Raw genomic sequence first — 56,457 nt, 5'->3', positions numbered from 1 at the left:
ATGAAGGTGAGCGCGAGGAACAGCGCGGCAATCAGCGCGCCGATCGGGTTCAGCCGGCCGAGAAAGGCGACGATGATCGCCGTGAAGCCGTAGCCCGGCGAGATCGACGGCTGGAGCTGTCCGATGGGCCCCGCCACCTCGATGATGCCGGCAAGGCCCGCCAGCGCGCCGGACACCGCGAAGACGAGGAGCGTCGTGCGGCGGTCGTCGAAGCCGGCGAAGCGGGCCGCGCGCGGCGCCTCGCCCACCAGCCTGATCTCGAAGCCCTTGATCATTCGCGCCATGACGAAGGCGGCGGTGAGCGCTACGGCGATGGCGATGAGAAAGCCGACATGCAGCCGTCCCGATTCCGCCAGCAGCGGCATGGTCGCTTCGGGTTCGAAATTCACCGATTGCGGGAAGTTGAAGCCCTTGGGGTCGCGCCAGCGCCCGCGCACGAGATAGTCGAGCGTCAGTTCCGCGACATAGACCAGCATCAGGCTGGTCAGGATCTCGTTGACGCCGAAGCGGATCTTGAGAAGCGCGGGGATCAGTGCCCAGCACATCCCGCCGAGCGCGCCGAGGGCGAGCATGGCGGCGATCACCCAGGGGCCGTTCGGCGTGCCGTGGGTCGCCAGCGCCAGCCATGAACCGAAGATCGCGCCCATGACGAGCTGTCCCTCGGCGCCGATGTTCCAGGTGTTGGAGCGGTAGCAGAGCGCCAGTCCCACCGAGATGAGGATCAGCGGCGTCGCCTTCACCGCCAGTTCCTGCAGCGCCCAGCCGTCGCTCAAGGGATCGATGAAGAAGACCTTCAGCGCCGCGGCCGGGTTGCGGCCCATCAGCGCGAAGAGGATGGCGCCGGCGATCATGGTCAGCGTCACGGCCGCCAGCGGCGAGGCGAGGCTCAACCAGCGCGGCCGGTCGTCGCGGCGTTCGAGCATGATCCTCATGCCGCGGCCTCGCCGTGGATACCGCCCATCATGAGGCCGATTTGCTCGCGCGTGAGCGAACGCGCTGGGGCTGCTTCCGACAGCCGGCCCTCCGAAATGACCGCGATGCGGTCGCTGATCTCGAACAGTTCGTCGAGGTCCTGGCTGATGACCAGCACCGCCGTCCCGCGCGCGGCGAGATCGATCAGCGCCTGCCGGATGGTCGCGGCGGCCGCCGCATCGACGCCCCAGGTCGGCTGGGCGACGACCAGCAAGGAAGGCTCGCGCAGGATTTCCCGGCCGACGACGAACTTCTGGAGATTGCCGCCTGAGAGTGCCCGCGCCTCCGGATCAGGCCCGCTCATGCGCACGTCGAACGCCTTGATGACCCGCTGCAACCATTCGGACACGGCATTGCGGTCGATGAGGCCGCCGCGCACGAAGCCGTTGGTGGCATGGCCCGACAGCAGCGTGTTCTCGCTGAGCGTGAAGCGCGGCGCGGCGGCATGGCCGAGCCGCTCCTCCGGCACGAAGGCCGCGCCGCGCCTGCGCCGTGCCGTGACGCTCTCCGCGCCCACGGCGTTGCCGTCGATGACGACCGATCCGGCCGCGCTGCCGCGCTCGCCGGAAAGCGCGGCGAACAGCTCGTCCTGGCCGTTGCCGGCAATGCCGGCAATGCCGGCGATTTCGCCGGCGCGCACGGCGAGCGTGATGTCGCGAAGCGCCGTGCCGTGGGTATCGGCGGCGGCCAGCGACAAGCCGCTCACGGACAGCCGCACCGCCCCCGGTTCATGAGCCGCCGCGCGCACTTGGCCGACTTCGGCGCCGACCATCATGCGGGCGAGGCTCGCGGCCGTCTCGGCGCGCGGATCGCAGGCGGCGACCACCTTGCCGGCACGCAGGATGGTCGCGCGGTCGCAGAGGCGGCGCACCTCGTCCAGCTTGTGGGAAATGTAGAGAACGCTGCGGCCCTCGGCCTTCAGCCTCTCCAGCGTCTCGAACAGCCGGTCGGCCTCCTGTGGGGTCAACACCGAGGTCGGCTCGTCGAGGATCAGCAGCTTCGGGTTCTGCAATAGCGCACGGACGATCTCGATGCGCTGACGCTCGCCGACAGAGAGGCGCCAGACCTCGCGGCGGGGCTCAAGCGGCAGGCCATAGGCAGCCGAGAGGCGTGCGACCTCCGCCTCGATGGTCACCATCGGCGTTTCCGCCGGCAGCGACAGCGCGACATTCTCGGCCACCGTCAGCGCCTCGAACAGCGAGAAGTGCTGGAACACCATGCCGATGCCGAGCCGGCGCGCCTGAGCGGGGCTTGTCAGCGCCACCGGCCGGCCCTCGAAGGCGATGCTACCCTCGCCCGGCTGGACGAGGCCGTAGAGGATCTTGATCAGCGTCGACTTGCCCGCGCCGTTCTCGCCGAGCAGGGCGTGGATCTCGGCTGGCGCGACGGTCAGATCGACATGGTCGTTGGCGGTCAGCGCGCCGTAGCGCTTGACGATGCCGCGCGCTTCCAGAAGCGGCGGCATCAGTACTCGACCTTGTCGGGCTTGGCCGCCCATTCGAGGAAGACGCCGCGCGCCTCGGCGGAGGGCTGATGGTCCATCCGCGCCATGGTCGTGGCCGGCGCGCGCTTCATCTCCTCGTAGAACGGCGCGTCGTCGAAGCCGATGGCGGCGGCATCGTCGCGGGTATTCGCATAGACGATGCGGCCGACGCGCGCCCAGAGCGCCGAGGCGAGGCACATGGGGCAGGGCTCGCAGCTCGTATAGAGCGTCGCGCCGCTGAGGTCGAAGCGGCCGAGCGCCGTGCAGGCGCGGCGGATGGCGACGACCTCTGCATGGGCGGTCGGGTCGTTGGTCGAGGTGACCTGGTTCCAGCCCTCGGCGACGACCTTGCGGTCGAGGACGACCACCGCGCCGAAGGGGCCGCCGTGGCCGGCCTCCATATGGATGCGGGACAGCCTGACGGCTTGGGACAGGAACTGGCTGTCGAGATCGGATGACATGGGCCGATCTCACGTGGCGGGAGGCATGAAGTCAATTCGGTCGGGCTAGAGAACGCCGTCTTTCCGCATCTCGTCGATTTCTTCGTCCGCGAAGCCCGCCGCTCTCAGCACTGCCTCCGTATGCTCGCCGAGCCCGGCGCCCGGCCAGCGGACCGCACCGGGGGTGCGCGTGAGCTTCGGCACGATGCCCTGCATCAGCATCCGGCCGAACGCCTTCGTCTCGACCTCGACCACCATGTCGCGCGCCCGGAAATGCGGATCGGCCGTCACCGCCGCCGCGTCGTTGACGCCGCCGGCGGGCACCGCCGCGCCGTCGAGCAGCGCGAGGAGTTCGTCTCTCGCCTTGGTGCTGGTCCAGTCGCCGATGATCCGGTCGATCTCCGCCTGATTGTCCGGCTGGCCGCGTGCGCCGTGGGTGGCAAAGCGCGGGTCCTGGCCAAGGAAATCCATGCCCATGACAGCGAACAGCCGCTTGCAGATCGTGTCGGCATTGGCGCCGATGACGATGTGGTGGCCGTCGAGGGTCGGATAGATGTTGGAGGGAGCGAAACCCGGCGAGGTCAGCCCGGTGCGGCCGCGCACATGGCCGGTCACCGAATATTCCGCGATTACCCCTTCGATGGAGGCGAGGATGGCATCGGTCAGGCCGACATCGATGACCTGTCCCTTGCCGTCTCTCCCGCGCTGGTGGAGCGCGGCGAGGATGCCGAAGGCCGTGTAGATGCCGGCCAGCGTGTCGCCGATGGACAGGCCCGTGCGGGTTGGCAGCCGGTCGGGGTAGCCGTTGATCGTGCGCATGCCGCCCATGGCCTCGGCGACGGCGGCAAAGCCCGCCTTCTCGGAGTAGGGGCCGTACTGGCCGTAGCCGGAGACACGGGCGATGATCAGCTTCGGATTGAGGGCATGCAGGGCCTCGACGGTGAGGCCCCATTTCTCCAGCGTGCCGGGCCGGAAGTTCTCCAGCAGCACGTCGGCCCCGGCGACAAGGCGGCGCAGGATGTCCTGCCCCTTGGGCTTGCGGAGATCGACTGTCACGCTCTTCTTGTTGCGGCCGATGACCGGCCACCAGACCGAAGCGCCGTCCTTCTTGGCGAAGCCCCACTGGCGCATCGGGTCGCCCTTGCCGGGATCCTCGAACTTGACGAGGTCGGCGCCCATGTCGGCGAGCAGCTGGCCGCAATAGGGTCCGGCGATGAACGAGCCGAGCTCGACGACCTTGATGTCGGAGAGGGGGCCGGCGGCAGCGGTCATGGCGGCATCCATTGCGCGAGAGACCGCTGACCTAGCGCCGGAGGCGGCGTCCGGCAATGCAGCCGGGCGCGCGTCAGTGCCGCGCGATCAGTGCGTCGGGATCAGTGCGTCGTCTTGCGGCTGGCTTCCAGATGCCGCGACCAGCGCGACAGGCCGAAGCAGATGACCCAGTAGACCGTGCCGGCGAAGGCATAGGCCTCCTTGTTCATGCCGACCCAGGCGGGATCGGCGAGCGAGGCCTGGGCGATGCCGAGCAGGTCGAAGATCGAGACGATGGAGACCAGCGAGGTGTTCTTCACCAGCGCGATGAACTCGTTGGTCATGGCCGGCATGGAAATGCGCAGCGCCTGCGGCAGCACGATCAGGCCGGTGGTCTGCCAGTAGCCGAGCCCGCCGGCGGCGGCGGCCTCCCACTGGCCCTTCGGGATCGCCTGCAGGCCGCCGCGCACCGCTTCCGCCATATAGGCGGCGATGACGAAGGCGAGGCCCACCAGCGCGCGCACGAGCCGGTCGATGTCCCAGCCGGCCGGCATGACCAGCGGCAGGAGGAGCGAGGCGAGGAAGATCACCGTGATGATCGGCACGCCGCGCCAGAATTCGATGAAGATGGTGGCGACCAGCCGGATCACCGGCAGTTCCGACTGCCGGCCAAGGGCCAGCAGGATGCCGAGCGGCACGGCGAGCACGCCCGCATAGACCGACAGGAACACGGTCAGCATCAGGCCGCCCCACTGGCGCGTCTCGATGCGCGGCAGGCCGAAGCCGCCGGCCAGCAGCCAGGCGTCGACGAGCAGCACCAGCGCCCAGAGCGCGGGGACCGTGATGGCGCGGCGCGGCAGGGCCTTCCAGAAGGACACAGCGACCGTGGCGACCAGCAGCAGCCCGGCAAGGTTCACCCGCCAGCGCTGCTCCACGGGATAGAAGCCATACATGAACTGGCCGAAGCGGGCCTTGATGAAAACCCAGCAGGCGCCCTCGCCGGTGCAGTCGGCGCGGGTCGTCCCGGCGAATTGGGCGTCGATGATCGCCCAGCGCACGATGGGAACGACGATGGCGACGATCGCCGCGATGCACAGCAGCGAGACGACCGCGTCCACGGGCGTCGCGAAATAGCCCTGCCGCAGGCGGCGCAGGAGCGGCGGCATGGAGGGCGCGGCGACGTCGCTCATCGGGTCACCAGCGCGGTCTTGGCGTTGTACCAGTTCATGAAGCCCGAGACGGCGAGGCCGATGGCGAGATAGATCGCTAGCGTGATGGCGATGATCTCGATGGCCTGACCGGTATTGGTCAGCGCGGAGCCGACGAAGACGCTGACGAGTTCGGGGAAGGCGATGGCCGCGCCGAAGGAGGAATTCTTCAAGACGTTGAGATACTGGCTGGTCAGCGGCGGGATCATCACCCGCATGGCCTGCGGGATGACGACGAGGCTGAGCGCGCGGTTGGGCCTCAGCCCCAGCGCATAGGCAGCCTCCCACTGGCCCTTGACCACGGACTGGATGCCGCCGCGAACGATCTCGGCGATGAAGCCGGCCGTGTAGGTGGTCAGCGCCGCGAACAGCGCGACGAATTCCGGCACCAGCACGAAGCCGCCGCGGAAGTTGAAGCCGCGCAGCGCCGGCACGTCCCACGGGCTGATCGCCGAGGCGATGCCGAAGGCGAGCGCCGGCAGGGCCGCGAGCAGGACAAGGCCGCTGGCCCAGACGGGGAAGATCTGCCCCGTCGCGTCACGGCGGCGCTTGGCCCAGAAGGCGATGGCGGCCTGCACGACCAGCCCGACCAGCACGACACCCGCGGCAATGCGGAACGCGCTGCCGTCCGTCGGCACCGGGATCGTGAGACCGCGATTGTTCAGATAGGCGACCGAGAAGATGCCGATCGACTGGCGCGGTCCCGGCAGCGCGGCGATGACACCGAAATACCAGAACAGCACGAAGAACAGCAGCGGGATGTTGCGGACGAACTCGATGAAGGCGCCGGCAAGTCCCGACAGCAGTTTGTTCGCCGAGAGCCGCGCCACGCCGATCACGAAACCGAGCAGCGTCGCAGCCACCACCGAGACGAAGGAGATGACCAGCGTGTTGACGACGCCGACCCAGAGCAGGGCGAGAATGTTGGAATCCGGTGTGTAGTTGGTCAGCACGAAGGGCACATCGATGCCCGAGGTGCGCCACAGGAAGTCGAAGCCGGAAGCCATGCCGGCATTGACCATGTTCTGCGAGGCGTTGCGGACGATGACGACCACCGTCGCGGCAAGGCCGAGCAGCAACGCGGCCTGCCAGAAGATTTCGCGCACACGCTTGTCGTAGAAATAGCGGGTCAAGAACGGCCTGTCTTAAAGCGCTGCGGCGGAGGGGATGCCCGCCCGGCGGTGCCGGACGGGCGGAAGCGGATCAGTTGCGGCGGACCTGCGCGATCCTCGGCCGCAAAGCCATCACTGGAACGGCGGCGTGAACAGGAGGCCGCCGCGCGTCCAGAGCTGGTTGGCGCCGCGCTCGAGGCCGAGCGGCGAGCCCTTGCCGACCGTGCGCTCATAGCTCTCGCTGTAGTTCCCGACCTGCTTGATGGCGTTGAACATCCAGGCATTGTCGAGGCCGAGCATGGCGCCGAAATTGCCGTCCGCGCCGAGCAGGCGGCGGATTTCGGCATTGCGCGAGTTCGAGCGCATCTCGTCGACGTTCTTCGAGGTCACGCCGAGATGCTCGGCGGCGATCATGCCGTTCAGCACCCAGCGGACGATGGCCTGCCAGCGCTCGTCGCCGTAGCGGGTGACCGGCCCCTGCGGGTCGTTGGAGATCAGCTCGGTCATGATCGTGTGCTCGCCGGGATTGCGCAGCTTGATGCGCTGGCCGGCGAGCGCGCCGACACCAGCGGTGTAGCTGTCGCAGCGGCCTGCATCATAGGCGGCGATGGCGTCGTCGTTCTTCTGGAAGTTGATGATCGAGACCTTGAGGTTGCGCTCGCGGAAATAGTCCGCGGCCATGCGCTCCTCGGTCGAGCCGGCGGCGACGCAGATCGAGGCGTTCTCGAGGTCGGTCGGCTTCTTGGCGCCCGAGGCGGTGCGCACGATGAAGGTCTGGCCCTCGTAGAAGTTGATGCCCTGGAAGTTCACGCCGAGCGTGGCGTTGCGCGAATAGGTGATCGTGGTGTTGCGGGACAGCACGTCCACCTGGCCCGACTGGAGCACCGGCCAGCGCTGCTGCACGGAGGTCGGCGTGTAGCGGACCTTGTTGGCATCGCCGAGGACGGCGGCTGCCAGCGCGCGGCAATAATCGACGTCGAGGCCGGTCCACTCGCCCTTGTCGTTGGCGAAGGAGAAGCCCGGCAGGCCGAGATGGACGCCGCATTCCAGATGGCCGCGCGCGCGGATCGCGTCCAGCGTCGGCGAGGGAATGAGCTGCTGGGCGCCGGCGGAGCCGGCGACGAGCGCGAAGGCGGCGACAAGCGCGCCACGGCGGAGGGTGGTCATGAGGCAGGCTCCCGTAAGGCTCCGCCCGGACGCCCGGAGCGGAGAAAATTGATGCTCACAGTCGGAAGGCGCGCAAAAAGAGTCAACTGTCACAAAGCTGCCGCATGGCGACAGCCGCGAGTTGTCCCGCGTCTGTTCAGGAACGGACGAAGCCGACGATGTCCTTGACCGAATCCATCACCGGCCGGGCGACGGCCCGCGCGCGCTCGGCGCCGGTGCCAAGGATGCGGTCGATCTCGGCCGGGTCGTTCAAAAGCCGCTTCATCTCCGACGTGATCGGCGAGAGCTTGGCGACCGACAGGTCCGCCAGCGCAACCTTGAACGTCGAGAACTGGCCGCCGCCGAACTCCTTCAGCACGTCGGCCTTGGTGCGCCCCGACAGCGCCGCGAAGATGCCGACGAGGTTGTCGGCCTCGGCGCGCCCCTTGAGGCCGGCTTCCTCGGTCGGCAGCGGTTCGGGGTCGGTGCGGGCCTTGCGGACCTTCTGGGCGATGGTGTCGGCATCGTCGGTCAGCGCGATGCGCGAATAGTCGGACGGGTCCGACTTGGACATCTTCTTGGTGCCATCGCGCAGCGACATGACGCGCGTCGCCGGCCCCATGATCACCGGCTCGGTGACGGGGAAGAAGGCGTCGCCATGGCCGAGTTCGGCAATGCGCTCGGCATAGTCGTTGTTGAACTTGATCGCGATGTCGCGGGTCAGTTCCAGGTGCTGCTTCTGGTCGTCGCCCACGGGCACGTGCGTCGCGCGATAGGCGAGGATGTCGGCCGCCATCAGGCTCGGATAGGCGAGGAGGCCGAGCGAGGCGTTCTCCCTGTCCTTGCCGGCCTTGTCCTTGAACTGCGTCATGCGGTTCATCCAGCCGATCCGCGCGATGCAGTTGAACACCCAGGCAAGCTCCGCATGCTCGTGGACCTGGCTCTGGTTGAACAGGATCGAGCGCTTCGGATCGATGCCGGCGGCGATATAGGCGGCCGTGACCTCGCGGATCGCCTTCTGCAGCGCCTTCGGGTCCTGCCAGACGGTGATCGCGTGCATGTCCACGACGCAATAGATGCAATCGTGGGTTTCCTGCATGGCGACCCAGTTCACCAGCGCGCCGAGATAATTGCCGAGGTGCAGGTCGCCCGAAGGCTGCATGCCCGAAAAGACGAGCGGCTTGAAGGTCGCCATGGCCGAGAAAGTCCCGAAACTATGTAGCGAAAGGCGCTACATGAGGCGCGCTTCCTCGCATGGCGGCGGCGGCTGTTCAAGCCGGCCGGCCGTCAGCTTTCCTTGGAGCCGAGTTCCTTGCGGGCGAGCTGCCGGTAGCGCTCCTTCTCCTCCGCGCTCGCCAGCGGTCCGGGCGGCCAGGGCTTGCCGGGGTTCTGCAGCTCGAAAATCCTGCGCGCGGCGCGTTCGAGAGCCGCATCGTCGTCATTGTCTGCCATGGCGTCCTCCACTCGGGTGCTGCCGTGCGCTCAGTCGAAACGCACCTTGCTCCGGTCGGCGGCCAATGATCAACTCCGCGCCCGCTCTCCGGCTCCCGGCAGCGGCCATCTACCGAGTTGTCCCATGCGCTTCATCCGTCGCCTGTTCAAATGGACCGCGCTTCTCGTCGTCCTGGCCGTCGTGGCGGTCGTCGCCACCGTCGTCTGGTACGTGCGCGCGGTGGAGCCGCAGGTCGCCGGCACGATCACGCTGCCGGGCTTCGAACGGCCGGTGGAGGTGATCCGCGACAAGGAGGGCGTCGCCCACATCTTCGCGGCGACCGATGGCGACGCCACCGCCGCCCTCGGCTTCGTTCACGCGCAGGATCGCCTGTGGCAGATGGAGATGAACCGCCGCATCGCCAATGGCCGCCTCGCCGAGGTGGTCGGTGCGCCGGGGCTGGAGACCGACCGCTTCCTGCGCACCATCGGCATCCGCCGGTCCGCGGAGGCGATCTGGGCCAATCTCGACGCCGAGACGCGCGTCTCGCTCGCGGCCTATGCCCGCGGCGTCAACGCCTACCTGACCAGCCGCACGACGCCGCTGCCGCCGGAGTTCCAAATTCTCGGCGCGCCCGGTCCCGAGCCATGGACGCCGATCGATTCCATCGGCTGGTCGCTGATGATGGCGCTCGATCTCGGCGGCAATCTCAATGCCGAGATCACCCGCCTCCGGCTGGCGCAGGCCGGCTTCTCCATGGAACGCATCGGCGAGTTCCTGCCGCCCTATTCCGGCGAGCGCTGGCCGGTGCTGCCGGACTATACCGCGCTCTACCGTTCGCTCGGCGGCCAGGCCCAGCGGGCGGACGCGATGATCCGGCCGTTCAATCTCGGCCTCGAAGGCGTCGGCTCGAACAACTGGGTCGTGTCCGGCGCGCGGTCGCAGACCGGCAAGCCGTTGCTCGCCAACGACCCGCATCTCGGCCTCTCGGCGCCGGCGCTCTGGTATTTCGCGCGGCTGACCTCGCCGTCCGGAACGGTGATCGGGGCGACCCTGCCCGGCGTGCCGGGCGTGGTGCTCGGCCGCAACGACCGCATCGCCTGGGGCTTCACCAATACCGGGCCGGACGTGCAGGACGTCTATATCGAGCGGATCGATCCGCAGAACCCGAGCCGCTATCAGACCCCGGACGGCTGGCGCGACTTCGAGACCGTCCGCGAGGTCGTCAAGGTCAAGGGCGCCGCCGACGTGACGCTCGACGTGCGCATCACCCGCCACGGGCCGGTGATCTCGGACGGGGCGTCCCGCGGCGCGACCGAGGCGGCTCCGCAGGGTCATGCGCTGGCGCTGCGCTGGACCGCGCTCGAGCCCGACAACCTGACGGTCCAGGCCTTCTCGCGCCTGAATACGGCGAAGAACTGGCAGGAGTTCCTTGCCGCTGCCCGCCACTATCACGCGCCACAGCAGAACATGGTCTATGCCGACGTTGACGGGAATATCGGTTTCGTCGCCGCCGGCCGGGTCCCCGTGCGCCGGCCGGACAACGACCTGCGTGGCCTCTTTCCAGCGCCCGGCTGGGACGCGCGTTACGACTGGGCCGGCTTCATCCCGTTCGAGGAACTGCCGCAGGAGTTCAATCCGGAGCGTGGCTTCCGCTACACCGCCAACGAGCGGATCACGGCGGAGGGCTATCCCCATTTCATCACCGGCGAATGGGCGACGCCGCACCGCGCCGACCGCATCCGCGAACTGCTGGCCCAGCGCGACAAGCACTCGCTGGACAGCTTCCGGCAGATTCAGGCCGATCACCGCTCGAACGCCGTGCGGGAGGTGCTGCCGCTCCTGCTTCAGCTCTACCCGGCGGGCGAGCGCGAGCGTCGGCACCAGACGCCGGCACGCGAGCAGTGGGCGCTCGACATGCTCAAGGCCTTCGACGGCACGATGGCGGCCGACCGCCCCGAGCCGCTGATCGCCACGGCGTGGATGCGCGAACTGACCCGCCTCGTCTATGCCGACGAGCTCGGCCCCGAACTGTTCCGCGATCTGTGGGACCAGCGGCAGGTCTTCATGATGAACGTCCTGCAGAATCGCGAGGGCCAGTCGAACTGGTGCGCCACCCGCGGCACCCCGGCCGGCGCCGTCTCCTGCGCTGCGCTGGTTACGCGTGCGCTGGAACTCGCGCTGGACGACATCGAGAAGCGCTACGGTCAGGATCGCTCGAAATGGCAGTGGGGCCGCGCCCACGACGCGCGGTCCGAGCACCGGCCTTTCGCGCGCGTCGCCGCTCTCGCCTGGCTCTTCGACGTCCGCGTCCCCGTTCCCGGCGACACCTACACGGTCAACGTCAACCGCCACACGATCCGCAACGAGGCCGAGCCCTTCGTGTCGCGCCATGCCGCGTCGCTGCGCGCGCTCTACGACATGGCCGATCCCGAGCGCTCGGTGTTCATGCACTCGACGGGACAGTCGGGACTGCCGACCTCGCGGTTCTACGGCAACCTTGCCGAACGCTGGTCGCGGGTGGAGTTCATCCCGATGAGGACCAGGCGGGAGGACATCGCGCGGGACGCCATCGGCACGCTGCGGATCGAGCCGCGCTGAAGCGGAAGCGGACAGAGTTGAAACGGGCGGTGCTCCGGTCCGGCATCGTCCGCCAATCCGCGCCAGCTACTGAAGCGTCAACCTGATCCACCGAGAGGGATGACGCCATGACCCGCTGCAGCCTTTCTGCCCGCCGCCTCGGCATGCTCGCCGCAACGGCGCTGGCCCTCGGCCTCGCGGCTTCACCCGCGAGCGCCCTCAACGCGGTCTGCGAGGTTCTGCCGACCGCCGACGGCTTCGCCGCACTCCGCAGTGCTCCCTCGACCGACGCGCCGATGATCCGCCGCATGCCCACCGGCCACGGCGTGAAGATGCGGTCCGTCCAGATGGGACGCCTCGTCACCTCCGGCCGCTGGGTGCAGGTCACCCATTGGCCGGATGGCAAGTTCTACGAGCCGGGCGATGCCGAGTTCAGCCTCGGCCGTACCGGCTGGGTCGTCCACCGCCTCGTCGGCGAGTGCGGCTGAGCCGGCGTCAGCCGGCTGCCTCTGCGGCCGCGACCACAGCGGCCTGATGCTCGGCGGCGAGCTTCTCGTCGAGGTCCATCATCACCCTGTAGGACGGCCGCGACACGATCTTCTGGATGAAGTCGGTGATCACCGGCCGCTCCGGCACGAGGCCGAACATCGTCATCCAGTGCAGCGCCGTGCCCCAGAGGATGTCGGCCGCCGACAGGCGTTCGCCGGTGAAGAATGGCTGGCGCGAAAGATGCTGCACCAGCGTTTCATACATCGTGTCGAAATCGCCGTAGGGCGAGCTCTGGGCGCTGCCCGCCTCGCGCTTCATGGCGCGGTCGCTGACCGCCGGTTCGAAACAGGCGGCATAGAAGACCAGCCAGCGCAGATAGGCGCCACGTTCGGCATCGCCGATGGCCGGCGCGAGGCCCGCCCCGGGAAACGCATCGGCGAGATAGATGGAGATCGCGACCTGCTCGGTGACCAGCGCGTCGCGGTGGCGGATCGCCGGCACCTTGCCCATCGGATTGACCGCCAGATACTCGGGCCCGCGCTGTTCGCCGGCCTTCATGTTGAGCACATGCAGCTTGTAGGGCGCGCCCAGTTCCTCCAGCAGGACAAGCGCCGCGCCCGAGCGGCTCTGCGGCGAGTGGAACAGCGTCACGATATCGTCGGTCATCCAAAAATCTCCCTGTCGTCGCGGGCAGTGCCCTCAACAGTGCATGTCGGCCATGACAGTGTCGCCGTACGGCAGCAGGGCGGCGCGACGGGCAGCCGCTGGTCCCGTGTGATCCGCCGGTCGCGGTCGTCGTGCCAGAGGTAATCAAGTTGGACGACAGGATTGAGCTTTCGTTGTCGCCCGGCACCCCGCTGGATTGCCGTGGCATTGTCGGATCTGGGCTACTGACCATCCTTCGGCGAAAGTCTGGCCGCGACACGGGGCCGATCTGCGGGGCTGCGCCAAATGGGAGCGCGTTCCTTGTGAAAGCGGCAGTTTACTTTGAAGTATCAAACATGATTTCTGAATACCTTGGGTAAGGTGTGACCTTGGAATATTGCACATGTAGTTCCGTGTCTTGCAGTGCCTGATTAACCCATGATTCACTCTGTCTCACCATGGTGGCGGCGCGCACGCTCCGTGCCCCGTGGAACGCCTCACATGTCGGTCTTCTCCCGCATTCGCATCACATCCAAACTGATGCTCATCATTCTCGCGCTCAACGTGCTGACGCTGAGCATGGCTGCGATCGGCTATTACGCCCTCAACGAGGTCGATCGCGAGACCGACCGCATGGAACGCGTCGCCACCCGCGCCGTGACGGCCGCGCGCGGCGGCCAGAATCTGATCATGATCGGCCGGCTCGAGGCTATGCTCGCGGCCAACACGACGCCCGACATGATCAAGTATGCGCTTGAGCAGATCGACCGGGAGGCGGGGTTGTTCCGCGCGCGGATCGACGAGGTGGCCCAGTCCCCCATGGCGGATGTGCAGGAGGGCGTCGCCAAGCTGCGCCGGTCGACGGAGACCTACCGGGCCAATCTCCAGAAGGCTCTCACCATCGCCAAGGCGATCACCGATCGCGCGACGCCCGAACAGCAGCGCGAGCTGACCGTCCTGGTCGCTAGCGGCCGAGATTCCTTTCTCGCGGCGCGCGAGGACATTCGCAGCCTGATGGACATGAACATGACGCGCCTCGCGGCGCTGAACAAGAATGTCACCAGCATCAACCGGAACATGTCGTTCCTGCTGGTCGTCATGGGCGTTGTCGGCGTTCTTCTCGGCCTCGGCCTCGGCGTCGTGATCGGCAATTTCGGCATTGCCCGTCCGCTTCGCCTTCTGACGAGCCAGCTCGGCGAACTCGCCCATGGCCGCTTCGACATCGCCGTCGTCGGCCAGGAGCGGCGCGACGAGATCGGCGACATCGCCCGCGCCGCCGATACGTTCAAGCAGAACGGCATCGAGGCGCAGCAGCTGCGCGAGGAGCAGGAAGCCGCCAAGTCGCGTTCGGAAGCCGAACAGCGCGCGATGATGAACCGGATGGCCGATGAGTTCGACGCGGCTGTCGGTGGCATCGTCTCCTCCGTCTCGGCCTCCGCCGAGCAGCTGAAGAGCGCAGCCGAAACCATGACCGGCGCGGCCGCCGAAGCATCCGCCCAGTCGAATGCGGTTGCCGCGGCCTCCGAGGAAAGCACGACCAACATCCAGACCGTCGCCTCGGCGAGCGAGGAGCTTGCCGCCTCGGTGCGCGAGATCGGCAGCCAGGTCGAGAAGTCCTCGCGCATGGCTTCCGACGCCGTGGCCGGCGCCGACGTTTCCGCCGGGCAGATCAACGAACTGTCCAACCGGGTGCAGAAGATCGGCGAGATCGTCGAGCTCATCAACGCCATCGCCGCCCAGACCAACCTGCTGGCGCTCAACGCCACCATCGAGGCAGCGCGCGCCGGCGAGGCTGGCCGGGGCTTCGCGGTGGTGGCGGCCGAGGTCAAGGGCCTCGCCGACCAGACCGCCAAGGCGACCACCGACATCGCCCAGCAGATTTCCGGCGTCCAGACCGCGACCTCGGAATCGGCCCATTCGATCACCGGCATCGCCAAGGTCATCCGCGACATGTCGATGATCGCCGGCGACATCGCCGCCGCCGTGGAAGAGCAGAACGCCGCGACGCAGGAAATCGCCCGCAACGTCAGCCAGGCTTCGGCCGGCGCCGGCGAGGTCTCGTCCAACATCGTCGGTGTTTCGCAGGCCGTGTCGGAAACGGGCGCGGCGGCGACGCAGGTCCTGTCTTCCGCCGAAAGCCTCGCCGGCCAGGCGACGCGCCTGCGCGAGGAAATGCAGAAGTTCCTCGCGACCGTCCGGGCAGCGTGACGCAGTAGCAGCGCGCGCCCCTGAAGGGGACGGGCCCCCGGCAATCACGCCGGGGCGTCAAGGCCCACGGAGACAAGCAAACGGAAAAGGCCCGGGATGGCTGATCGCCTCCCGGGCCTTTTTGCGCGCCTGTTGCTGTCGAGGCTTCCGGAAGCGGGGGCATTTGCCCTGCGACCGCGATGCAGCACGGGGCGGGCGCGAGCGGCGCCCAACCCCGGGATCCATCAGGTCAGGCGCTCTGCCTCACCCCTGTCGGAATGGCGATGGGACGGGCTCGCATCACGCCGCTCGGGCCTCGTCGAGGAAGGCATCGACCTCCGAGCGGAGCGCGTCGAGCTCGCCGGCAAGGCTGGCGCGCGCCTCGGAGAGGACATGGCCGGCTGCCTGCACGTCGCCCGCCACGCCGTTCAGCGCGCCGACGCTGGACGACACCTGGTCCGTGTGCCGGGACGTCTCCTGCATGGTGGCGGCGAGGCTCTCGGTGGCGGTGTTCTGTTGCTCGACGGCCACGGCGATCGCAGCCGCGATCCTGTTGATGTCGCCGATGACGCCGGCGATCGAGCCGATGCGACCCACCGACGTGCGGGTGGCCTCCTGCATCAGTGCGATGCGCGCCGAGATGTCGCTCGTCGCCTTGGCGGTCTGGCCGGCCAGCGCCTTCACCTCGCTGGCGACCACCGCGAAGCCGCGACCGGCCTCGCCCGCGCGGGCGGCTTCGATGGTGGCGTTGAGGGCCAGCAGGTTGGTCTGGTCGGCAATGGCGTTGATCAGTTCCACGACATTGCCGATCTCTTCGGCCCGGCTCGCGAGCATGTCGATGGAGGCTGTCGCCTCCTCGGCATCGGCCGCCGCGCGACGGGCGACCTCGGCGGAATGGTCCGACTGGCTGCTGATCGAGCGCACCGAGGCGGCGAGCTCCTCCACCGCGGCCGCGCCCGCGCGCGCGTTGTCGGCGGTCATGTCCGCCCCCGCGCCCGCCGTGCGGACCTCGCCATGGCAGCGGTCGGCCGCCAGCTCCAGTCGCGCCACGCAGGCCTGCATCCGCCCGCCGGCCGCCTCGGCGTCGACGAAGCGGCGTGCGACCGCGCCCGAGAAACGGTCGATCGCGGCGGCGAGCTTCGCGCCGCGCTGCTGCCGCTCGGCGATCATCGCGTCCTGATAGACGGAGATCGCGATGTCCATGTCGAGGGTGATCGCGGACGTGACAGCGCGCAGGCGGCGCGCGGCGCGCGCGGGCCGCAGCCGGTTGCGGCGGATCAGCGCCGTCTCGATCTCGCGCAGCACGAACGAATAGCCGCCGATGTACCAGCCCGGTTCCAGTCCGATCCGGTGGTGAATGCCGCCGATGCGCCGGGCGCTGGCGAGGTAGTCGTCGTTGAAAGTCCCCGCGAACAGGCCTTCCCAGTGGCGGCTCTGCGCGGCGACGAGGCGGGACGTGCCATCGCCGACCAGCGCGGCGAGGTGCGGTACCCTGGTGATATGTCCGTAGAAGCCGCGGATGATCGTGTCGAGATCGTCTCGGATGTCGGCGAAGGCCAGGCGCAGTTCGGCGCGGGCGGTGGAGTCAATTCCATGGAACTGAAGCCGGGCCGCGAGGCCCGGATCGTTAGGCGTAGTCATGAAAGGCCTTGAGGTGGGCCCGGATAGCACCGGGATTGTAACCGGGGGACGGCGGACCGTTAGGGCCTCATGGTGAACCCGGGGTTAAGGTTCGCGGGCCGGCCGCGGCGGGGCTGCCCTGCCCGCCGGCACGCGCATGAACGGCGCGTGCCGCGGCCGGTGAGGCGGCCTGGTCAGGCGGCCTTCGCCTTCTCCAGGAAAGTGTCGATCTCGGCCCTGAGGCCGCCGATCTGCTCGGTCAGGCTCTGGCGCGCCTTCGAGAGATCCTTGCCCGTGCTCTGCACCTGCGCCGCCACGTGGCTGAGCTGCTCGACGCCGCTCGAAACCTTCTGCGTGTTGAGCGAGCTGTCCTGCATGGTGCGGGCGATGTCGCTGGTCGCGGCGGTCTGTTCCTCCACCGCCGAGGCGATGGAGACCGCGATCGAGGACAGCTGGTCGATCACCTGGGCGATGTCGCTGATCCGCTTCACGGCTTCGCCGGTGGCGGACTGCATCTGGCCGATGCGGGTGGAGATGTCCGTCGTCGCCTTGGCGGTCTGCCCGGCCAACGCCTTCACCTCGCTCGCGACGACGGCGAAGCCACGCCCGGCCTCGCCAGCGCGGGCCGCCTCGATCGTCGCGTTCAGCGCCAGCAGGTTGGTCTGGTCCGCGATGGAGTTGATCAGTTCGACCACCTCGCCGATCTCGTCGGCGCGGCGGGCCAGCGCGCTGATCGCCTCGGTGACGACCGCGGCATCAGCGGCGGCCTGGCGGGCAACCTCGGCCGAATGGGTCGACTGCTGGCCGATCTCGCGCACCGAGCAAGACAGCTGTTCGGTCGCGGCGGCGCCCGCCTGCACATTGCCGGCGGTGAGGCGCGCGGCGTCGTTGACCGTCTCCACCTCGCCCAGCGAGCGCTGGGTCGCCACGTCGAGCGCCTCGGCGCAGACCTTCAGCTGGCTGCCGGCCTCCTCCGACCGCGCCAGCCGCTCGGTGACGCCGGACGAGAAGGTCGCGATGGCGGTCGACAGGGCCTCGCCGCGCTGCTGCCGCTCGGCCATCAGCACTTCCTGATAGACGGAGATGGCGAGGTCGATATCCACCATGATGGCCGAGGTGATCGCCCGCAGGCGCGCGGTCGCGACGGCTGGGCGGAACCGGTAGGACTTCACGATGACGCCGTAGAGCTCTTTCATGACGAAGGAATAGCCGCCGATATACCAGCTGGGTTCCAGCCCGATGCGGTGATGGGTCAGGCCGATCCGGCGAACGCCTTCCTCGTAGATATTGTCGAAAGAGCCGCTGAACAGGCGCTCCCAGTGCTTGGTCTGCGCACCGACCAGGCGGCCCTGCTGGCTGCCGATCATCTGGGCGAGATTGGGCACCGCCCCGAGATGGGCGTAGAAGTTCGTCAGGATGCGCGGCAGGTCGTCCTTGATGTCGACCCAGGCAAGCCTGAGGGCGTGGGTGGTCGCCTCGTCGATGCCGTGGAAGGCAAGGCGGGAGGCGAGGGTGGTGGCTCCGCTGGTTGTCATCGGCAGGGTCTCGTCGCGGTCAGGCGCCTGATTGACGCTGACACGATGAGCGCATCACATGGTTAATTGACGGTAAAAGTGTTTTTTGCGCTGCAAAATAACCATTGGTTGCGGGAGAATCCTCAAATTGCCAATTCAGGGATAGATACAGTTCGTGCGACAAAATGGTCGCGATATTATTCTGACAATATCGGTCAACAATTCCGACGTTGGATTGGACTGCGGAAGCAGCGGGCTTGGTCGAAACTCGCGAATTGGCGTCAGTTTACGGCGGAACGTGCGTATTTGGCGCTCGGGGTCCGCATCGTGACCAGTTCCTCGGCGGCAGTCGGGTGAACCGCCATGGTCGCGTCGAACTGCGCCTTGGTCGCTCCGATCTTTACCGCGATACCGACAAGCTGGATCATTTCTCCGGCATCGGGGCCGCAAATGTGCACCCCAAGAACCTTGTCCGTCTCGCCATCAACCAGGAGTTTCATCAGCATCCGTGATTCGCGGCCGGAGATTGTGTTCTTCATCGGCCGGAACGTCGCCTTGTAGACGTCGACGGCGCGGCCGGTCAGCCGCGCCTGCTCCTCCGTCAGCCCGACGGTGCCGATCTCCGGTTCCGAGAAGACGGCGGTCGGGATGGTCGCGTGATCCGCCGTCCAGGACTTGCCCCCGAACAGGCTGTCGGCGAAGGCGTGGCCCTCGCGGATCGCAACCGGGGTCAGGTTCACCCGGTCGGTGACGTCGCCGACAGCATAGATCGAGGGAGCATTGGTCCGGCTGTCGGTATCGACGGCGATCTCGCCGTTCCGGCCGAGCGCGACGCCTGCCGCCTCCAGGCCCAGCCCCTTTGTGTTGGGCCGCCGGCCGATCGCCATCAGCACCTGATCGGCGACGATCGTCTCATGCCCGTTGCGGAAGCGCACGGCGAGGCCGTCCGCCGTCTTCTCGATGGCTGAGAACGTCTCGTTCATGATGAGCCGGATGCCCTTGCGGGCATATTCGGCCATCAGGTGGTCGCGCAGATCCTCATCGAAGCCGCGCAGGATCTTCGCGCCGCGATAGACCAGCGTCACCTCCGAGCCGAGCCCGGCGAAGACGCCGGCGAACTCGACGGCAATGTAGCCGCCGCCGGCGATGACGATGCGCTTCGGCTGCTTCGCGAGATGGAAGACTTCATTCGAGGAGATGGTGAGCTCGCTGCCCGGCAGGGTGCTGTCCATCGAGGGGGCCGCGCCGGTCGCGACGAGGATAAGCTTGGCCGTCACCGTCCGCCCGTCGGCAAGACGCACGCTGTTCGGGCCGGTGATGGTCGCGCGTTGGGAGACGATCTCGACACCCGCCTTGGCGAGGTTGGATGCGTATATGCCTTCCAGCCGGCCGATCTCCTTGTCCTTGGCGGCGATGAAGGTCGGCCAGTCGAACGTCGCGGGCCCGACCGTCCAGCCGAACCCCGCCGCATCCTCGAAATGCTCGTGATACTGGGAGGCATAGACCATCAGCTTCTTCGGCACGCAGCCTCGGATGACGCAGGTGCCGCCCATCCGGTATTCCTCGGCGAGCATCACTTTTGCGCCGTGGGTCGCCGCGATGCGCGCCGCGCGGACGCCGCCGGAGCCGCCACCGATGACGAAGAGATCGACGTCGTAGCTCATTGAAACCTCTGGCTGCGGATGGAGGGCTGAGATGGGAACTGCCGAGCGCTTATCATAGCGCCCCGCCCCGCTCAAAACCGCCGATCTGCCCTGCGGCAGCTGTTGAGCCCCTGCCACCGGGCGCAAGCCTCCCGTAAGAATGGCAGCGAACAACCGGAAGCGGCGACTGTCCCAGCGCCGTCGAGGGGAGAACGCCGTGAAGCAGGCCGCGCCGGTCACGATCCTGGCTGTCGATCTCGGCACGCAAAGCCTGCGCGTCAGCGCCGTCGCGGCGGATGGCGCGACGCTGTGGCGCTGGTCGAGGCCGGTGAACTCCGCCATCGATGGTCGCCGCTACGAGCAGGACCCCGCCGAGTGGCTGGCGCTTCTCGACGAGGCGCTGGCGGAGGCGGGCAGGGCGGGCGTGAAACCGGACGCGGTCGCGGCGGCAGGGCCGCTGGCCGGGTGGGTCCCGATGGCGGCCGGCCGGCCGCTTGGTGCCGCTGTCATGTATTTCGATACGCGCGCCGCCGTGGACGTGGCCCGTATCGGCGAGCTTCTCGACAAAAGGCCGGAGGCGCCGCGGCCGACTGTCGCCGATCCCTTGCCCCAGCTGCTGCGTCTCGGCCGGGAGCGCCCCGATCTCGCGGTCGCCATGGACCGGTTGCTCGACGCGACCGGCGTTCTGGTTCACCAGCTCTGCGGCGCGTCGGTTCTCGATCCCTACACCGCGCTCCGCCTCTATGATGCGGAGATCACGCGCCCGCTCGGCACCGACCCCGCGATCTTCGGTCGGCCGGCCGCGCTCGGCGAGCGCGTCGGTGTCCTCGCTCCCCGCTATGCGGGTCTGTTTGGGGGCGGAGCGATCCCCGTCGTCGCCGCGACCTTCGACAGCAAATGCGCCTATGTCGCGAGCGGCATTGCCGAGCCGGGCGAGGCGCTCGACATATCCGGTACGGTGACGTCGTTCGGAGTGGCGTCGGAGCGCCCGGTGCGCGATCCGTCCCGGCGTGTCTATTCCGTGCCGCTCGGCGACGGCTGGCTGGTGCGTGGCTCGATGGGCGGCACGGGGAGCGTGCTGGAATGGGCGCGGGCTGAATTGCTGGGGCAGGACTTCGCGGCCATCGAGGCTGACATCGCCGCCGCTCCGCCTGGAGCCGGAGGCGTCACTTTCCTGCCGTTCCATTCCGGTGCCCGAGCGCCGCTGTGGAACCCTCACGCGCGCGGGGCGCTTCTCGGCCTCGGCCTCGATACGGATCGGTCGGTCATGGCGCGCGCGGTCTATGAGGGGCTCTGTTTCGGCCTGCGCCATATCGCCGACACGATGGCGGAGAGCGGCGTCGCGCCGCGCGACATCAGGCTCGCCGGCGGGCTTGCCCGCAGCGATCTTCTCTGCCGCATGAAGGCGGACATTCTCGGTTGCCCGGTGCTGCGTCTTGCCGATCACGAGCTGACCACCGCGGGCCTTGCGGTCATCGCGGCCGTTACCCTCGGCGTCTATCCGGACCGGCGCGCGGCGAGCCGCGCCATCGTCCATGTCGCCGACCGTTTCGCGCCCGCGCCCGCGCGCGCGCGCTACGAGGAGCCCTACCGCCGCTACCGCGCGGCCGTCGCGGCATTGTCCCCGACCTTCGCGCCGCCAGCCTGATTGATCCCGCATTTCCCGCATTGCCCGCTCGCTCCGAGGGTGCGACAAACTGTCAAAACCGTTCGGGAGGAACGCCATGTCGATCATCACCCGGCGCGAGGCTGTCGCGCTCGGAGCCGGCCTTGCCGCCGTGCTCGCCGGTCCGGCCGCCGCGCAGGCGCCGACCGAGCTGAAGCTGCTGGCTCCCGCCGCCCCCGGCGGCGGCTGGGATCAGACCGCCCGCACCATGCAGAGCGTGCTGACCGTCGAGCGCATCGTCCGCTCCGCGCAGGTCACCAATGTCGCGGGCGCCGGCGGCACGATCGGCATCGCCCAGTTCGTCAATTCCTCGCGCGGCGATCCCGGCGCGCTCATGGTCTCCGGCTTCGTCATGGTCGGCGCGATCCTGATGAACAGGGCGCCGGTGACGCTGGATGCGGTGACCCCCGTCGCGCGGCTCACGGGTGAATGGCAGGCGCTGGTGGTCAGCGCTGCGTCGCCGATCAAGTCGGTCGCGGATCTCGCGGCGGCGGTGAAGGCGGATGTTACCAAGGTGAGCTGGGGCGGCGGTTCCGCCGGCGGCGTCGACCACATCACCGCCGCCATGTTCGCCGGCATGGCCGGAGCCGACGGCGGCAAGGTCAACTACATCGCCCATTCCGGCGGGGGCGAGGCCATGGCGGCCATCCTGTCGAACCGCGTGACGGTTGGCGTCGGCGGTGTCAGCGAGTTCGAGCAGCACGTGAAAGGCCGTCGTCTACGCTGGCTCGGCATCACCGCGCCCGAGGGGACGGCCGGGCTGCCCGGGCCGACCCTGACCGCTGGCGGGCTGAAACTCGAACTGCAGAACTGGCGCGGCGTGTTCGGCGGCCCCGGCCTCAGCGATGCCCAGAAGGCGGGCCTTGGAGAGGTCGTCGAGAAGATGGCCAAGTCGAAGGCCTGGGCCGACCAGCTGGCGGCCAAGGGCTGGCAGGATACCTATCTTGCCGCTGATGCCTTTGCGACCTTCCTGAAGGAAGAAAACGCCCGGGTAGAGGGCGTTCTGCGCAATCTCGGCCTCGTGCGTGCCTGACGCCATGGACGGGGAGCACAAGAGGCCGGACCGCCCGGTCGTTGTCATCGGCGCCGCGCTCCTGGTGATCGCGGCCGTCGTGGTCTGGCAGGGCTTTCAGGTGCGCGCCAGTTTCGGCAGCCAGGCGCTCGGGCCGCAGATGATGCCGTTCCTGGTCGGCGGCTTCCTCACCGTGCTCGGCGCGCTGACGGTCGTCGCGGGGCTGCGGGGCGAAGCTCCCGCGCGCGACCCGGATGAGCCCGTCGCGGTGATGTGGATCGCCGGCGGCATCGCCGCCATGCTGCTGCTGATCAAGACCGCCGGCTTCATCCCGGCCTGTGCCATCCTCTTCGCCGCGACCGCCCGCGCCTTCGGCTCGACGCGGCCGGTGGTCGATCTCGGCATCGGCGCGGCCATGGCCATCGTCATCTTCGTGTTCTTCGCCAAGGTTCTCGGCCTGTCCTTGCCCTCTGGCCTTGCCGAAAGCTGGATCTGAGGCGCCGATGGAAACGCTGTCGCTCCTGCTCAACGGCCTGTCCATCGCCATCCAGCCGGCGAACCTGCTTTTCGCGCTGGTGGGGGTCATCCTCGGCACGGCGGTCGGCGTCCTGCCGGGCATCGGCCCCGCCATGACTGTCGCGCTGCTTCTGCCGGTGACCTTCAAGATGGACCCGGCGGGCTCGCTGATCATGTTCGCGGGCATCTATTACGGCGGCATGTATGGTGGCTCGACCACCTCGATCCTCCTGAACACGCCCGGCGAGAGCGCTTCCATCGTCACGGCGATGGAGGGCAACAAGATGGCGCGGGCGGGCCGCGGCGGGCCGGCGCTCGCCACCGCCGCCATCGGCTCCTTCGTTGCCGGCACGATCGCGACGGCGCTGCTGACCATCTTCGCGCCGTGGCTTGCCGAAGTCGCCATCGCCTTCGGTCCCGAAGACTATTTCGCCCTCATGGTGGTCGCGTTCATCACGGTGTCGGCAACCTTCGGTTCGTCGCGCCTGCGCGGCCTGACCTCGCTCGCCATCGGCCTCACGCTCGGCATCGTCGGCATCGACAAGCTGACGGGCCAGCCCCGCCTTTCCTTCGGCATTCCGGACCTGCTGGACGGGCTGGAGGTGACGACCGTCGCCGTCGCCATGTTCGCGGTCGGCGAGGCCATGGCGGTGGCCGCCCAGCGCGGCAAGGAAGGCGAGGGCACGGTGGAGGCGATCCGCGGCTCGCTCTGGATGACCGCGGAGGACTGGCGGCGCTCGTGGAAACCCTGGCTGCGCGGAACCGCTTTCGGATTCCCCATCGGCGCCCTGCCGGCGGGCGGCGCCGAGATACCGACCTTCCTCTCCTATGCCGCCGAGAAGCGCCTCGCCGAGCATCCCGAAGAGTTCGGTCACGGCGCCATCGAGGGCGTCGCCGGACCGGAAGCGGCCAACAATGCTTCGGCTGCCGGCACGCTTGTACCGCTCCTGACCCTCGGCATCCCGACGTCGGCGACGGCGGCGATCATGCTGGCTGGTTTCCAGCAGTACAATCTTCAGCCGGGACCGCTGCTGTTCGTCACCTCCGCGGATGTGGTCTGGGGCCTGATCGCCTCGCTGTTCATCGCCAACGTCATGCTGATCGTGCTCAACCTGCCGCTGGTGGGTCTGTGGGTACGGCTGCTGTCGATCCCGCGGCCATGGCTCTATGGCGGCATCCTGGTCTTCGCGACGGTCGGCGTGCTCGCGGCCAAGGCCTCGCTGGTGGAGCTCGGCGTGGTGCTGGCGCTGGGGCTCATGGCCTATGGCATGCGCCGCTTCGATTACCCGATCGCTCCGGTGGTCGTCGGCATGATCCTCGGACCCATGGCCGAGACGCAGCTGCGCCGCGCGTTGCAGATCAGCAATGGCGATGCCAGCGTGCTGGTCACCAGCCCGATCTCGGCGACGCTGCTGGCGGTTGCCGTGCTGGCGTTGCTCGGCCCCATGCTCTGGGCCCGCCTCGGCTGGTCGATGAAGGCGGACGAGGACTGAGCCAGCCAAAAAAGAAAACGCGCCGGGATCCCGGCGCGTTTCAGAACTTCGGAAGCGGCGGTCTCGATGTCAGAGACGGATGCCGCGCTTGGCGAATTCCTCGCGGAAGCGGGCGACGATGTCGCGCGTCACGCCCTGGCTCCACTGCTGCGAGCGGCCGAAGGTCTCTTCCATGATCGCCGGGATGGTGCGGACCAGCTTCTGGCCCTCGGCCGACTGGTAGAAGGCCTGGATGCGGCGCAGCTCGTCCATCGAGAAGCGCTGGGCATAGGCAACCGCGATGCCGTTGATCAGCTCGTTGACGCGCGGCTGGAACTCGGCCTTCAGCGAGTCGCCGACTTCGTTGAACTGGCGGCCGAGATCCGGATTGGTCGGCAGGAACAGCGCCTTGGCCTGCTCGATGAAGGCCGGGATGACGCCCTCGAAGGACGAGGACGCGCCGGAAAGCTCCACCACCTGGCGGGCGAGCGCGACATGCTCGGCGGCGGGCTGCGGCGCCGCGGCGGGGGCGGCGGGCGCCGCCTGCGCCAGCGACGGCGCGGGGCGCTGTTGGGCGAGGGCCGGAGACGCGGCGAAGGCGACGGACGCCAGCGCGGCGGCAACGAACGAACGGGCGAACATCAGGATCACTCCTCAGGGAAGCTCTAGGCCGCCGGCGACCGGTCCGGCCTTACTGTCCGATACGTCCTACGACCTCTGCGCCTCCAGGGGAAGCGATGATCGCGAGCGACGCCAGACCGATGAACAGGCCGTGCTCAACCACTCCGGGCACGGAATGCAGGCGGTGCGAAAGCGCGGCGGGATCGGGAATCCGCGCGCAGGCCGCATCAAGGATCATGTGACCGCCGTCCGTGACGAAAACATGGCCGTCGGCCTTTGTCCTGACACTGAGAGGGCCGGGGCAGCCTGCCGCCTCCAGAACCTTCTCGATGGCGTGCCGCGTGGCGGCAAGACCAAAGACGTTGACTTCGATCGGCAGCGGATAGCGGCCGAGCGCCGGGACCTGCTTCGAGGCGTCGGCGATGACGATCATCCGCGCGGAAGCCGCAGCGACGATCTTCTCGCGCAGCAGCGCGCCGCCGCCGCCCTTGATCAGGTTCAGGGCCGGATCGATCTCGTCGGCGCCGTCGATGGTCAGGTCGAGCTCCGGCGTCTCGTCGAGCGTCGTCAGCGGTACGCCCAGCCGCTCGGCCTGCGCGCGCGTCACCTCGGAGGTCGGCACGCCGACGACCTTCAGCCCCGCCTTCACGCGCTCGGCGAGCAGGTCGACGAAGTGCTTCGCCGTCGAGCCCGTCCCGAGGCCGAGCCGCATGCCGTCCTCGACATAGGTCAGGGCCTTCGCGGCGGCGTCGCGCTTCAGGGCTTCGGCATCGGTCATGAGCGATTCCAGACTGCGTTGCCGGGCCGGATAGCCCGCCTGGGCGGACAGGTCCAGCCATTTCGCGGGTGCTATGCCTCAGAAATCCACCACGTCGAGCTTCGGCGCGGCGGTCGGGCTGACCAACGTCAGGTCGGGTTCTGAGACCGGCTCGCCGGTGTCGCGGAAGCGGTTGACGATCGGATAGCGCCGGTCGCGGCCGAAATTGCGCGCGGTGACCTTCACGCCGGGCGCGGCCTGCCGGCGCTTGTATTCGGCGATGGCGAGCAGGCGCTCGACCTTCTTCACCGTTTCGAGGTCGTAACCGGCCTCCACGATGGAGGCGACGGAAGCCTCCTTCTCGACGAGGCTTTCGAGGATCGCGTCGAGCACGTCGTAGGCGGGGAGCGAGTCCTGATCCTTCTGGTTCTCTCGCAGCTCCGCCGAGGGCGGCTTGACGATGATGTTCTCGGGGATCACCTCACCGTCCGGCCCGAGCGCGCCTTCCGGCTTCCAGCGGTTGCGCAGGGCCGAGAGGCGGAACACCTCGGTCTTGTAGAGATCCTTGATCGGATTGTAGCCGCCGTTCATGTCGCCATAGATCGTGGCGTAGCCAACCGACATCTCGCTCTTGTTGCCGGTGGTGACCACCATCGCGCCGAACTTGTTGGAAATCGACATGAGGATGGTGCCGCGCGCGCGGCTCTGCAGGTTTTCCTCGGTGATGTCGCGGCTGGTGCCCTTGAACAGCGGGGCGAGCGAGGCTTCCAGCCCCTCCACGGCCGTCGAGATCGGCACGATGTCGTAGCGCACGCCGAGGGCCTTGGCGCAGGCGAAGGCATCCTTCAGCGATTCTTCCGACGTGAACCGGTAGGGCAGCATCACGCAATGGACCCGATCCGGTCCGAGCGCATCGACGGCCATGGCCGCGCAGATCGCCGAGTCGATGCCGCCGGAGAGGCCCAGCACCACGCCGGGGAAGCGGTTCTTCTCGACATAGTCGCGCAGGCCCAGGACGCAGGCCGTGTAATTGGCCTCGTCGCCGGTCACATGCTGATGGATCGGGCCCGAAAAGCGCCAGACGCCATCCGTCTTCCGGGCGTCCACGATGGCAATGGTCTCGCGGAACGCCGGCAGCTGCATGGCGAGCGAGCGGTCGGCATTGATGGCGAGAGAGGCGCCGTCGAAGACCAGTTCGTCCTGCCCGCCCACCTGATTGACATAGAGCATGGGCAGCCCGCTCTCGGTGACGCGGGCGACGATGGTGTTCATCCGCTCGTCGTAGACGCTCTCGCGATATGGCGAGCCGTTCGGCACGATGAAGAATTCCGCGCCGGTCTCGGACAGGGTCTCCACTACCTCGTCGTCCCAGATATCCTCGCAGATCGGCAGGCCGATCCGGACGCCGCGCACGCTGGCGGGGCCGGGCAGCGGCCCCGATGAGAAGACGCGCTTTTCGTCGAAGACGGAATAGTTCGGCAGGTCAACCTTGGCGCGCACGGCCTGGATCAGCCCGTGGTCGCAGCAGACGACGGCATTGTAGACCTTGCCGTCCTCGACCCATGGCGTGGTGATGATCGCAGCGGGCCCGCCATCGGCGGTATCGCGGGCCATGGCCTCGGCCGCCTGGCGGCAGGCCGCCTGGAAGGCCGGTTTCAGCACCAGATCCTCCGGCGGATAGCCGGAAATGAACAATTCCGAGAACACGACGATGTCAGCCCCGGCGGCGGCGGCGTCGGCACGCGCGGCGCGCGCCTTGGCAAGATTGCCGGCGACATCGCCCATGATCGGGTTGAGCTGGGCGACGGCGATGCGCAAGGAGGTCGGCGGAGGGCGGCTCGAAAGGTCCATGATCCCTGATTTAGCCTGCCGCAGGGGCCTTCTCAATGAGGCTGGCATCGCAGGGGCGCCCGGCATTGACCACATGGCTCGGTGCGAGATGTGAACGAAAGGTAAATTTGTAAGGCCCGTCAGGCATTTGCGGCGTCGCCCGCTTAACCCGGCGGTAACCTTGATGATTCATGAATAGGGCCGTTCGAGACCGGCCCCCAGTCCTGGGCCGCGACTCAGGCAGGAGGCCGGCATGACGGCGCGTTCGACAATTTCCCTCTGCTCGGCGGTTCTGGCCGCGGCATTCGCGGTTTGTGCGCCGGCGGGCGCGGCCGACATGTCGCTGCGCGGGTCCATGCCCACCGTCGAGGCCGCGGGCCCGAACTGGGGCGGCATCTATGTCGGCGGCTTCTACGGCTACTCGAGCGGGAACCTCAACCCGACGACCGTCATCGCCGCCCATACCGCCGCCTATAGCGGCATGATCCCGGCCAATTCCTACCTGCCGCTCAATCCGGCACCGGGCGGCGCCGCCAACCGGGGCGCCTTTGGTCTGTTCGCCGGATATCAGGCGCAGTTCGAGGACGCGGTGGTCGGCGTCGAAATGGACTATACGCGCCTCGGCATGGACCGCTTCGGCAATTTCCTTGCGCCCAATGCCACGCAGGTCGTCGGAATCCCTTCGCAGGCCGGGCCCGCAGGCTCCTACGACTTCACCAACCAGCGGCTCCAGACGCGGCTGCGCGTCTCCGACTACATGACGTTCCGCCTGCGCGCCGGTTGGGACATGGGCTATTTCCTGCCGTTCCTGACCGCGGGCCTCGCCGTCGGGCGCGGTGCGGAAAACGCGGTCTATACCGCCGACACCTGCGCGACGGGTGGTTGCGGCGCGACGACCCCGGTCCGCTACGAGTATCACAAGTCGGTCACCTCGGCCGGTCTTGCCTATGGTGCTGGCGTCGACATGCGCCTCGCCCAGTATTTCCTGCTGCGCGCGGAATATCAGGGCGTCACCTTCGCCCGTTTCGGCTCGGGCAATGTCACGGTGCACACGGTCCGCGCCGGCGTCGGCATCAAGTACTGATCGGCTGATCTGGAATACGAAAAGGCCCGCGACGGTCACCGTCGCGGGCCTTTTCCCGTTTCTGCGGGCCTGAACTTACTCGGCCGCTTCGCGCACGCCCGGGCCGCGGTTCAGCCGCTGGCGCTTCAGCATCTCGGAAACCTTGAAGGCCACTTCCAGCGCCTGCTCCGCGTTGAGGCGCGGGTCGCAATGCGTGTGATAGCGGTCGGAGAGGTCCATGTCGGTGATCGCGGCGCGGCCACCGGTGCACTCGGTGACGTTCTTGCCGGTCATTTCCAGATGGATGCCGCCGGCATAGGTGCCCTCGGCCTCGTGGATGGCGAAGAACTTCTCGATCTCGCCCATGACGAGGTCGAAGGGCCGCGTCTTGTAGCCGTTCGCCGCCTTGATCGTGTTGCCGTGCATCGGATCGCAGGACCAGACCACGGTACGACCCTCGCGGGCGACAGCGCGGACCAGCGCCGGCAGGTGCTTCTCGACCTTGTCGGCGCCGAAGCGGCAGATCAGCGTGATGCGCCCGGCCTTGTCCTCTGGGTTCAGCACGTCGAGCAGCCTGAGAAGCCCGTCGGGGTCGAGGCTCGGCCCGCACTTGAAGGCGATCGGGTTCTGGATGCCGCGGAAATACTCGACATGGGCATGGTCGGGCTGGCGGGTGCGGTCGCCGATCCAGAGCATGTGGCCGGAGGTCGCGTACCAGTCGCCGCTCGTCGAATCGACGCGGGTCAGCGCCTCCTCGTAGCCGAGCAGGAGCGCCTCGTGGCTGGTGTAGAGCTCCGTCGTGCGCATCTCCGGATGGGCTTCCGGGTCGATGCCGCAGGCACGCATGAAGTCGAGAGCCTCCTCGATGCGCTCCGCCAGATGCCTGTACTTGTCGGTTGCCGGCGTGTCCTTCACGAAGCCGAGCATCCATTTCATGGCATTGTCGAGATTGGCATAGCCGCCATAGGCGAAGGCGCGCAGCAGGTTGAGCGTCGCCGCCGACTGGCGATAGGCCATGGCCTGCCGGGTCGGATCGGGCTCGCGCGCATCCGTCGTGAAGGCGATGTCGTTGATGATGTCGCCGCGATAGGAGGGCAGCGTCACGCCGTCGATCGTCTCGTTGTCGGACGAGCGCGGCTTGGCGAACTGGCCGGCGACGCGGCCGACCTTCACCACCGGCATGCCGCCGGCATAGGTCATCACCACGGCCATTTGCAGGAAGGCGCGGAAGAAGTCGCGGATATTGTCCGCGCCGTGTTCGGCGAAGCTCTCGGCGCAGTCGCCGCCCTGCAGCAGGAAGGCCTCGCCCTTTGCGACTTTCGCGAGGGCCTTCGTCAGGTTGCGCGCCTCACCCGCAAAAACGAGCGGCGGAAAGCCCGAGAGGCGCTTCTCAACGTCAGCCAGAGCCGCCTGGTCCTTATAGACCGGCACCTGCAGGATCGGTTTCGACCGCCAGCTCGACGGGCTCCAACGCTCGCCCATGGTCCACTTCCTTCTCGTTTCCGGAGCGCGGCGGAACGCCTGCGCTAATACCCGTCCGCCGTCCTGCCGCACGCGGCAGTCCGGTTCCGGGATCGGGGCTTATACACGAGGATGGCTCCCTGGGCGAGCATGATGAACGGCTGGCCTCTGGCGAGGCCGGAACCCTCCATTGCGCTGGCGGGTTCACTCCTGTAACCCCCGTTTCCGGCGACACATCGAGGCACGACATGACCCGCGCCCTGCGCATTGCCCTGTTCTCCGCCGTGGCGGCCTCGACGCTCGCATTCGCATTACCGCTCGCCGCCCAGGCACCCCATGCCATCGAGACGCAGGCGGACGAGGCGCAATGCGTCGCCCAGCCGGCGCCCGTCTGCACGGCCGAACTGGCGCTGAAGGCCGCCCGTGAGGAGCCGGAAGGCTGGGCGGCGACCGCCGCCTTCGAGGCCTTCATCGCCAACGATCCCGATCTCGCCGCCCGCGACCGCTGGATGGCGCGCTATGAGGCGTGGGCGCAGGTTGCGACCGTCGACGGCATCCGCGACCGCATCGTGCCGGTGAGGGCCGAACACCTCGCGCGCAAGGGCGATTTCGCCGGCGCCTATCGCGAACTCGGCCTCGACAAACCGCAGCCCGACACGCTGTCCGAGCCTTCGGTCCTGATCCTCGACGAGGCGCGGACCGGCCGGATCAGGGATACGCTGCCGCGCGTCGAACGCCTTGTGGAGAGCGACAGCCGCGACGACCTGAGGCTGGAGATTCTCGAGATCGCGCTCGCCCGCGCGCCCGCGGAGGCCGATGCTGTCGAGGCGACGATCCGCGACCGGTTCACGCGGCGGATGGCGCAGGCCCTGCGCGCGGGCGCGCGCGGGGACCCCGCCATTTCCCGCTCCATCGACGAATGGGCGCGCGGCGCGCGCGCCAACCAGACGGCGCCCTTCGACGATCCCGACACGGCCCGGCGCGATGCCTGGGACATGGTCCTGCGCGGGGCCATCGCGGCGAACAATCTCGACGGCTTCCGACAGGCGCTGGCCGCCCGCCCGGCCTTCTCGACGCCGGCCGACGCCGAAGGTGCCAGCAAGATCCTGCGCATCCTGATGCGCGAGGGCCGTGCTGAGTGGATCACGGCCTTCGGCCCGGCCCTCAAGCTTCCCGAGGGCGAGGCGGTCTCGGTGGACGAGGACATCGGCCCGATGCGCAACCTGCCGGCCGACCGGCTCGCAGCTGTCGCCCGGGTGGCGGAGGCCACCGGCCGTTCGCGCGGCGCCATCGTCGATACCGCGGTGGAGATGCTGGTGGCGCGCGGTTCGGTCGCCGAGGCCCGCGACGTCTTCGTCTCGCTGGGACGGCTGGACGAACTCAACCGCGTGACCTTCGATCAGGAGCGCATCGGCGTCGTTTTCGAGACGCTGTGGCGCTCGATCGTCGGCCGTGGCCCGCAGGCCGATATCGATGCTGTCGCCGCGCGCATCACCTCGCAGGGCGCCAAGGACTATATGGCGCGCGTCGCGACGCTGGCCCAGCGCATGCGTGACATCGCGGCGGGCAACAAGGGCGAGGAGCCGGCCGACGACGAATGGGCCATCATGCTGGACGTGGCCATCGCCTCCGGCGACCCGGTGCTGATGACCAGGATCGCCGCCGCGATGAAAGACCCCGGCCTGCGCTCCACCGCCTTCGTGCAGGTGACGCGCAACCTGTGGGAGCGGGCGGGGCGGTAAGCCTTAGCCCTGCAGCTTCGCCCACATCTCGCGGTCGCGCACGTCGGTCCAGATCACCGGCCAGTCGATGCCACTCGCCTCATCATAGGCGCGCGAGACGTTGAACGGCAGGCAGTGCTCGTAGATGGCGAAGGATGCGAATTTCGGGTCCATCGCGGTGCGGCATGCGTCGAACGCCTCCTTGAGACTGCGCCCCTTGGCGACGCTCGCCTCGACGGAGCCGTAGAGGGTCGAGAGGAAGTCGCGGGTCAGGACGATGCCATCCTTGACCATCTGGGGGGTGGTCAGGGCGTCGCCCCGGCCCGGCACCACGGCCTTCGGATCGAGCGCCGCGATATTGTCGAGCGTCGCCGGCCAGTCCTTGAAATGCGCATCGCCGCAATAACAGGCCGAGTGATATTCGACGAGGTCGCCGGTGAAGGCGACCTTCGCATCCGGTACCCAGGCGACGGTGTCGCCAGCCGTGTGACCGCGGCCGAGATGCATCAGCTTCACCTCGCGCTTGCCGAGCCAGACCGACAGCTCCTTCTCGAACGTCACATGCGGCCAGGTGAGTCCATCCGGAATCGACTCGGCGCCGGGGAACAGGCGCGGAAAGCGGCCGATCTCGCTGGCCTTGTCCTGCTCGCCGCGCTCGACGATCAGCCCGCGCGTGGCATCCGAGGCGAGGATGGTGGCGCCCTCATAGGCCGAGGCGCCGAGCACGCGCACGGCGTGATAGTGCGACAGGAGCACGTATTTGATCGGCTTGTCGGTGACGGTCCTGACGCGCGCGATCACGTCGCCGGCCATGGCCGGCGTCGCCTGCGCGTCGATCACCATGCAGCCATCGTCGCCGACGATGATGCCGGAATTCGGATCGCCCTCCGCCGTATAGGCGTAGAGGCCCTCGCCGAGTTGGTCGAACGAGACTTTCTTCGGGCCGGTATCGGCGGTGGAGGCGAAGGCCTTGGACATTCTCGTCACTCCAGAATGGCGGGCAGGGACTGGAAACCGCGAAACCGCACGCGACCGGTCCTGATCGGCGTGCCGGCGATCCGGTAGCGCGGGAACCGCGCGAGGAACCGGCTGAGTGCCACGCGGCCCTCCAGCCGCGCAACCGCCATTCCGACGCACTGATGCGGTCCGGATGCATAGCCGAGGTGGCGATTGGGCTGGCGGCCGACATCGAACCGGTCCGGATCCGCGAAGACGGCGGGGTCGCGATTGGCCGCGCCGATGCAGAGCGTTACCCGCGTGCCGGGCGCCAACTCGATGCCGCCGATGCGGGCGGAATCTGTGGTGATGCGGTTGCCGAGCTGGTTGGAACTCTCGACCCTGAGCGCCTCCTCGACCGCGAGGCGGGCCAGGCCGGGATCGGCGATGAGCCGCGCGCGCTCCTGCGGCCAGCGATCGAGCAGCCAGAGCGCATTGCCAATCAGGTTGGTGGTCGTCTCGTGGCCGGCATTGAGGATGAAGATGCAGTTCTGCAGCAATTCGCTCTCAGTCAGCCGGTCGCCGTCGGCCTCGCCCCGGATGAGCCGGGTCAGCACGTCCCGCTCGGGGTCGCCCGGCGCGGCGCGGCGGCGGGCGACCAGGGTCTCCAGATAGGCGAGGAAGTCGGCGACCGCGCGATTGCCGCGCTGCATCTGCTCGTCGGTCAGCACCGGCTCCAGCGCGCCGAGAATGGCGAGCGACCAGTCGCGCAGGGGGCCCCGCTCGTCGTGGGGCACGGCGAGAAGGTTGCCGATCACCTCGATCGGAATGGCGGCGGCGAAATCCTCGATCAGGTCGGCCTCGCCGCGTCCGGACAGATCGTCCAGCAGCCGGCCAACCAGCGCTTCGACATCGGCCTCCAGGCTCGAGACGGCGCGCGGGTTGAGCGCGCCCGCGAGGATCTTGCGGACGCGCGTGTGCAGCGGCGGATCGTTGAAGACGAGGCTGGTCGTGTGATGCTCGAAAAGCGGGCTCTGCCCGTATTTCGCGCCGAATTCGCTCTTCTTGTCCGACGAGAAGGTGCCGGTATCCTTGTAGACCGCCTCAAGGTCGGCGTGGCGGGTGAGGAACACCGACCCGTCCGGCATGAACCTGACAGGATCGTGCGCCCTGAGCGCGTGATAGAGTGGAAACGGGTCGTCGATGAAGCCCGCGGGCAGGGCGCGCAGATCGAAGGACAGCGCCGCTGCACGCGCCGCCTCCGGGCCCGCGACGGGGGACGTCACGGATGGTGTTTCCGCACGATCTGGTCGATGGCGCCGAAGATCGAATGACCCTTGGCGTCCTTGACCTCGATGCGGACCGTGTCACCGAAGCGCATGAACGGCGTATGCGGCGCGCCCTGGCGGATCGTCTCGACGGTGCGCATCTCGGCGATGCAGACATAGCCGAGCCCGCCCTCCGCGATCGGCTTGCCGGGCCCGCCGTCGGCGTCGCGGTTCGACACGGTGCCCGAGCCGACGACCGTGCCGGCCGAGAGCGGCCGCGTCCTGGCGGCATGGGAAATCAGCGTGCCGAAGTCGAATGTCATGTCGACGCCAGCCTCGGGCCGCCCGAAGGCCTCGCCATTCAGGAAGGCCAGCATCGGCCGGTTGAGCTTGCCCTCGACCCAGGCGGGGCCGAGTTCATCCGGCGTCACGGCGACGGGGGAGAAGGCGGTCGGCGGCTTCGACTGGAAGAAGCCGAAGCCCTTGCCGAGTTCGGCGGGGATCAGGTTCCGGAGCGACACGTCATTGGCGATCATGACGAGGCGGATCAGGTCGCGGGCCTCCTCCGGCGTCGCGCCCATGGGCACGTCGCCGGTGATCACCGCGACTTCGCCCTCGAAATCGATGCCGTGGGCTTCGTCCGGCAGGACGATGGGGTCGCGGGGGCCGAGGAAGGCGTCCGAGCCGCCCTGATACATCAGCGGATCGGTCCAGAACGACGGCGGCATTTCCACGCCGCGCGCCTGCCTGACGAGGGCGACGTGGTTCACATAGGCGGAGCCATCCGCCCACTGGTAGGCGCGGGGCAGCGGGCTCATGCAATCATGCTCGTGGAACCGGAACGAGGGCACCGAACCATGTTCGAGCTGCTCGGCGAGATCGGCGAGGCGCGGGCCGAACCGGGCCCAGTCGTCGAGGGCGGCCTGCAATGTCGAAACGACCGGAAAGGCGTCGGTGGCGCGGGTGAGGTCCCTGGAGACGACAACCAGCCGACCGTCACGGCCGTGCTTCAACGATGCTAGCTTCATGATCTTCCGCCCGGGGAATTCTGGTTCTTTGGGCCGCTCCGGCACGAAGCGGGACGGTATCAAAGCCGGTTATGCCGGACTTGACCAGAGCCTTTGGGCCGCCCCGCCGCCGTTGCGGCTGTCCGCATTTTGTCGCGTTGCGCTGTACCGCCGCTGCACTTAGGGTCCGCCCGGCGGAAGCGATTCCCCAAGGATATGCCCATGGATGGCCGCCCCCCCGAAGGACATTCGATGTCTGGCCCCAAGCTTGAGCTGGAATCCTTTCTTCCCTATCGACTCAACGTGCTCGCCACCGTCGTCAGCACCGGTTTGTCGAACATCTATACCAATCGCTATGGCTTCGGCATTCCGGAATGGCGCGTGATCGCGACCCTTGGCCAGTTCGGCGCGATGACGGCCAAGGAGATCGGCGCCCACAGCCACATGCACAAGACCAAGGTCTCGCGCGCCGTGGCCAGCCTGACGAAGCGCCGGCTGATCCAGCGCAGGGCCAACCGGCAGGACCTGCGTGAGGCCTTCCTGTCCCTGACGGTCCAGGGCACCGCGATCTACGACGATCTCGTGCCGGTCGCCCAGCGCTTCGCCGCCGAACTTGCCAGTGGCCTGACCGCCGCCGAGGCGGAACAACTCGACGCCCTGCTCGCCAAGCTCACCGATCGCAGCAGGAATCTCGCCCGGGGCGAAGTTCTGGCGGATGCGGATCCCGCGACGTGATGTGGATGGTGATGCGCGCCCGCCTCGCCTAGAACGGCGGGAGGGAGGCAATCATGAAACTCTACACCTATTTCCGCTCGTCGGCCGCGTTCCGCGTGCGGATCGCGCTGAACATCAAGGGCATCGCCTATCAGTCGATCCCGATCCACCTGCTGCGCGACGGCGGCGAGCATAAGAAGCCGAGCTACCGCGCGATCAACCCGCAGGGTCGGGTGCCGGCGCTCGCGGTGGATGGTCCGGCGGGCGAGACGATCCTGACCCAGTCGCTGGCGATCATCGATTATCTCGACGAGACGGTCCCGGAACCGCCGCTCCTGCCCGGGGATGCTCTGGGCAGGGCGAAGGTCAGGGCGCTGGCGCAGGTCATCGCCTGCGACACCCATCCGCTGAACAATCCGCTGGTCACCGGCTACCTCAAGTCGGTTGTCGGCGCCTCGCAGGAAGCCGCCGACCGCTGGTACGCCCATTTCATCCGGGAGGGCTTCTCGGCCATGGAGCGGATGGTCGGCCCGGGCCCCTATTGCTGGGGCGACACGGTGACGGTCGCCGACCTCTGCCTGGTGCCGCAAATGTTCAATGCGCGGCGCTTCAAGGTGCCGGTCGAGGACTTCCCGCGGCTGGTCGCGATCACCGATGCTTGCATGGCGCTGAAGCCCTTCGCCGACGCCCAGCCTTCGGCGCAGCCGGACGCGGAATGATCAGCGGCCGGCGCGCGGCCCATCGCCGAACGAGCCGGAGGGGATCGACGAGCCATAGCCGCGGCGCGTGGGAACGGCGCGCCGCCGCCCGAACAGGCGCTGGAACAGGAAGGCCGCGCCGAGGATCATCGCGGCGCCAGCCAGCCAGCCGGCGGCGACGGCCGAAAGCCCGAGCGTGTGAGCCTTCGCGGCGATCCAGGCAAAGGTGAAGGGCTCGGCGGGGAAGCCGGGCACGGTGCCGTAGGCCGATGCGCCCGACCCGACGAGGTCGACCACCGAATAGGTGAGGAAGGCGACGACCGACCAGATGGCGACGCCCGCGAGCGCGAACCTCCAGACAATCTTCGACACCGTTCTCACCTCCTCGGGATGGAAACTCGCCCGCAGCATGTGGGGTCCGCCGGTGCGCGCGCAAGACGGCCGGCGGTGTTAACCGACTGGGCGGGGCGGTTTTCACGGAATATTCGGCTGTATCGGCTAGACGGGCGCCATGCACCGTGCCCCACCCATGCCCGACCGGTTGCGCGATGCAATCGCGCGCGAATTCGCCGGCGACCCGCCGCGCTGGACCGGCCAGTCGTCGAGCCGCGCGGCTTTCCTGCGCAGCCTGCCGATCTGGCTTTTCGCCATTCCCTGGACGGCATTCTCCCTGTTCTGGGAGGTCATTGCGCTGGGCGGGCTGTTCGGATTCGGCGGCACGCGGGGCGGCGCAGGGTCGTGGATGGCGGGGCTGTTCGTCCTGTTCGGGCTGCCCTTCGTCGTCGTCGGAATCGGCATGATGGGGGCGCCGTTCTGGATGGCGCGCCGGACCCGCCGGAGCGCCTGGGTCGTGACGGCGCGGCGCGTCGCCAGCGTGATGCTGACCAGGCAGGGGGTGACCGTGCGCACCATTCTGGCGCGCAATCTGCTGGCCATCGAGCGGACCGAGAACGCGGACGGTTCCGGCAGCCTCAAGCTGCAGTTCGGCGAGGCGCGCGACTCCGACGGCGACAAGGTCGAGCGTTCGGAAACGATCGAGGGCGTGCAGGACGTGCGCAGGGTCGAGCAGCTGATCAGGGCGGTGATGGCCGCGCCGCCCGACTGATTTGCCGCGCCGCGAGGTCGGCTCCGGCGCACGCGAGATCGAAATTCGTTTCCGGGCACGGGTGGCGAATGAAAAATCCCATTCTTCACCTTGCGGGAAGGCGATCATTCTCCCACATCGAATTGACTTGAAATGCAGGCAAACAGAAGTTTCATTCTCCGCCACTCATGATGCGGAGCAGACGACCATCATGGCCAAGCATAACGCGGCATTGCCCCAGACTTCCGGCACGGTCATCCCGCTGCCGACCGACACGGCCGATCTCGCCTGGCAGCGCCTGCGCGCCGAGGCGAACGGCATGGCCGCGGCCAATCCCGAGATCGCCACGCTGGTCCTGCGCACCATCGGCCGTGCATCGTCGTTCGACGACGCGGTGGCCCGCCGCATCTCCGCGCGGCTCGCCAATGGCGACGTGCCGGCCGACGTGCTCCACGATGCCTTTTCCGAGGCGCTCGCGGATGCGCCGGCCATTGGCGAGGCGATCCGCGCCGACGCCGCGGCCGTTGTCGACCGAGACCCTGCCTCGGACCGGCTGATCGAGCCGGTCCTGTTCTTCAAGGGCTTTCACGCGCTGCAAACCCACCGGCTCGCGCATTGGCTGCTGCAGCGCGGCCGTCGCGACTTCGCGCTCTATCTCCAGAGCCGGTCCTCGGAAGTCTTCCAGACCGACATCAACCCGGCCGTGCGCATCGGCAAGGGCATCTTCCTCGACCATGCGACCGGCCTTGTCGTCGGCGAGACGGCGGTGATCGACGACGATGTGTCGATCCTGCAGAACGTGACGCTGGGCGGCACCGGCAAGGAGGCCGGCGACCGCCACCCGAAGGTGCGGCGCGGCGTACTGATAGGCGCGGGCGCCAAGATCCTCGGCAATATCGAGATCGGCCGCTGCGCGCGCGTCGCCGCCGGCTCCGTGGTTCTCCACGCGGTGAGCCCGAACACGACGGTTGCCGGTGTGCCCGCGAAACCCGTCGGCACCGCGGGCTGCGCCGAGCCGGCGCGCTCGATGGATCAGATCCTCGCCCGCGACGCGGTCGATGCCTTCACCTATGTGATCTGAGGAGCCGGTTGCGCCGCTCCTTTGCTCGCGGGGGGGGCGTGCGGGTGCGGCGTGTCCTCGCAACCGGGACACGATGCGTATTCTGTGCGTTAACTTGGTCGCGCGGGCCATCGGTGGCTCGCGTGCAGCACGGAGGTTTCGACGCCATGACGATGCCGATCAAGACCGAGCAGGCGCTGATGAAGCGGGAGGAGATGGAAATCGTCTCCCAGACCCACCACCCCGCCATTCACGATGTCGAGGACAAGGCGCTGACCGATGTGCGGCTGCGCATCCGCGACCTGCTGGACAAGGAGCGCACCCTCGTTCGCGGCATGCGGCGGAGCATCCGTGGCAAGGCTGATGCGCGCGGCGGCAGCTTTCCCGGCGAGGTCGAGAAACCGGCGCAGCGGAAACAGGTTCTGGCGAGCGCGCTGAAGCGTCTCAACAAGGAACTGGCGCGCCGACGCTCCTTCGAGGCGCGCGAAGCGACCAAGGATGCGTTCCGGCGCGCCCTCGCCTTGAAAAGCGCCAGCACAGCCACCGGCGGTCCGCCCGATGGCGTCGGGCGCACCGCCAGCGAGGGCATGCGCTCCGTGGAGAACCAGAAGCGCCGGACCAGCATCAATCGCGCCAAGGTCGGCAGTATCTCTCAGCAGACCAAGAATGCCCAGGCGGCGCGGGATTCGCGCTGACGGCCGCCAGGCGCCTCTGGCATGCCCTTCCCGCGCGGCCCGTCCTTGAGGCGGGCCGCTTGGCGGCTCCTCCATTTGGCGGCTTGCGAAGTGTCGTTTCATGGTGAGAAATAGCGCTTCATAAGTGAAGCGCCCGGCCGTCCACGGGCGGGAGGGCATGCGCAATGTTGTCAGACCTGCTGCGGGGTGGCTGCCGCGACCTCGGCAATGGCCGGGGGCGCATCCGATGATGCAGCTGACCCTCGCGCTGCATCGCGCGCGGCGCATCCATCCCGCCAAGACAGCCGTGGTCTTTGACGACAGGCGCTGGACCTATGCCCAGTTCGCCGACCGCGTGGCGCGGCTGGCGGGTGTGCTCGCCGATCTCGGCATCGGCCCCGGCGACCGCGTCGCCATGCTCTCGCATTCGAGCGACCGCTACCTCGAATTCTTCTTCGCCGCCTTCTGGGCCGGCGGCATCGCCGTGCCGGTCTCGACGCGCTATGCGCAGCCGGAAACGGCCTTTCTGCTGCAGGACAGCGGCGCGAAGGTTCTGATCGTCGGCGACGAGTTCGTCGGCATGGCGGAGGCCATGCGCGCCGAGGCGCCCGGCCTCCGGCACGTCGTCTATGCCGGGGAGGGCGACACGCCTCCCGGCATGGTCGATTACGAAGCGGCGATCGCCGCGCGCCCGCCAGTCCCGGATGCGCGCCGTGGCGGCGACGATGTCGCGGTGCTGTTCTACACGGGCGGCACGACGGGGCGCTCGAAAGGCGTCATGCTCACCCACATCAACTGCATGTCGAACTCGTTCGGCGGCATGGTCCATACCAAGCTCGGCGGCGAGCTGGTCGGCCTCCATGCCGGCCCGCTCTACCACGCCGCAGCGGGCTCGCGCGTCTTCACCAACACCATGCTGGGCGCGACCCATGTCGTCATTCCGCGCTTCACGGTGAAGGGTGTTCTGGAGGCGATCCAGCGCCACCGGATCAGTTTCGTCTCCATGGTGCCGACCATGATGACGATGATCCTCAACGAACCGGATCTCGACACCTATGATCTCTCCAGCCTCCGTCTCATCGGCTATGGCGGCGCGCCCATGCCGGTGGCGACGCTCGAAGCGCTGATGCGCCGGCTGCCGCAGGTGGGTTTCGCGCAGGCCTATGGCATGACCGAGCTTTCGCCCGCCTGCACCTATCTGGAGCCGGCCGATCATTCGCTGGACCCGGACAAGGTGCATCGCCTGGCCTCGGGCGGGCGGGCGATCGTCGGCTGCGACCTGCGCGTGGTCGACGCGGACGACAACGACGTGGCGGTCGGCCAGATCGGCGAGATCATCGTCGCGGGCGCGACCGTGATGAAGGGCTACTGGAATCAGCCGGACATGACGGCCGAGGCCCTGCGCGGCGGCTACATGCACACGGGCGATGCCGGCTATCTCGACGAAGACGGCTACGTCCATGTGTCGGACCGGATCAAGGACATGATCGTGACCGGCGGCGAGAACGTCTATTCGATCGAGGTCGAGAACGCCGTGCTGACCCACCCCGCGATCCGGGAATGCGCGGTCATCGGCGTGCCTCATCCGCTCTGGGGCGAGGCGGTGCACGCCGTCGTCACCTTCAAGGCGGGCCAAAGCGCCGGCGCGGATGAGATCATTGCCCATTGCCGGCAAAGGATCGCCGGCTTCAAGTGCCCGCAGACCATCGAGTTTCGCGACACCATGCCCCTGTCGCAGGCCAACAAGATCCTCAAGACCGCGCTCAGGCAGCCTCATTGGGCGGGCCGCGCCAAAGCCGTGAACTGAACACGGCCGGGACACAACGACGATCCGCAAGCAGGCCGGTACGTGCGCCGCAGCGGCAGAGGGAGTGAGGCTGAAGTGACGTCACCGCTCAACGGCATCGTATCGGGGGATCGCGCCACGCCGCCCGAGGCAATCGAGGCGAATGTCCGCCGCATCGCCGGCGGCTTCGACCGGCTGGGCGTGCGGCCAGGCGATTGCGTCGCCATCCTCATGCGCAACGACATCGCTTTCCTGGAGGCAACCTATGCGGCCGCGACGCTCGGCGCCTATGCCGTGCCGATCAACTGGCACCTGAAGCCCGACGAGGTCCGCTACATCCTCGACGACTGCGCCGCCAAGGTGCTGGTCGGGCATAGCGATCTGCTGCATCCGCTCGCAGGGGTCTTGCCGGCCGGTCTCCCGGTTTTCGCGGTCGCGCCGCCGCCGGAGGTGCGCGAGCATTTTCCTGTCGCGCCTGAGCAGGCGGCACCGCCTGCCGACGCGCTCGAATTCGGCGCGTGGACCATGGCGCAGGAGCCCTACGCCGAGCCGGCGCGGCCGGCCCCGATGAGCATGATCTACACGTCCGGGACCACCGGCCGGCCGAAGGGCGTGCGCCGTGCCGCGCCGTCGCCAGTGGAGGCCAAGGCCACCGAGGCGCTGCGCGCGCTGGTCTATGGCCTGAAGCCCGGGGTGCGCGCCCTGCTGCCCGGCCCGCTCTATCATTCGGCGCCGAACTCGTTCGGCATCCGTGCTGGCCGCCTTGGCGGCGTGCTGGTGCTGATGCCGCGCTTCGACGCCGAGGAGATGCTGGCGCTGATCGAGAAGCACCGCGTCGACACGATCTTCATGGTGCCGACCATGTTCGTGAGGCTCCTGAAACTGCCGGCCGAAATCCGCCGCCGCTACGACATGTCCTCGCTGCGTTTCGTCATCCATGCCGCGGCGCCATGTCCGGCCGACGTCAAGGCCGCGATGATCGACTGGTGGGGGCCGGTCATCCACGAATTCTACGGCGGCACCGAGACCGGCCCGGTCACCTTCGCGACGTCAGCAGATGCCTTGAGGAAGCCCGGCAGCGTCGGGCGGCTGTCGCCGGGCGCCGAGATCCATGTCGTCGACGAAGCCGGCCGCACCTTGCCGCAGGGCGGCATCGGCGAGCTCTACTGCCGCATCGAGGGCTATCCCGACTTCACCTATCACAACGCGCCGGAGAAACGCCGCGAGGTCGATCTCGGCGGCTTCGTCACCTGCGGCGATGTCGGCTACATCGACCCGGACGGCTACGTGTTCCTGTGCGACCGCAAGCGCGACATGATCATTGCCGGCGGCGTCAACATCTATCCCGCCGAGATCGAGGCGGCGCTGCTGGCGCTCGACGAGGTGCGCGACTGCGCGGTGTTCGGAATCCCGCACGCGGAATTCGGCGAGAGCATCATGGCGGTGATCGAGCCGCAGCCGGGGATCGCCATTCAGCCCGACGCTCTCAAGGCGAAGCTCGCGGCACGCATCGCCGACTACAAGGTGCCCCGCTATATCGAGGTGAGGCACGATCTTCCGCGCGAGGATTCAGGCAAGATCTTCAAGCGCCGCCTGCGCGATCCCTATTGGGAGGCGGCTGGGCGGCAGATTTGAGATTGGATCCGGCTTCGCCTGAGGCAGCGAACAATGCGCTGCGTCATGGCCGGGCTTGGCCCGGCTACCCACGGCTTGAACACTGCCCTCAAGAAACAAGGCGTGGATGCCCGGCACAAGGCCGGGCATGACGAGGAAGCAGGCGCCTGGACCGCCTACCCCTCATACCTCCCGACGATCGAGATCGAGCAGACGTTCTGGTGCGGGAAGCCGCCGAGATTGTGCGTCAGTCCGAGGCGCGGGGTGTCCTTGCGCTGGCGCTCGCCGGCCCGACCCTGCATCTGCAGGTACATCTCGTAGATCATCCTGAGGCCCGAGGCGCCGATCGGATGGCCGAAGCACTTGAGGCCGCCGTCGATCTGACAGGGAATGGTGCCGTCGGCATCGTAGAAGCCGTCGAGGATGTCGTGGATCGCCCGTCCCTCGGCGGAGATGTGCAGGTCCTCCATGGTGACGAGCTCGGTCACCGAGAAGCAGTCGTGCACCTCGATCAGGCTGATCTCGTCGCGCGGCTTCTGGACGCCCGCCTCCTGATAGGCGCGGGTGGCGGCGATGCGGGTCGTGGCGAAATAGCTGCCGTCCCAGGAATTGTGCTGGGCCTCGGTGCCGTTCGATACCGAGACCTGCAACGCCTTCACCGTGATCAGGTCCTTCTTGCCGAGGCTGCGCGCGATCTCCGGCGTCGTGACGATGGCGCAGGCCGCGCCGTCCGACACGCCGCAGCAGTCGTAGAGCCCGAGCGGCTCGGCGATCATCGGCGAGTTCAGAACGGTGTCGATGGTGATCTTGTTGCGCAGGTGCGCCTTGGCATTGCGCCCGCCATTGTCGTGGCTCTTCACCGAGACATGGGCCATGGCGCGCTTCAGGTCTTCCGGCGCCGAGCCGTATTTGGCGCGATAGGCGGCGGCGAGCTGGGCGAAATAGCCGGGCGCCGAGGCGTTCGGCCAGGTCATGTTGGGCACGGTGCCACGACCACGCTGCGGCAGGCCGCCATAGCCGGTGTCCTTGAGCTTCTCGACGCCCAGCGCCAGCGCGATGTCGGCAGCGCCCGAGGCCACCGCATAGACCGCGCCGCGGAACGCCTCGGTGCCGGTGGCGCAATAGTTCTCGACGCGCGTCACCGGGATGTAGGGGAGGCGCAGCGCCACCGCGAGCGGCACGGCGGACTTGCCGACATGCTGCTCCTCGATGGCGGTGCCGAGCCAGGCCGCCTCGATCTGCTTGGTCTCGATGCCGGCGTCGCCCAGCGCTTCCGTATAGGCCTCGACCATCAGGTCTTCGGCGTTCATGTCCCAGCGCTCGCCGAACTTCGAGCAGCCCATGCCGAGAATAGCGACCTTGTCGCGAATGCCCTTGGCCATGGTTCAGGCCCTCCCAGAGAATTCAGCGGCCGGCGCCGCTTTCCAGAAATAGCGGCGGAAGCCGCGCTGGCTGTCGATATCCTTGACGCGGAACATCATGCGCATGGGGCTGCCGACGGCGAGTTGCTTCTCGTCGACATCGGTGAAGTCCATCATCCAGCGGCCGCCCTCCTCGAACTGGATCATGCCGTAGCAGGCCGGCGGATCGGGCGAGTAGGTCAGCCGGTCGGCGGTGTAGGAATTGATCTTGCCGGTCTTGGCCGAGAAGGGCTCGTTCTCCTGCGTGTCGATGGCCGTGCAGTTCGGGTTCACGCAGATGCGCGTCTTCGGGAACTGTAGCGTGCCGCATTTGGAGCACTTGCCGCCGATGAAGCCGGTCGCCGTGTGGCGGTTGCGCCAGAGCGCCGAGAGCGGTGTCTGCTTGTCGGCCTCTGCGCGCATGCCGCGCTCGAGCTCGATCGTGTCGTTGAAGGCGAGGAACTTGGAATAGTTGGCTTCCTCGCGCCGGCGGGCGAGATGGCCTTTCACGCCGAGGCGGGCAGGGAGCTTCTCGATGGCCGGCGTGACCTCGAACAAGAGTGCGTCCGCGCCCTGCCCGAAACCGACCACCATGATACGGTCGCCGGGCTTCGCCTCCTCCAGCGCCGCCACCAGCATGACCAGCGGATGGGCCGCGCCGGTCTCGCCGCAGACGGCATGGAGATTGTCGGCGACGGCCGCATCTGGAATGCCAGCGGCCTTGGCCACGGAGTTGGACACTTTGGCGAGGACAGCCGGCATGCAGAAGCGCGTCACGTCGGCGGCAGCGATGCCCGCCTTGGCGAGGCAGGCCTTCACCACCGGCGGCACGAGCGGCATGTAGCCGGCATCCCTGATCCAGCGCTCCTCCCACTGGTAGTCGAACTCGGATTCGGGCGTGCGGTAATGGTCGACGAAGTCGGTAGTGCGCGTTGCCGAGCCGATCAGCTTCGCCACGGGCTCGCCTTCGCCGACCAGCAATGCCGCCGCGCCGTCGCCGGCGGTCATTTCGAGTGGGCTCGCCGCCTTCACCGGCCGCTTCTCGGCGGCCATCAGCAGCGTTGCCGGGCCGCCGCGCAAGGCGGAGATGAGCGCCGACGTCGCCGCGCGCTGGGTCTGCCCGGCATCGCTCGCGGCAAGGTCCTGCCCGAGGTTCAGGGCTTCCGCCACCACGCCGGAATTGAGCCGGTCAAGGAAGGGGAAGGTGGTCGAGGCCATCTGGACGGCCTCCACCTTCGCGGCGTCCTGTCCCACGAGGCAGTCGCGGGCCGCTTCCACGGCCATGGTCACCGCGTCCTCGTCCCAGTTGCAGATCGCGCGCTCGCCCTTGCCCTGGCCTTTGAGGGCCGCGTTGAACCAGCCGTGGGCGTCGGCGATGGCTTTGCGCTGGAGGCGCAGGCGCGGAATGTAGGCGCCGAAGCTCAGGATTCCGAAAGTCATGTGATCGCTTCCTCGGCTGACGGCTCAGACCGGATCCCAGTTGAAGATGTCGGCCGATCGGTCGAGTGGATAGAAGGACGATTTCAGCGCCGGCATGCCCTGGCTGGCAAGGCTCTCGCAGGTCCAGCCGCCATCGCGATGGATCGAGCGGATCGGTCGCGACTGGCCCATCAGGAAGATCTCGTTCATCCGCACCGCAAAGATCTGGCCCGAGACGTCCTTGGCCTTGTCCGAGATGAGGAAGGCCGACAGCGGCGCGATCTTCTCCGGCCCCATCGCCTGCATGCGCGCGACACGCGCCTTCTCGGCTTCCGTCTCGGTCGGGATCGTGCCGATGAGGCGGCTCCATGCGAAGGGCGAGACGCAGTTCGAGCGGACGTTGAAGCGCGCCATGTCGAGCGCGATGGACTTCGACAGGCCGACAATGCCGAGCTTGGCCGCCGCGTAGTTCGCCTGCCCGAAATTGCCGATCAGGCCCGAGGTCGAGGTAAAGTGCACGAAGGCGCCGCTCGCCTGTTCGCGGAAGATGCGGGCGGCGGCGTGGGAGACGTAAAAGGTGCCCATCAGGTGCACCTTGATGACCAGCTCGAAGTCCGCGACGCTCATCTTGTGGAAGATGGCGTCGCGCAGGATGCCGGCATTGTTGATCACGCCGTCGAGGCCGCCGAAGGCATCGACAGCCGTCTTGATGATGGCATTGGCGGAGGCGGGCTCGGCGACGCTGTCGAAATTCGCGACCGCCTGACCGCCGCGCTTGCGGATCTCCTCGACCACTTCCTCGGCCGGCGCGGCGCTGGAACCTGCGCCATCGGCGGACCCGCCGAGGTCGTTGACCACGACCTTCGCGCCCTCGGCTGCCGCGACAAGCGCGATCTCGCGGCCGATGCCGCGCCCCGCGCCCGTGACGATGACGACCTTGCCGTCGAGTGCTCCGCCCTGTGCCATGCCGCGTTTCCACCTGTCGGAATTTCCGCCGGCACCTGGGGCCGGTCTTCGGGATCACCTGCGCAAGGATACAGACTTCGTCAATCCAACGAAATCCCGTTTCATTCATCGAAACGCCTGCCATAAGATGGAGGGCAAGCGCGGCCGTCAGGGACCGCTATCAGGAACGGGGACGCCGATGACCGCCACTGCCGCCTACTACAAGGAAGAGCACCATCTCTTCCGCGAGGCATGCCGCCGCTTCGTCGCCGACGAGATCGCGCCGCACCACGCCCGCTGGGAGAAGGAGGGCGTGGTCGACCGCGAGGCGTGGCGGAAGGCGGGCGCTGCCGGCATGCTGCTGACCAATATCCCCGAGGAGTATGGCGGCGGCGGCGCGGATTTCCTGACCAGCGCCATCATGATCGAGGAGATGATGGGCCATGTCTTCACCGGTCCCGGATTCCGGCTGCACTCGGATATCGTCGCGCCCTACATCCTCAACAATGCCTCGGAAGACCTGAAACGGCACTGGCTGCCGAAAATGGCTGCGGGCGAGGCCATCGGCGCCATCGCCATGACGGAACCTGCCGCCGGTTCCGACCTGCAGGGCATCAAGACGACGGCGATCCGCGACGGCAACCACTACGTCGTCAACGGCCAGAAGACCTTCATCACCAACGGCCAGCTCGCCGACTTCATCATCGTCGCGGTGAAGACCGATCCGAAGGCGGGCGCCAAGGGCGTCAGCCTCATCATCGTCGAGGCCGACCGCGAGGGCTTCTCGCGCGGGCGCAACCTCGAAAAGATCGGCCTCAAGGCGCAGGACACGTCCGAGCTGTTCTTCGACAATGTCCGCGTGCCCGCGACGAACATGATCGGCGAGGAGGGGCGCGGCTTCGCCTACCTCATGAACGAACTGCCGCGCGAACGCCTGCTGGTCGCCATCAGCGCGGTCGCGGTGATGGAGGCGGCGCTGCGCTGGACCATCGATTACACGCGCGAGCGCAAGGCTTTCGGCAAGGCCGTCGCCGAGTTCCAGAACACCCGGTTCAAGCTTGCGGAGGTGAAGACCGAGGTGACGGTGGCGCGCGTCTTCCTCGACGACTGCGTGTCGAAGTTCCTGCGCGGCGAGCTCGACATCCCGACCGCCGCCATGGCCAAATGGTGGCTGACGGAGCTGCAGGGCCGCGTCGTCGACACCTGCCTCCAGCTTCACGGTGGCTATGGCTTCATGTGGGAATATCCCATTGCCCGCGCCTATGCGGACAGCCGCATCCAGCGCATCTATGCCGGCACCACCGAGATCATGAAGGAGATCGTCGCGCGCTCGCTGTGAGCGGCAAGCGACGGCGCGAGGAAACCCCATGGCCATCGACTACGACAAGCTGAAGAACTGGCATTTCCCTGATCTCGAGCACCGCTACGAGACCCGCGACACGATCCTCTACGCGCTCGGCGTCGGCTGCGGCGGCGATCCGATGGACAGGGACGAATTGCAGTTCGTCTACGAGGACGGGCTGAAGGCGCTGCCGACCATGGCGGTGGTGCTCGGCTATCCCGGCTTCTGGCTGAAGGACCCGAAGACCGGTGTCGACTGGCGCATGGTGCTGCACGGCGAGCAGGGCGTGAAAATTCATGCGCCGCTGCCGGCCGCCGGCACTGTGATCGGCCGCTCGCGCGTCACCGAGATCATCGACAAGGGACCGGGCAAGGGCGCGCTGATCTATTCGGACCGCGACGTCTTCGACAAGGCCAGCGGCCAGCATCTGGCGACGCTGACCATGACCGCCTTCATTCGCGGCGAGGGTGGCTTCGGCGGGCCATCGGGCGCCGCGCCGGAGCCGCACGCCATCCCCGTGCGTGCGCCCGATACCGTGGTCGATATCCCGACCCTGCCGCGCGCGGCGCTGATCTATCGTCTTTCCGGCGACTACAACCCGCTTCATGCCGACCCGGCAGTGGCGCAGGCGGTGGGCTTCCCGCAGCCGATCCTGCACGGGCTCTGCTCCTTCGGCGTCGCCGGCCGCGCGATCCTGAAGGCCTGCTGCGGCAACGACCCCGCCAGGCTGAAAGAGATCGACGTGCGCTTCTCGGCCCCCGTCTTCCCGGGCGAGACGATCCGCACGGAGATCTGGCAGGACGGCGCGACGGTCTCCTACCGCTGCCGTGTCGTCGAGCGCGATATCGTCGTGCTCAATAACGGCCGGGCGGTCGTCGCCTGAGAGAAAGCGCCCGCCGCACGGCCGAATTGCCGCGCTCCCGATCGTCTCCTAAATCCGGTGGCGACCCGGGAGGCCGCCATGCTGTTCGAACTGACCGAAGAGGAAATCCTCATCCGCGACACCGCGCGGAAGATGGCTGCCGAGATCGTCGCGCCGCTTGCGCCAGTTCTCGACCGTGGCGAGGGGCGGGCGGAGTTCCTGGCGAACCTGAAGGCCCTCGCCGAAGCCGGTTTCATGGCGGTGAACGTCAGATCCGAGTTCGGCGGCACCGAGGCCGGCACCGCTGCCTTCGTGCTGACCATCGAGGAGCTCGGCTATGCCTGCGCCTCTCACGGCGTCACGGCTTCGGTCACCAACATGGTCGCCGAGGTGATCCAGCAGGTCGGCTCGGAAGAACAGCGCCGCGCCTACCTGCCGAAGATCGCCGACGGCACCTTTCCGGCCGCCGGCTTCTGCCTGACCGAGTCCGGCGCCGGCTCCGACCCCGCCGGCATGAAGACGCGCGCGCGCCGCGACGGCGATCACTTCGTCCTTGACGGCGAGAAGGTCTTCATCACCTCGGCCGAATATGCCGGCCTCTTCGTCGTCTGGGCGATGACCAACCCGGAAGCGCCGAAGGGCAAGGGCATTTCCTGTTTTCTCGTGGAGGCCGGCACGCCGGGCCTCGTCATCGGCAAGGCCGAGAAGAAGCTGGGACAGCACGGCTCGGCCACCAATACCGTGCATTTCGACGGTTGCCGCGTACCGGCCTCGGCCGTGATGGGCCGCCTCGACGACGGTTTCCGCATTGCAGTCGGGGAACTCGCCGGTGGGCGCATCGGCATTGCGGCGCTCTCGCTCGGCATTGCCCGCGCCGCCATGGACGCGGCGAAGACCTATGTGAAGGAGCGCCGCCAGTTCGGGCAGGCCATCGCCGACTTCCAGGGGATACAGTGGATGATCGCCGACCGCGAGACGGAGCTAGAGGCGGCCCGCCTGCTCATCCTCTCGGCCGCCGCGAAGAAGGACCGCGGCGAGCCTTTCGGCCGCGAGGCTTCCATGGCCAAGCTTTTCGCCTCCGAAGCAGCCGGGCGCGCCACCGACACGGCGCTTCAGCTCCACGGCGGCGCCGGCTACTGCGCTGACTTCCCGGTCGAGCGCCACGTGCGCGACGCGCGCATCACCCGCATCTACGAGGGCACGAGCGAGGTGCAACGGCTGATCATTTCGCGAGAGGCGATGCGACAGTAATAAATTACCGCAATCGAATACGATATTACCGCAGAAGAATACTATATTACCGAGATTCGCGCCTTCCGTTTGGGGGCAGTGGCAAAAAATTCGGCCAATTAACCAAATTTTAGCTGCATTTACGCAGGGTCAAATCTGTTATCCAGAGGATACATTTGAGAGGCCATTCGCATGTTTCTACTGAGCCGGACCAACAACGATGCCACGCTTGCGGCACTCCACAAGTCTCAGGCCATCATCGAGTTCTCTCCGGACAGTACGATTCTGACGGCCAATGACAATTTTCTCCGGGCAGTAGGCTATTCCCTCGACGAGATACGCGGCCAGAAGCACGTCATGTTCATGCCTCCGGAAGAGGCGCGCGGTTCTGCCTATCGGCAGTTCTGGGATGAGCTGCGGATGGGGAAATTCCAGAGCGCGGAGTATCGCCGGATCGGCAAGAATGGCCGCGAGATCTGGATCCGGGCGAGCTACAATCCCGTGCTCGATCGGGGTGGCAAGATCGTGAAGATCCTGAAGATCGCGACAGACGTGACGTCGGAGGCGCTGCGCAGCGCGGACGAGAGCGGCCAGATCGCAGCCATCCGGAAGGCACAGGCGGTGATCGCTTTCGACCTCAAGGGGATCGTTCTCGACGCCAACGAGAATTTCCTGGCGACGGTCGGCTACCGGCTGGACGAGATCAGGGGGCAGCATCACGGCATGTTCGTCGAGCCCGCCGAGCGCGCGAGCCCAGCTTATGCGGCGTTCTGGGAAAGACTGGCGCGCGGAGAGTTTCAGGCCGCGCAGTACCGCCGCTTTGGCAAGGGCGGCCGCGAGGTCTGGATTCAGGCCAGCTACAATCCGATCCTCGACATGGCCGGGCGTCCCTTCAAGGTCGTCAAGTTCGCGACCGACATCACCGCGCAGATCGCCGATCAGGAGCGCCGTGCCAGCGTCCAGCGCGACATCGCCGCCGGTCTCGGCAGCATCGCCGACGCCGTGACCAGCGCCACGCAGGAGGCGACCGAAGCCGCGGCGGCTTCGACCCAGACCTCGGGCAATGTTCAGGCCATGGCCGCGTGCGCGGAGGAACTGACTGCCTCAGTCAGCGAGATCAGCCGGCAGGTATCGCAGGCGCGCGATGTCTCCGCCCGGGCCGTCGATGAGGCCGCGCGCACCAACGAGATCGTTTCCGGCCTCTCGGTCGCCGCACAACGCATCGGCGATGTTGTCCAGCTCATCAACACGATCGCGGCGCAGACCAATCTTCTGGCGCTGAATGCGACCATCGAGGCGGCACGGGCGGGCGACGCCGGCCGGGGCTTCGCCGTGGTCGCCTCGGAGGTGAAGGCCCTGGCGAACCAGACCGCCAGGGCGACCGAGGAGATCGGCGCGCAGATCGGCTCGGTTCAGGGTTCGACCAACGAGGCCGTTCAGGCGATCGGAAGCATCGCCGGAACCATCGCCTCGATCAGCGACATTTCCGCGGCTATCGCGTCGGCGGTCGAGGAACAGAGCGCGGTGACCAACGAGATGTCGGGCAACATGCGCTCGGCCGCAGCGGCCGTGTCGGCGATCTCCAGCAACATGAATTCGATCGCGGGCGCGACCTCGTCGATCGAGACGGCGGCAAGGGAAGTGGCCGAGGCCGCGAGAGCGTACGGATAAGCCGCCCGACCGGGCCGCCGGTTCAGCCGGCGGCCTCCACCTTGTCCTGCGTCTTCGTGTCGAAGTCCGAGGCATCGTGCCGTTCGCGCAGCTGGCTCGACGGTTCGCCCATCACCCGGTTGACCATGCGGCCGCGCTGCGCCGCCGGCCGTGCGCCGATCTGGTCGGCCCAGCGCCGGACGTTGGTGTATTCGTGCACCGACAGGAACTCGCCCGAGCCATAGAGGAGCCCCTTGGCGAGCGCGCCGTACCAGGGCCAGACCGCCATATCGGCGATGGTGTAGTCCGCGCCGGCGAGATATTCGCTCTCGCCGAGCCTGCGGTTCAGCACGTCGAGCTGGCGCTTCACCTCCATGGCGAAGCGGTCGATGGCGTATTCGATCTTGGTGGGCGCATAGGCGTAGAAGTGGCCGAAGCCGCCTCCGAGATAGGGCGCCGAGCCCATCTGCCAGAACAGCCAGGAGAGCGCCTCGGCGCGGGCGGCCGGTTCGGCGGGCAGGAAGGCGCCGAATTTCTCGGCAAGATGGGCGAGAATCGCGCCGGATTCGAACACGCGGATCGGCGTTGGGCCGCTGCGGTCGAGCAGCGCGGGGATCTTCGAGTTCGGATTCACCGACACGAAGCCCGATGAGAACTGGTCGCCGTCGGAGATGCGGATCAGCCAGGCGTCGTATTCCGCGCCCTTGTGGCCGAGCGCCAGCAGCTCCTCCAGCATCACCGTCACCTTCACGCCGTTGGGCGTGCCGAGCGAATAGAGCTGGAGCGGGTGCTTGCCGACCGGCAGTTCCTTCTCGTGGGTTGGCCCGGCGATCGGCCGGTTGATATTGGCGAAACGGCCACCGCTCTCCCGGTTCCAGGTCCAGACCTTCGGCGGCGTGTAGTCGGATGCGGACATCGGGGGTCTCCGGGACGATCTGGAACCTGGGTGTTGCGCGGCAAGGCCCCTGACATGGGGCGGTCGGCGCGAAACGACCAGACCGCCCGACGAAGGGCGGGCCGTCAAACCGGCATTGCCGCCCTTCCGGTATTGCACTGCTCCGTGCCATCAAGCCGGGCAAGATGCCCCGCCCCTCCCGGCAGGCCGCAACATCCCTCAGAGTGCCCTCATGATCGCCCACGATTCCAAAGCCGCCCTCGACCTCCTGATGCGCTTCCTTGCGGTGGAAGGCATAACCGGGCAGGAAAAAGCCATAGGCGAGGATGTCGCCCGCGCGCTCGTCGAGGTCGGCGTGCCGGCCGACGCCATCGCGCTGGACGACGCCAACACCCGCATTCCCGTGCCGACCGAGACCGGCAACCTCATCGTCAAGCTGCCCGGCCGCGGCGCGCTGTCGAACGGCCAGCCCATCCTGTTCATGACCCATCTCGACACGGTTCCACTCTGCGCCGGCGCCAAGCCGCGCATCGTCGGCGAGAAGATCGTCTCGGGCGGCGACACGGCGCTCGGCGGCGACAACCGCACCGGCTGCGCCGTGCTGGTGCGCATGGCGGCGGAACTCGCCCGCCAGAATCTCGACCATCCCCCGCTCGTGCTGGTCTTCTGCGTGCGCGAGGAAAGCGGCCTCTGGGGCGCGCGCCACATCAATCTCGACATGGTCGGCCCGGTGACCATGGGCTTCAACTTCGACGGTTCGAAGCCCTCCGACGTGGTGACCGGCGCGGTCGGCGGCGATGCCTGGACCGTGGAGATCAAGGGGCGCGCCTCCCATGCCGGCGTCGCGCCCGAGCGCGGCATCTCCGCCTCGATGATCGCCGCCATGGCGCTGGCCGACGTGCAGGCGGGCGGCTGGTTCGGCAAGGTCGTCAAGGGCGACAAGACCGGCACCAGCAATGTCGGAACCATTGCCGGCCGCGACGGCCGCGGCGCGGGCGACGCCACCAACGTCGTCACCGACTACTGCTTCGTCGAGGGCGAGAGCCGCAGCCACGACATGGCCTTCGTCGATGCCATCAACGATGCCTACGAGGCGGCCCTTACCAAGGCCGCGAAGACGCTGGTCAGCAGCGAGGGCAAGACCGGCACCGTCACCTTCACGCGCTTCCGCAAATATCACTCCTTCGCGCTCGACCGGGGCTCGGAGGTGGTGAAGCGCGGCCTTGCCGCGGTCGAGGCCATCGGCCTGCCGCCCAATGCCAAGCTCGCCAGCGGCGGGCTCGACGCCAACTGGCTGAGCCTGCACGGCATTCCGACCGCGACCTTCGGCGGTGGCCAGAACGAGCCTCATACCGTGGACGAATGGGTCGACATCCCCGCCTTCCAGAATGCCTGCCGTCTCGCCATCGCGCTGGCGACGGCGCGGTAACAGCTCATGGCGGCCGACAACTGGGGCGATATCGCGCGCATCGGCGTCTTCATCGTCGCGCGCGAGGTCGTGCCGGAGGCCGAATGGTGGGCGATGCGTCCGCCGGGCGTGTCGGTCCATGCCGCACGGGTGACGGCCGGAGCGCCCTGGGCGCCCTGGCGCGCCGACCGGAGCGGTGTGGACCTCGCGCCGGATCTCGCGGCCGGCTGTGGTGCCTTCTCAGGCATCCGGCCAAATGTCGCGGTGCTCGCGCATTCCTCCTCCAGCTTCGTCGGTGGTTCCCACTGGGACGAGGCTGCCATTCGCGCCATGGCGGCGCGGCTGCCGCCGGAAACGGTCGCGACCACCAACGGGCTGGATATGCGTCTCGCGCTTGCTCATCTCGGCGTGAGGCGACCCTTCCTCGTCATGCCCGCCTGGATGACGGACGGGCTGGTCCAGAGCGCGATGAGCTACTTCGCGGCCTTCGGCATCGCCGTGCCGGCCGCCTGGCGCTATCAGCCCGCGCCACGCTGGCAAGGCATCGCGCCGCAGGACCTCTATGCCCGTGGCATGGCGACCGACCAGGAGACCGACCTGCTGTTCGAGCAGGTCTGCCGCCAATGCCCGGACGAAGCCGACGGCATTCTGCTCGCCGGCACGGGCTTCCGCTGCGCCGGCATCATCGACGCGCTGGAGGAGCGGCTGGGCCGGCCTGTGGTCGCCGCCAACCAGGCGAGCCTGTGGCGCGCGCTTGAGGTTGTGGGGTGGAAGGGGAGGGTCGAGGGATATGGGAAGCTCCTCGCAAGTGACGCGCTGACGGCTTGATGGATGCTCCAATTTCTGATTGCTCGACCGCCTTGCTTTAGGGAATAGATAGCGCTTGGATGTGATCAGTGCCCGCTCTTGCGAGAAGAAACCGCGATGGAACCCTCTTTGGGTATTCGAAATGTCTCAGACTGGAAAGTAGAGGCCAAAAACGAGACATCGATAGATTATTTTGTCAGATTTCCACTCGTGGACAGACTGGTCGATGGCAGTAGATGCTTTGTTGTTGGAAGAAGAGGGACGGGTAAGACAGCAATAGCCAGCTACATAGATAGTAAATATAGATCATCAATAGTTAATTTTGACTCATTTCCATTCCAGACTCTCTTTAAGTTCAAGGACGAAGATTTAAGTTCAAACAGCGAATATATTTCAGTTTGGAAGAATCTAATATATCATCAAACGCTAAAATATCTTTTCCAAAAAAAAGAACTGCCGTCCGACGTGGCAGCCAATTTGGATAGCGTTTTCGGCGACTATAGCAAATTGTCGACCTTCGATTCAGTCGACAAGTGGAAAAAATTTAGTTTTGGCGTAAACATTTTGGGCGTCGATGTTAAATCATCGGCCGAAAGGGAGTCGACAGACAAGGTAATAGATATAAGGAGGGCAAACGAAAATATCGAGAGGTTATTGTCTGATACGGCGTTCAGTCCGGTATTCATTTTGATTGATGAGATAGATGAAGATTTTTCGTCGAAGCTGCAGTACAGGGAGGCGTTCAATCGCCTGATGGCTGGCCTTTTGAAGGCAGTTCAAGAAGTAAAAACAAAGCTTCGCAACAAAATAATTCCAATCGTTTTCTTGCGAGAGGATATATACTGGGAGCTGAAGGATACAAGTAAATCGAAATGGATAGATTTCATCATAAAGCCTGAATGGAAAATAGAGACAATAAAACAGATAGTCACGCATAGGCTATCATTGGCTTATGAGTACGAATTCAAGGATTTCCAGGAGGCGTGGAAGACGTTCTGCGCGCCGGAAAATATTGTATTCGGCTCAAAAAGGACGCTGCACAGTTTTAGCTATGTCGGGCAATTTACGCAGGGGCGCCCAAGAGAATACATTCAGTTCATGAAAATACTCGCAGAGGCAGCCTATCAATCGGGAGCAAGCCAGATTGTTGGTGATGATTTCAAGCGCGAGATATTCAAGTTCTCTCAGCAGATGACAACCGAATATGAGAGCGAGATTGAGTTCAAGTTCGCTCATGCGGAAAGAGTGCTGACCGCCATCCGGGAGATGCGACGGATGGACATACGATATGGTGATTTCCGCCGCGAGCTTGGTCTGCAGAAAGCTGCAAGAGACGAGAAAGAGGCGATCGATATATGTCATTTCTTGTACAAGATTGGAGTGTTCGGGCATAAATATCATAGTGAAAAGACAGTTTTCATATCAGATCGACTGGGATCGGAGTTTGATATGAAGGCACCAATATTTGTGCACAGGTCCGTTCACAGCTACCTCGGCTTGGCATAGTTGTGGGGCATGTCCTGCGCTGTAAGATAGCAGTCCATCGCCCGCGGTGATGGCCAGCGCTGCTCCACGGGCGCATCCACCCCCTCCCGCGTTTCCGGCGCTTCCTCACCCCGTCGCTCCCCGCTAATGTCCGCACCGAACGAGGCTGCGGGCTGAACGCGGCCGGACACGATCCCGAGGACTGACTTCATGCGCTCCGACACCGTCACCCGCACCGGCGGCCAGATTCTGGTGGACCAGCTGGTCGCCCAGGGGGCCGATCACGTTTTCTGCGTGCCTGGCGAGAGCTATCTGGCGGTGCTTGACGCGCT

General features: G+C 67.2%; 49 protein-coding genes and 1 pseudogene (2 of these 50 only partly in view). 24 read left to right on the top strand and 26 right to left on the bottom strand.

Annotation, left to right across the window (positions count from 1 at the left end):
- The 9 genes from JNK84_RS15485 to JNK84_RS15445 all read right to left on the bottom strand — a co-directional run.
- On the bottom strand, nucleotides 1-932 hold the 5' portion of the coding sequence (locus JNK84_RS15485; protein WP_293425405.1) for an ABC transporter permease. Its footprint begins 145 nt before the window's first position; the window shows 932 of its 1,077 coding nt (coding positions 1-932); it begins with the start codon at nucleotides 930-932; the stop codon falls past the left edge of the window.
- Entirely contained in the window at nucleotides 929-2,437 is a 1,509-nt protein-coding gene (locus JNK84_RS15480) for an ABC transporter ATP-binding protein (protein ID WP_293425404.1), read from the bottom strand. The genes JNK84_RS15485 and JNK84_RS15480 overlap by 4 nt, the downstream gene beginning before the upstream one ends.
- Nucleotides 2,437-2,916, bottom strand: coding sequence for a nucleoside deaminase (locus JNK84_RS15475; protein WP_293425402.1), 480 nt, complete (start codon nucleotides 2,914-2,916; stop codon nucleotides 2,437-2,439). Before JNK84_RS15475 ends, JNK84_RS15480 begins: the two co-directional genes overlap by 1 nt.
- 45 nt (nucleotides 2,917-2,961) lie before the next feature.
- Entirely contained in the window at nucleotides 2,962-4,167 is a 1,206-nt protein-coding gene (locus JNK84_RS15470; protein ID WP_293425400.1) for a CaiB/BaiF CoA transferase family protein, read from the bottom strand.
- Between the two features lie 101 nt (nucleotides 4,168-4,268).
- Nucleotides 4,269-5,336, bottom strand: coding sequence for an amino acid ABC transporter permease (locus JNK84_RS15465; RefSeq protein WP_293425398.1), 1,068 nt, complete (start codon nucleotides 5,334-5,336; stop codon nucleotides 4,269-4,271).
- Nucleotides 5,333-6,487, bottom strand: a complete 1,155-nt coding sequence (locus JNK84_RS15460; RefSeq protein WP_293425396.1) for an amino acid ABC transporter permease — start codon at nucleotides 6,485-6,487, stop codon at nucleotides 5,333-5,335. The genes JNK84_RS15465 and JNK84_RS15460 overlap by 4 nt, the downstream gene beginning before the upstream one ends.
- Before the next feature lie 111 nt (nucleotides 6,488-6,598).
- Complete coding sequence (locus tag JNK84_RS15455) at nucleotides 6,599-7,633, bottom strand: amino acid ABC transporter substrate-binding protein (RefSeq protein ID WP_293425394.1); 1,035 nt, start codon at nucleotides 7,631-7,633, stop codon at nucleotides 6,599-6,601.
- 136 nt (nucleotides 7,634-7,769) lie between these two features.
- Entirely contained in the window at nucleotides 7,770-8,807 is a 1,038-nt protein-coding gene (gene trpS / locus JNK84_RS15450; RefSeq protein WP_293425392.1) for a tryptophan--tRNA ligase, read from the bottom strand.
- A gap of 92 nt (nucleotides 8,808-8,899) precedes the next feature.
- Entirely contained in the window at nucleotides 8,900-9,064 is a 165-nt protein-coding gene (locus JNK84_RS15445) for a hypothetical protein (RefSeq protein WP_293425391.1), read from the bottom strand.
- A gap of 124 nt (nucleotides 9,065-9,188) precedes the next feature.
- On the opposite strand from JNK84_RS15445, the gene JNK84_RS15440 reads away from it, so the two are divergent.
- Nucleotides 9,189-11,645: a penicillin acylase family protein gene (locus JNK84_RS15440; RefSeq protein WP_293425389.1), complete on the top strand. Its 2,457-nt coding sequence runs from the start codon at nucleotides 9,189-9,191 to the stop codon at nucleotides 11,643-11,645.
- A gap of 107 nt (nucleotides 11,646-11,752) precedes the next feature.
- Nucleotides 11,753-12,112 (top strand): SH3 domain-containing protein, encoded by a 360-nt coding sequence (locus JNK84_RS15435; RefSeq protein ID WP_293425387.1) that lies wholly within the window; start codon nucleotides 11,753-11,755, stop codon nucleotides 12,110-12,112.
- A 7-nt stretch (nucleotides 12,113-12,119) separates the two neighbouring features.
- Here the strand turns inward: JNK84_RS15435 and JNK84_RS15430 are convergent, their stop codons facing one another.
- Nucleotides 12,120-12,779 (bottom strand): glutathione S-transferase family protein, encoded by a 660-nt coding sequence (locus JNK84_RS15430; RefSeq protein ID WP_293425385.1) that lies wholly within the window; start codon nucleotides 12,777-12,779, stop codon nucleotides 12,120-12,122.
- 480 nt (nucleotides 12,780-13,259) lie between these two features.
- Between JNK84_RS15430 and JNK84_RS15425 the strand changes: the two genes are divergently transcribed.
- Entirely contained in the window at nucleotides 13,260-14,966 is a 1,707-nt protein-coding gene (locus tag JNK84_RS15425) for a methyl-accepting chemotaxis protein (RefSeq protein WP_293425383.1), read from the top strand.
- Between the two features lie 279 nt (nucleotides 14,967-15,245).
- On the opposite strand, the gene JNK84_RS15420 is transcribed toward JNK84_RS15425, so the two are convergent.
- From JNK84_RS15420 to gor, 4 genes and pseudogenes are all read right to left on the bottom strand, one after another.
- Entirely contained in the window at nucleotides 15,246-16,586 is a 1,341-nt protein-coding gene (locus JNK84_RS15420) for a globin-coupled sensor protein (protein WP_293425381.1), read from the bottom strand.
- A gap of 173 nt (nucleotides 16,587-16,759) precedes the next feature.
- Entirely contained in the window at nucleotides 16,760-17,626 is an 867-nt protein-coding gene (locus JNK84_RS23565) for a methyl-accepting chemotaxis protein (protein WP_441343261.1), read from the bottom strand.
- A 12-nt stretch (nucleotides 17,627-17,638) separates the two neighbouring features.
- Nucleotides 17,639-18,100: pseudogene (locus tag JNK84_RS23560) on the bottom strand (protoglobin domain-containing protein); the annotation flags it as partial.
- Nucleotides 18,101-18,360: 260 nt separating this feature from the next.
- Nucleotides 18,361-19,743, bottom strand: coding sequence for a glutathione-disulfide reductase (gene gor / locus JNK84_RS15410; protein ID WP_293425377.1), 1,383 nt, complete (start codon nucleotides 19,741-19,743; stop codon nucleotides 18,361-18,363).
- A gap of 196 nt (nucleotides 19,744-19,939) precedes the next feature.
- Between gor and JNK84_RS15405 the strand changes: the two genes are divergently transcribed.
- The 4 genes from JNK84_RS15405 (at nucleotide 19,940) to JNK84_RS15390 (ending at nucleotide 24,409) form a co-directional block, all read left to right on the top strand.
- A complete protein-coding gene (locus JNK84_RS15405; protein WP_293425375.1) occupies nucleotides 19,940-21,370 on the top strand; it encodes a xylulokinase in 1,431 nt (476 codons plus the stop codon).
- A gap of 76 nt (nucleotides 21,371-21,446) precedes the next feature.
- Nucleotides 21,447-22,421 carry a tripartite tricarboxylate transporter substrate binding protein gene (locus JNK84_RS15400; protein WP_293425374.1) on the top strand — a complete coding sequence of 325 codons (975 nt, stop codon included), beginning with the start codon at nucleotides 21,447-21,449 and terminating at the stop codon, nucleotides 22,419-22,421.
- Nucleotides 22,414-22,896, top strand: a complete 483-nt coding sequence (locus JNK84_RS15395) for a tripartite tricarboxylate transporter TctB family protein (protein WP_293425372.1) — start codon at nucleotides 22,414-22,416, stop codon at nucleotides 22,894-22,896. The genes JNK84_RS15400 and JNK84_RS15395 overlap by 8 nt, the downstream gene beginning before the upstream one ends.
- A 7-nt stretch (nucleotides 22,897-22,903) precedes the next feature.
- On the top strand, nucleotides 22,904-24,409 hold the full coding sequence (locus tag JNK84_RS15390) for a tripartite tricarboxylate transporter permease (protein ID WP_293425370.1): 1,506 nt from the start codon (nucleotides 22,904-22,906) through the stop codon (nucleotides 24,407-24,409).
- A gap of 69 nt (nucleotides 24,410-24,478) precedes the next feature.
- Here JNK84_RS15390 and JNK84_RS15385 read toward each other — a convergent pair whose 3' ends face one another.
- The 3 genes from JNK84_RS15385 to JNK84_RS15375 all read right to left on the bottom strand — a co-directional run bounded on the left by JNK84_RS15385 (nucleotide 24,479) and on the right by JNK84_RS15375 (nucleotide 27,617).
- Nucleotides 24,479-25,030: a DUF2059 domain-containing protein gene (locus JNK84_RS15385; RefSeq protein WP_293425368.1), complete on the bottom strand. Its 552-nt coding sequence runs from the start codon at nucleotides 25,028-25,030 to the stop codon at nucleotides 24,479-24,481.
- A 49-nt stretch (nucleotides 25,031-25,079) separates the two neighbouring features.
- A complete protein-coding gene (gene rpiA / locus JNK84_RS15380; protein ID WP_293425366.1) occupies nucleotides 25,080-25,787 on the bottom strand; it encodes a ribose-5-phosphate isomerase RpiA in 708 nt (235 codons plus the stop codon).
- Nucleotides 25,788-25,865: 78 nt separating this feature from the next.
- Complete coding sequence (locus JNK84_RS15375; protein ID WP_293425365.1) at nucleotides 25,866-27,617, bottom strand: NAD+ synthase; 1,752 nt, start codon at nucleotides 27,615-27,617, stop codon at nucleotides 25,866-25,868.
- 232 nt (nucleotides 27,618-27,849) lie between these two features.
- Between JNK84_RS15375 and JNK84_RS15370 the strand changes: the two genes are divergently transcribed.
- Entirely contained in the window at nucleotides 27,850-28,680 is an 831-nt protein-coding gene (locus JNK84_RS15370; protein ID WP_293425363.1) for an outer membrane protein, read from the top strand.
- Between the two features lie 75 nt (nucleotides 28,681-28,755).
- Here JNK84_RS15370 and JNK84_RS15365 read toward each other — a convergent pair whose 3' ends face one another.
- Nucleotides 28,756-30,141, bottom strand: coding sequence for a class II 3-deoxy-7-phosphoheptulonate synthase (locus tag JNK84_RS15365; RefSeq protein WP_293425361.1), 1,386 nt, complete (start codon nucleotides 30,139-30,141; stop codon nucleotides 28,756-28,758).
- Between the two features lie 227 nt (nucleotides 30,142-30,368).
- On the opposite strand from JNK84_RS15365, the gene JNK84_RS15360 reads away from it, so the two are divergent.
- Nucleotides 30,369-31,862, top strand: a complete 1,494-nt coding sequence (locus tag JNK84_RS15360; RefSeq protein ID WP_293425359.1) for a hypothetical protein — start codon at nucleotides 30,369-30,371, stop codon at nucleotides 31,860-31,862.
- A 3-nt stretch (nucleotides 31,863-31,865) separates the two neighbouring features.
- Here the strand turns inward: JNK84_RS15360 and JNK84_RS15355 are convergent, their stop codons facing one another.
- The 3 genes from JNK84_RS15355 to JNK84_RS15345 are packed head-to-tail and all read right to left on the bottom strand — an operon-like array spanning nucleotide 31,866 to nucleotide 35,073.
- Nucleotides 31,866-32,819 carry an MBL fold metallo-hydrolase gene (locus tag JNK84_RS15355; protein WP_293425357.1) on the bottom strand — a complete coding sequence of 318 codons (954 nt, stop codon included), beginning with the start codon at nucleotides 32,817-32,819 and terminating at the stop codon, nucleotides 31,866-31,868.
- 5 nt (nucleotides 32,820-32,824) lie between these two features.
- Nucleotides 32,825-34,063 carry a cytochrome P450 gene (locus JNK84_RS15350; RefSeq protein ID WP_293425355.1) on the bottom strand — a complete coding sequence of 413 codons (1,239 nt, stop codon included), beginning with the start codon at nucleotides 34,061-34,063 and terminating at the stop codon, nucleotides 32,825-32,827.
- Nucleotides 34,060-35,073, bottom strand: coding sequence for a fumarylacetoacetate hydrolase family protein (locus JNK84_RS15345; protein WP_293425354.1), 1,014 nt, complete (start codon nucleotides 35,071-35,073; stop codon nucleotides 34,060-34,062). The genes JNK84_RS15350 and JNK84_RS15345 overlap by 4 nt, the downstream gene beginning before the upstream one ends.
- A 231-nt stretch (nucleotides 35,074-35,304) precedes the next feature.
- Between JNK84_RS15345 and JNK84_RS15340 the strand changes: the two genes are divergently transcribed.
- Together JNK84_RS15340 and maiA are read left to right on the top strand one after the other, a co-directional pair.
- Entirely contained in the window at nucleotides 35,305-35,787 is a 483-nt protein-coding gene (locus JNK84_RS15340) for a MarR family winged helix-turn-helix transcriptional regulator (protein ID WP_293425352.1), read from the top strand.
- A 53-nt stretch (nucleotides 35,788-35,840) separates the two neighbouring features.
- Entirely contained in the window at nucleotides 35,841-36,485 is a 645-nt protein-coding gene (gene maiA, locus JNK84_RS15335) for a maleylacetoacetate isomerase (RefSeq protein ID WP_293425350.1), read from the top strand.
- On the opposite strand, the gene JNK84_RS15330 is transcribed toward maiA, so the two are convergent.
- Nucleotides 36,486-36,836: a hypothetical protein gene (locus JNK84_RS15330; RefSeq protein ID WP_293425348.1), complete on the bottom strand. Its 351-nt coding sequence runs from the start codon at nucleotides 36,834-36,836 to the stop codon at nucleotides 36,486-36,488.
- A gap of 139 nt (nucleotides 36,837-36,975) precedes the next feature.
- On the opposite strand from JNK84_RS15330, the gene JNK84_RS15325 reads away from it, so the two are divergent.
- The 5 genes from JNK84_RS15325 (at nucleotide 36,976) to JNK84_RS15305 (ending at nucleotide 42,703) form a co-directional block, all read left to right on the top strand.
- Nucleotides 36,976-37,569 (top strand): hypothetical protein, encoded by a 594-nt coding sequence (locus tag JNK84_RS15325; protein WP_293425346.1) that lies wholly within the window; start codon nucleotides 36,976-36,978, stop codon nucleotides 37,567-37,569.
- A gap of 190 nt (nucleotides 37,570-37,759) precedes the next feature.
- Nucleotides 37,760-38,629 (top strand): serine O-acetyltransferase, encoded by an 870-nt coding sequence (gene cysE, locus JNK84_RS15320; protein ID WP_293425344.1) that lies wholly within the window; start codon nucleotides 37,760-37,762, stop codon nucleotides 38,627-38,629.
- A gap of 146 nt (nucleotides 38,630-38,775) precedes the next feature.
- Nucleotides 38,776-39,303 (top strand): hypothetical protein, encoded by a 528-nt coding sequence (locus JNK84_RS15315; protein WP_293425342.1) that lies wholly within the window; start codon nucleotides 38,776-38,778, stop codon nucleotides 39,301-39,303.
- A gap of 226 nt (nucleotides 39,304-39,529) precedes the next feature.
- Complete coding sequence (locus JNK84_RS15310) at nucleotides 39,530-41,089, top strand: long-chain-fatty-acid--CoA ligase (protein ID WP_293425340.1); 1,560 nt, start codon at nucleotides 39,530-39,532, stop codon at nucleotides 41,087-41,089.
- A 75-nt stretch (nucleotides 41,090-41,164) separates the two neighbouring features.
- Nucleotides 41,165-42,703 (top strand): acyl-CoA synthetase, encoded by a 1,539-nt coding sequence (locus tag JNK84_RS15305; RefSeq protein ID WP_441343254.1) that lies wholly within the window; start codon nucleotides 41,165-41,167, stop codon nucleotides 42,701-42,703.
- A 155-nt stretch (nucleotides 42,704-42,858) separates the two neighbouring features.
- On the opposite strand, the gene JNK84_RS15300 is transcribed toward JNK84_RS15305, so the two are convergent.
- Genes JNK84_RS15300 through JNK84_RS15290 form a run of 3 tightly spaced genes read right to left on the bottom strand, consistent with a single transcriptional unit; the run spans nucleotide 42,859 to nucleotide 46,467 of the window.
- Nucleotides 42,859-44,064, bottom strand: a complete 1,206-nt coding sequence (locus JNK84_RS15300) for an acetyl-CoA acetyltransferase (protein ID WP_293425339.1) — start codon at nucleotides 44,062-44,064, stop codon at nucleotides 42,859-42,861.
- A gap of 3 nt (nucleotides 44,065-44,067) precedes the next feature.
- The gene (locus JNK84_RS15295; RefSeq protein ID WP_293425337.1) at nucleotides 44,068-45,522 is read right to left on the bottom strand and encodes a hydroxymethylglutaryl-CoA synthase family protein; all 1,455 of its coding nucleotides are present in this window, start codon (nucleotides 45,520-45,522) and stop codon (nucleotides 44,068-44,070) included.
- A gap of 24 nt (nucleotides 45,523-45,546) precedes the next feature.
- Nucleotides 45,547-46,467, bottom strand: a complete 921-nt coding sequence (locus JNK84_RS15290) for an SDR family NAD(P)-dependent oxidoreductase (protein WP_293425335.1) — start codon at nucleotides 46,465-46,467, stop codon at nucleotides 45,547-45,549.
- Nucleotides 46,468-46,645: 178 nt separating this feature from the next.
- Here JNK84_RS15290 and JNK84_RS15285 point away from each other — a divergent pair, with 178 nt between their 5' ends.
- The 4 genes from JNK84_RS15285 (at nucleotide 46,646) to JNK84_RS15270 (ending at nucleotide 51,551) form a co-directional block, all read left to right on the top strand.
- Nucleotides 46,646-47,785: an acyl-CoA dehydrogenase family protein gene (locus tag JNK84_RS15285; protein ID WP_293425333.1), complete on the top strand. Its 1,140-nt coding sequence runs from the start codon at nucleotides 46,646-46,648 to the stop codon at nucleotides 47,783-47,785.
- 28 nt (nucleotides 47,786-47,813) lie between these two features.
- A complete protein-coding gene (locus JNK84_RS15280) occupies nucleotides 47,814-48,671 on the top strand; it encodes a MaoC/PaaZ C-terminal domain-containing protein (protein ID WP_293425331.1) in 858 nt (285 codons plus the stop codon).
- 78 nt (nucleotides 48,672-48,749) lie between these two features.
- Nucleotides 48,750-49,901: an acyl-CoA dehydrogenase family protein gene (locus JNK84_RS15275; protein WP_293425330.1), complete on the top strand. Its 1,152-nt coding sequence runs from the start codon at nucleotides 48,750-48,752 to the stop codon at nucleotides 49,899-49,901.
- 171 nt (nucleotides 49,902-50,072) lie between these two features.
- Nucleotides 50,073-51,551: a methyl-accepting chemotaxis protein gene (locus JNK84_RS15270; protein WP_293425328.1), complete on the top strand. Its 1,479-nt coding sequence runs from the start codon at nucleotides 50,073-50,075 to the stop codon at nucleotides 51,549-51,551.
- A 22-nt stretch (nucleotides 51,552-51,573) separates the two neighbouring features.
- Here JNK84_RS15270 and yghU read toward each other — a convergent pair whose 3' ends face one another.
- Nucleotides 51,574-52,446, bottom strand: a complete 873-nt coding sequence (gene yghU, locus JNK84_RS15265; protein ID WP_293425327.1) for a glutathione-dependent disulfide-bond oxidoreductase — start codon at nucleotides 52,444-52,446, stop codon at nucleotides 51,574-51,576.
- Between the two features lie 211 nt (nucleotides 52,447-52,657).
- Here yghU and JNK84_RS15260 point away from each other — a divergent pair, with 211 nt between their 5' ends.
- From JNK84_RS15260 to JNK84_RS15245, 4 genes are all read left to right on the top strand, one after another.
- A complete protein-coding gene (locus JNK84_RS15260; protein WP_441343253.1) occupies nucleotides 52,658-53,854 on the top strand; it encodes a M20/M25/M40 family metallo-hydrolase in 1,197 nt (398 codons plus the stop codon).
- 6 nt (nucleotides 53,855-53,860) lie between these two features.
- Nucleotides 53,861-54,661: a maleate cis-trans isomerase family protein gene (locus JNK84_RS15255; RefSeq protein ID WP_293425325.1), complete on the top strand. Its 801-nt coding sequence runs from the start codon at nucleotides 53,861-53,863 to the stop codon at nucleotides 54,659-54,661.
- A 96-nt stretch (nucleotides 54,662-54,757) separates the two neighbouring features.
- Complete coding sequence (locus JNK84_RS15250) at nucleotides 54,758-56,146, top strand: P-loop ATPase, Sll1717 family (protein WP_293425324.1); 1,389 nt, start codon at nucleotides 54,758-54,760, stop codon at nucleotides 56,144-56,146.
- Between the two features lie 189 nt (nucleotides 56,147-56,335).
- Nucleotides 56,336-56,457, top strand: partial view of a thiamine pyrophosphate-binding protein gene (locus JNK84_RS15245; protein WP_293425322.1) — the 5' end (the start) only. The gene runs 1,576 nt beyond the window's last position; the window shows 122 of its 1,698 coding nt (coding positions 1-122); its start codon is at nucleotides 56,336-56,338; its stop codon lies beyond the right edge, outside the window.

It is taken from the genome of Phreatobacter sp. (assembly GCF_016793595.1).
Lineage (GTDB): Bacteria > Pseudomonadota > Alphaproteobacteria > Rhizobiales > Phreatobacteraceae > Phreatobacter.
The sequence above is the reverse complement of the archived record's forward strand: the minus strand, read 5'-3'. Positions and strand labels throughout refer to the sequence as shown.

Excerpts from the sequence above, each read along its gene's own strand:
- JNK84_RS15365 (WP_293425361.1), bottom strand. The coding sequence starts at position 30,141 with ATGGGCGAGCGTTGGAGCCCGTCGAGCTGGCGGTCGAAACCGATCCTG.
- JNK84_RS15315 (WP_293425342.1), top strand. The coding sequence starts at position 38,776 with ATGACGATGCCGATCAAGACCGAGCAGGCGCTGATGAAGCGGGAGGAG.
- JNK84_RS15325 (WP_293425346.1), top strand. The coding sequence starts at position 36,976 with ATGCACCGTGCCCCACCCATGCCCGACCGGTTGCGCGATGCAATCGCG.
- JNK84_RS15420 (WP_293425381.1), bottom strand. The coding sequence starts at position 16,586 with ATGACTACGCCTAACGATCCGGGCCTCGCGGCCCGGCTTCAGTTCCAT.
- gor (WP_293425377.1), bottom strand. The coding sequence starts at position 19,743 with ATGAGCTACGACGTCGATCTCTTCGTCATCGGTGGCGGCTCCGGCGGC.
- JNK84_RS15310 (WP_293425340.1), top strand. The coding sequence starts at position 39,530 with ATGATGCAGCTGACCCTCGCGCTGCATCGCGCGCGGCGCATCCATCCC.
- JNK84_RS15385 (WP_293425368.1), bottom strand. The coding sequence starts at position 25,030 with ATGTTCGCCCGTTCGTTCGTTGCCGCCGCGCTGGCGTCCGTCGCCTTC.
- JNK84_RS15445 (WP_293425391.1), bottom strand. The coding sequence starts at position 9,064 with ATGGCAGACAATGACGACGATGCGGCTCTCGAACGCGCCGCGCGCAGG.
- JNK84_RS15275 (WP_293425330.1), top strand. The coding sequence starts at position 48,750 with ATGCTGTTCGAACTGACCGAAGAGGAAATCCTCATCCGCGACACCGCG.
- yghU (WP_293425327.1), bottom strand. The coding sequence starts at position 52,446 with ATGTCCGCATCCGACTACACGCCGCCGAAGGTCTGGACCTGGAACCGG.
- JNK84_RS15285 (WP_293425333.1), top strand. The coding sequence starts at position 46,646 with ATGACCGCCACTGCCGCCTACTACAAGGAAGAGCACCATCTCTTCCGC.
- JNK84_RS15455 (WP_293425394.1), bottom strand. The coding sequence starts at position 7,633 with ATGACCACCCTCCGCCGTGGCGCGCTTGTCGCCGCCTTCGCGCTCGTC.
- JNK84_RS15425 (WP_293425383.1), top strand. The coding sequence starts at position 13,260 with ATGTCGGTCTTCTCCCGCATTCGCATCACATCCAAACTGATGCTCATC.
- JNK84_RS15400 (WP_293425374.1), top strand. The coding sequence starts at position 21,447 with ATGTCGATCATCACCCGGCGCGAGGCTGTCGCGCTCGGAGCCGGCCTT.
- cysE (WP_293425344.1), top strand. The coding sequence starts at position 37,760 with ATGGCCAAGCATAACGCGGCATTGCCCCAGACTTCCGGCACGGTCATC.
- JNK84_RS15290 (WP_293425335.1), bottom strand. The coding sequence starts at position 46,467 with ATGGCACAGGGCGGAGCACTCGACGGCAAGGTCGTCATCGTCACGGGC.
- JNK84_RS15430 (WP_293425385.1), bottom strand. The coding sequence starts at position 12,779 with ATGACCGACGATATCGTGACGCTGTTCCACTCGCCGCAGAGCCGCTCG.
- trpS (WP_293425392.1), bottom strand. The coding sequence starts at position 8,807 with ATGGCGACCTTCAAGCCGCTCGTCTTTTCGGGCATGCAGCCTTCGGGC.
- JNK84_RS15360 (WP_293425359.1), top strand. The coding sequence starts at position 30,369 with ATGACCCGCGCCCTGCGCATTGCCCTGTTCTCCGCCGTGGCGGCCTCG.
- JNK84_RS15355 (WP_293425357.1), bottom strand. The coding sequence starts at position 32,819 with ATGTCCAAGGCCTTCGCCTCCACCGCCGATACCGGCCCGAAGAAAGTC.
- maiA (WP_293425350.1), top strand. The coding sequence starts at position 35,841 with ATGAAACTCTACACCTATTTCCGCTCGTCGGCCGCGTTCCGCGTGCGG.
- JNK84_RS15295 (WP_293425337.1), bottom strand. The coding sequence starts at position 45,522 with ATGACTTTCGGAATCCTGAGCTTCGGCGCCTACATTCCGCGCCTGCGC.
- JNK84_RS15280 (WP_293425331.1), top strand. The coding sequence starts at position 47,814 with ATGGCCATCGACTACGACAAGCTGAAGAACTGGCATTTCCCTGATCTC.
- JNK84_RS23565 (WP_441343261.1), bottom strand. The coding sequence starts at position 17,626 with ATGGCCGAGCGGCAGCAGCGCGGCGAGGCCCTGTCGACCGCCATCGCG.
- JNK84_RS15270 (WP_293425328.1), top strand. The coding sequence starts at position 50,073 with ATGTTTCTACTGAGCCGGACCAACAACGATGCCACGCTTGCGGCACTC.
- JNK84_RS15300 (WP_293425339.1), bottom strand. The coding sequence starts at position 44,064 with ATGGCCAAGGGCATTCGCGACAAGGTCGCTATTCTCGGCATGGGCTGC.
- JNK84_RS15375 (WP_293425365.1), bottom strand. The coding sequence starts at position 27,617 with ATGGACCTTTCGAGCCGCCCTCCGCCGACCTCCTTGCGCATCGCCGTC.
- JNK84_RS15345 (WP_293425354.1), bottom strand. The coding sequence starts at position 35,073 with ATGAAGCTAGCATCGTTGAAGCACGGCCGTGACGGTCGGCTGGTTGTC.
- JNK84_RS15435 (WP_293425387.1), top strand. The coding sequence starts at position 11,753 with ATGACCCGCTGCAGCCTTTCTGCCCGCCGCCTCGGCATGCTCGCCGCA.
- JNK84_RS15465 (WP_293425398.1), bottom strand. The coding sequence starts at position 5,336 with ATGAGCGACGTCGCCGCGCCCTCCATGCCGCCGCTCCTGCGCCGCCTG.
- JNK84_RS15340 (WP_293425352.1), top strand. The coding sequence starts at position 35,305 with ATGTCTGGCCCCAAGCTTGAGCTGGAATCCTTTCTTCCCTATCGACTC.
- JNK84_RS15440 (WP_293425389.1), top strand. The coding sequence starts at position 9,189 with ATGCGCTTCATCCGTCGCCTGTTCAAATGGACCGCGCTTCTCGTCGTC.
- JNK84_RS15475 (WP_293425402.1), bottom strand. The coding sequence starts at position 2,916 with ATGTCATCCGATCTCGACAGCCAGTTCCTGTCCCAAGCCGTCAGGCTG.
- JNK84_RS15390 (WP_293425370.1), top strand. The coding sequence starts at position 22,904 with ATGGAAACGCTGTCGCTCCTGCTCAACGGCCTGTCCATCGCCATCCAG.
- JNK84_RS15260 (WP_441343253.1), top strand. The coding sequence starts at position 52,658 with ATGATCGCCCACGATTCCAAAGCCGCCCTCGACCTCCTGATGCGCTTC.
- JNK84_RS15470 (WP_293425400.1), bottom strand. The coding sequence starts at position 4,167 with ATGACCGCTGCCGCCGGCCCCCTCTCCGACATCAAGGTCGTCGAGCTC.
- JNK84_RS15255 (WP_293425325.1), top strand. The coding sequence starts at position 53,861 with ATGGCGGCCGACAACTGGGGCGATATCGCGCGCATCGGCGTCTTCATC.
- rpiA (WP_293425366.1), bottom strand. The coding sequence starts at position 25,787 with ATGACCGATGCCGAAGCCCTGAAGCGCGACGCCGCCGCGAAGGCCCTG.
- JNK84_RS15370 (WP_293425363.1), top strand. The coding sequence starts at position 27,850 with ATGACGGCGCGTTCGACAATTTCCCTCTGCTCGGCGGTTCTGGCCGCG.
- JNK84_RS15480 (WP_293425404.1), bottom strand. The coding sequence starts at position 2,437 with ATGCCGCCGCTTCTGGAAGCGCGCGGCATCGTCAAGCGCTACGGCGCG.
- JNK84_RS15250 (WP_293425324.1), top strand. The coding sequence starts at position 54,758 with ATGGAACCCTCTTTGGGTATTCGAAATGTCTCAGACTGGAAAGTAGAG.